This is a genomic window from Granulicella aggregans, assembly GCF_014203275.1.
Taxonomy (GTDB): domain Bacteria; phylum Acidobacteriota; class Terriglobia; order Terriglobales; family Acidobacteriaceae; genus Edaphobacter.
This window is the reverse complement of record NZ_JACHIP010000002.1, coordinates 57,672-111,453: the sequence shown is the minus strand read 5'-3', so window position 1 is coordinate 111,453 and position 53,782 is coordinate 57,672. Positions and strand designations below refer to the sequence as shown.

Annotated in this window: 59 protein-coding genes (2 of these 59 only partly in view); 21 read left to right on the top strand and 38 right to left on the bottom strand. The window is 60.4% G+C overall.

Going from position 1 to position 53,782, the window contains the following annotated elements:
- Both HDF16_RS05960 and HDF16_RS05955 read left to right on the top strand, forming a co-directional pair.
- A protein-coding gene (locus HDF16_RS05960) for a DUF2218 domain-containing protein (protein WP_184214517.1) crosses the window boundary here: on the top strand, positions 1 to 80 show its 3' portion. The gene continues 256 nt to the left of window position 1, outside the view; 80 of the gene's 336 nt are visible here — the last part of the coding sequence; its start codon lies off the left edge, out of view; the stop codon is at positions 78 to 80.
- 104 nt (positions 81 to 184) lie between these two features.
- Positions 185 to 877: an HAD family hydrolase gene (locus HDF16_RS05955; protein WP_246408786.1), complete on the top strand. Its 693-nt coding sequence runs from the start codon at positions 185 to 187 to the stop codon at positions 875 to 877.
- Between the two features lie 40 nt (positions 878 to 917).
- Here the strand turns inward: HDF16_RS05955 and HDF16_RS05950 are convergent, their stop codons facing one another.
- The 6 genes from HDF16_RS05950 to gcvH form a co-directional block, all read right to left on the bottom strand.
- Positions 918 to 1,304, bottom strand: coding sequence for a DUF3592 domain-containing protein (locus tag HDF16_RS05950; RefSeq protein WP_221312561.1), 387 nt, complete (start codon positions 1,302 to 1,304; stop codon positions 918 to 920).
- Positions 1,305 to 1,477: 173 nt separating this feature from the next.
- Complete coding sequence (locus HDF16_RS05945; protein ID WP_184214513.1) at positions 1,478 to 1,645, bottom strand: hypothetical protein; 168 nt, start codon at positions 1,643 to 1,645, stop codon at positions 1,478 to 1,480.
- Entirely contained in the window at positions 1,642 to 2,919 is a 1,278-nt protein-coding gene (scpB, locus tag HDF16_RS05940) for an SMC-Scp complex subunit ScpB (RefSeq protein ID WP_246408784.1), read from the bottom strand. Before scpB ends, HDF16_RS05945 begins: the two co-directional genes overlap by 4 nt.
- A gap of 101 nt (positions 2,920 to 3,020) precedes the next feature.
- Positions 3,021 to 4,655, bottom strand: coding sequence for an inorganic phosphate transporter (locus HDF16_RS05935; RefSeq protein ID WP_184214509.1), 1,635 nt, complete (start codon positions 4,653 to 4,655; stop codon positions 3,021 to 3,023).
- Between the two features lie 400 nt (positions 4,656 to 5,055).
- Positions 5,056 to 5,406 carry a hypothetical protein gene (locus HDF16_RS05930; RefSeq protein ID WP_184214507.1) on the bottom strand — a complete coding sequence of 117 codons (351 nt, stop codon included), beginning with the start codon at positions 5,404 to 5,406 and terminating at the stop codon, positions 5,056 to 5,058.
- 4 nt (positions 5,407 to 5,410) lie between these two features.
- Positions 5,411 to 5,800 carry a glycine cleavage system protein GcvH gene (gene gcvH, locus HDF16_RS05925; RefSeq protein ID WP_184214505.1) on the bottom strand — a complete coding sequence of 130 codons (390 nt, stop codon included), beginning with the start codon at positions 5,798 to 5,800 and terminating at the stop codon, positions 5,411 to 5,413.
- Between the two features lie 133 nt (positions 5,801 to 5,933).
- Between gcvH and HDF16_RS05920 the strand changes: the two genes are divergently transcribed.
- The gene (locus HDF16_RS05920) at positions 5,934 to 7,004 is read left to right on the top strand and encodes an alpha/beta hydrolase (RefSeq protein WP_184214503.1); all 1,071 of its coding nucleotides are present in this window, start codon (positions 5,934 to 5,936) and stop codon (positions 7,002 to 7,004) included.
- 20 nt (positions 7,005 to 7,024) lie between these two features.
- Here the strand turns inward: HDF16_RS05920 and HDF16_RS05915 are convergent, their stop codons facing one another.
- From HDF16_RS05915 to HDF16_RS05900, 4 genes are all read right to left on the bottom strand, one after another.
- Positions 7,025 to 7,429, bottom strand: a complete 405-nt coding sequence (locus tag HDF16_RS05915; protein ID WP_184214501.1) for a hypothetical protein — start codon at positions 7,427 to 7,429, stop codon at positions 7,025 to 7,027.
- Between the two features lie 64 nt (positions 7,430 to 7,493).
- Positions 7,494 to 8,906, bottom strand: a complete 1,413-nt coding sequence (locus tag HDF16_RS05910; RefSeq protein WP_221312560.1) for an MATE family efflux transporter — start codon at positions 8,904 to 8,906, stop codon at positions 7,494 to 7,496.
- Positions 8,907 to 9,028: 122 nt separating this feature from the next.
- Complete coding sequence (locus HDF16_RS05905) at positions 9,029 to 9,454, bottom strand: putative quinol monooxygenase (RefSeq protein ID WP_184214498.1); 426 nt, start codon at positions 9,452 to 9,454, stop codon at positions 9,029 to 9,031.
- A 65-nt stretch (positions 9,455 to 9,519) separates the two neighbouring features.
- Complete coding sequence (locus tag HDF16_RS05900) at positions 9,520 to 9,894, bottom strand: tautomerase family protein (RefSeq protein WP_184214497.1); 375 nt, start codon at positions 9,892 to 9,894, stop codon at positions 9,520 to 9,522.
- 159 nt (positions 9,895 to 10,053) lie between these two features.
- Between HDF16_RS05900 and HDF16_RS05895 the strand changes: the two genes are divergently transcribed.
- Positions 10,054 to 10,617: a TetR/AcrR family transcriptional regulator gene (locus tag HDF16_RS05895; RefSeq protein WP_184214496.1), complete on the top strand. Its 564-nt coding sequence runs from the start codon at positions 10,054 to 10,056 to the stop codon at positions 10,615 to 10,617.
- A gap of 43 nt (positions 10,618 to 10,660) precedes the next feature.
- On the opposite strand, the gene HDF16_RS05890 is transcribed toward HDF16_RS05895, so the two are convergent.
- The 5 genes from HDF16_RS05890 to HDF16_RS05870 form a co-directional block, all read right to left on the bottom strand.
- Complete coding sequence (locus HDF16_RS05890; protein WP_184214495.1) at positions 10,661 to 11,893, bottom strand: MFS transporter; 1,233 nt, start codon at positions 11,891 to 11,893, stop codon at positions 10,661 to 10,663.
- On the bottom strand, positions 11,890 to 12,222 hold the full coding sequence (locus HDF16_RS05885) for a hypothetical protein (protein ID WP_246408782.1): 333 nt from the start codon (positions 12,220 to 12,222) through the stop codon (positions 11,890 to 11,892). Before HDF16_RS05885 ends, HDF16_RS05890 begins: the two co-directional genes overlap by 4 nt.
- Positions 12,219 to 12,800, bottom strand: a complete 582-nt coding sequence (locus tag HDF16_RS05880) for a cysteine hydrolase family protein (RefSeq protein ID WP_184214494.1) — start codon at positions 12,798 to 12,800, stop codon at positions 12,219 to 12,221. The genes HDF16_RS05885 and HDF16_RS05880 overlap by 4 nt, the downstream gene beginning before the upstream one ends.
- 42 nt (positions 12,801 to 12,842) lie before the next feature.
- Entirely contained in the window at positions 12,843 to 13,295 is a 453-nt protein-coding gene (locus HDF16_RS05875) for a MarR family transcriptional regulator (RefSeq protein ID WP_184214493.1), read from the bottom strand.
- Between the two features lie 85 nt (positions 13,296 to 13,380).
- Entirely contained in the window at positions 13,381 to 14,346 is a 966-nt protein-coding gene (locus tag HDF16_RS05870) for a GlxA family transcriptional regulator (RefSeq protein WP_184214492.1), read from the bottom strand.
- A 153-nt stretch (positions 14,347 to 14,499) separates the two neighbouring features.
- Here HDF16_RS05870 and HDF16_RS05865 point away from each other — a divergent pair, with 153 nt between their 5' ends.
- Together HDF16_RS05865 and HDF16_RS05860 are read left to right on the top strand one after the other, a co-directional pair.
- Positions 14,500 to 15,060: a carbonic anhydrase gene (locus HDF16_RS05865; protein ID WP_184214491.1), complete on the top strand. Its 561-nt coding sequence runs from the start codon at positions 14,500 to 14,502 to the stop codon at positions 15,058 to 15,060.
- A gap of 131 nt (positions 15,061 to 15,191) precedes the next feature.
- Positions 15,192 to 15,806 (top strand): nitroreductase family protein, encoded by a 615-nt coding sequence (locus HDF16_RS05860; protein WP_184214489.1) that lies wholly within the window; start codon positions 15,192 to 15,194, stop codon positions 15,804 to 15,806.
- 918 nt (positions 15,807 to 16,724) lie between these two features.
- Here the strand turns inward: HDF16_RS05860 and gcvT are convergent.
- The 3 genes from gcvT to HDF16_RS05845 form a co-directional block, all read right to left on the bottom strand.
- Positions 16,725 to 17,879: a glycine cleavage system aminomethyltransferase GcvT gene (gene gcvT / locus HDF16_RS05855; protein ID WP_184214487.1), complete on the bottom strand. Its 1,155-nt coding sequence runs from the start codon at positions 17,877 to 17,879 to the stop codon at positions 16,725 to 16,727.
- Positions 17,880 to 17,938: 59 nt separating this feature from the next.
- Positions 17,939 to 18,517, bottom strand: a complete 579-nt coding sequence (locus tag HDF16_RS05850) for a hypothetical protein (protein WP_184214486.1) — start codon at positions 18,515 to 18,517, stop codon at positions 17,939 to 17,941.
- 116 nt (positions 18,518 to 18,633) lie between these two features.
- Positions 18,634 to 19,161 carry a hypothetical protein gene (locus HDF16_RS05845; RefSeq protein WP_184214484.1) on the bottom strand — a complete coding sequence of 176 codons (528 nt, stop codon included), beginning with the start codon at positions 19,159 to 19,161 and terminating at the stop codon, positions 18,634 to 18,636.
- Between the two features lie 271 nt (positions 19,162 to 19,432).
- On the opposite strand from HDF16_RS05845, the gene HDF16_RS05840 reads away from it, so the two are divergent.
- The 3 genes from HDF16_RS05840 (at position 19,433) to glgC (ending at position 21,673) form a co-directional block, all read left to right on the top strand.
- The gene (locus HDF16_RS05840) at positions 19,433 to 19,576 is read left to right on the top strand and encodes a hypothetical protein (RefSeq protein ID WP_184214482.1); all 144 of its coding nucleotides are present in this window, start codon (positions 19,433 to 19,435) and stop codon (positions 19,574 to 19,576) included.
- A gap of 211 nt (positions 19,577 to 19,787) precedes the next feature.
- Complete coding sequence (locus HDF16_RS05835) at positions 19,788 to 20,150, top strand: hypothetical protein (RefSeq protein WP_432432235.1); 363 nt, start codon at positions 19,788 to 19,790, stop codon at positions 20,148 to 20,150.
- Positions 20,151 to 20,410: 260 nt separating this feature from the next.
- Positions 20,411 to 21,673: a glucose-1-phosphate adenylyltransferase gene (gene glgC, locus HDF16_RS05830; protein WP_184214480.1), complete on the top strand. Its 1,263-nt coding sequence runs from the start codon at positions 20,411 to 20,413 to the stop codon at positions 21,671 to 21,673.
- Positions 21,674 to 21,740: 67 nt separating this feature from the next.
- Here glgC and HDF16_RS05825 read toward each other — a convergent pair whose 3' ends face one another.
- On the bottom strand, positions 21,741 to 22,427 hold the full coding sequence (locus HDF16_RS05825) for a porin family protein (RefSeq protein WP_246408778.1): 687 nt from the start codon (positions 22,425 to 22,427) through the stop codon (positions 21,741 to 21,743).
- Between the two features lie 196 nt (positions 22,428 to 22,623).
- On the opposite strand from HDF16_RS05825, the gene HDF16_RS05820 reads away from it, so the two are divergent.
- The gene (locus HDF16_RS05820; protein WP_184214478.1) at positions 22,624 to 22,836 is read left to right on the top strand and encodes a Sec-independent protein translocase subunit TatA/TatB; all 213 of its coding nucleotides are present in this window, start codon (positions 22,624 to 22,626) and stop codon (positions 22,834 to 22,836) included.
- A gap of 42 nt (positions 22,837 to 22,878) precedes the next feature.
- Here the strand turns inward: HDF16_RS05820 and HDF16_RS05815 are convergent, their stop codons facing one another.
- Positions 22,879 to 23,829, bottom strand: coding sequence for a DMT family transporter (locus tag HDF16_RS05815; protein WP_184214476.1), 951 nt, complete (start codon positions 23,827 to 23,829; stop codon positions 22,879 to 22,881).
- Positions 23,830 to 23,841: 12 nt separating this feature from the next.
- Positions 23,842 to 25,209 carry a VWA domain-containing protein gene (locus HDF16_RS05810; RefSeq protein WP_348641255.1) on the bottom strand — a complete coding sequence of 456 codons (1,368 nt, stop codon included), beginning with the start codon at positions 25,207 to 25,209 and terminating at the stop codon, positions 23,842 to 23,844.
- 235 nt (positions 25,210 to 25,444) lie between these two features.
- Between HDF16_RS05810 and HDF16_RS05805 the strand changes: the two genes are divergently transcribed.
- Positions 25,445 to 26,500, top strand: coding sequence for a VWA domain-containing protein (locus tag HDF16_RS05805; RefSeq protein WP_348641254.1), 1,056 nt, complete (start codon positions 25,445 to 25,447; stop codon positions 26,498 to 26,500).
- A 67-nt stretch (positions 26,501 to 26,567) separates the two neighbouring features.
- Here HDF16_RS05805 and HDF16_RS05800 read toward each other — a convergent pair whose 3' ends face one another.
- The 10 genes from HDF16_RS05800 to HDF16_RS05750 form a co-directional block, all read right to left on the bottom strand.
- Complete coding sequence (locus HDF16_RS05800) at positions 26,568 to 27,242, bottom strand: HisA/HisF-related TIM barrel protein (RefSeq protein WP_184214474.1); 675 nt, start codon at positions 27,240 to 27,242, stop codon at positions 26,568 to 26,570.
- Positions 27,243 to 27,622: 380 nt separating this feature from the next.
- Positions 27,623 to 28,414: an imidazole glycerol phosphate synthase subunit HisF gene (gene hisF, locus HDF16_RS05795; RefSeq protein WP_184214472.1), complete on the bottom strand. Its 792-nt coding sequence runs from the start codon at positions 28,412 to 28,414 to the stop codon at positions 27,623 to 27,625.
- A 1-nt stretch (position 28,415) separates the two neighbouring features.
- Positions 28,416 to 28,871 (bottom strand): hypothetical protein, encoded by a 456-nt coding sequence (locus HDF16_RS05790; RefSeq protein WP_184214470.1) that lies wholly within the window; start codon positions 28,869 to 28,871, stop codon positions 28,416 to 28,418.
- A gap of 2 nt (positions 28,872 to 28,873) precedes the next feature.
- The gene (gene hisH / locus HDF16_RS05785) at positions 28,874 to 29,485 is read right to left on the bottom strand and encodes an imidazole glycerol phosphate synthase subunit HisH (RefSeq protein ID WP_184214468.1); all 612 of its coding nucleotides are present in this window, start codon (positions 29,483 to 29,485) and stop codon (positions 28,874 to 28,876) included.
- Positions 29,486 to 29,882: 397 nt separating this feature from the next.
- The gene (gene hisB / locus HDF16_RS05775) at positions 29,883 to 30,491 is read right to left on the bottom strand and encodes an imidazoleglycerol-phosphate dehydratase HisB (RefSeq protein ID WP_184214464.1); all 609 of its coding nucleotides are present in this window, start codon (positions 30,489 to 30,491) and stop codon (positions 29,883 to 29,885) included.
- Positions 30,488 to 31,585: a histidinol-phosphate transaminase gene (gene hisC, locus HDF16_RS05770; RefSeq protein WP_184214462.1), complete on the bottom strand. Its 1,098-nt coding sequence runs from the start codon at positions 31,583 to 31,585 to the stop codon at positions 30,488 to 30,490. The genes hisB and hisC overlap by 4 nt, the downstream gene beginning before the upstream one ends.
- Entirely contained in the window at positions 31,582 to 32,838 is a 1,257-nt protein-coding gene (gene hisD, locus HDF16_RS05765) for a histidinol dehydrogenase (RefSeq protein WP_184214461.1), read from the bottom strand. Before hisD ends, hisC begins: the two co-directional genes overlap by 4 nt.
- 156 nt (positions 32,839 to 32,994) lie before the next feature.
- Positions 32,995 to 33,873: an ATP phosphoribosyltransferase gene (hisG, locus tag HDF16_RS05760; protein ID WP_184214458.1), complete on the bottom strand. Its 879-nt coding sequence runs from the start codon at positions 33,871 to 33,873 to the stop codon at positions 32,995 to 32,997.
- On the bottom strand, positions 33,873 to 34,241 hold the full coding sequence (gene hisI, locus HDF16_RS05755; RefSeq protein WP_184214456.1) for a phosphoribosyl-AMP cyclohydrolase: 369 nt from the start codon (positions 34,239 to 34,241) through the stop codon (positions 33,873 to 33,875). The genes hisG and hisI overlap by 1 nt, the downstream gene beginning before the upstream one ends.
- Positions 34,242 to 34,475: 234 nt before the next feature.
- The gene (locus HDF16_RS05750) at positions 34,476 to 35,033 is read right to left on the bottom strand and encodes a GNAT family N-acetyltransferase (protein WP_184214454.1); all 558 of its coding nucleotides are present in this window, start codon (positions 35,031 to 35,033) and stop codon (positions 34,476 to 34,478) included.
- Positions 35,034 to 35,174: 141 nt separating this feature from the next.
- On the opposite strand from HDF16_RS05750, the gene HDF16_RS05745 reads away from it, so the two are divergent.
- Together HDF16_RS05745 and HDF16_RS05740 are read left to right on the top strand one after the other, a co-directional pair.
- Complete coding sequence (locus tag HDF16_RS05745) at positions 35,175 to 35,486, top strand: ComEA family DNA-binding protein (RefSeq protein WP_184214452.1); 312 nt, start codon at positions 35,175 to 35,177, stop codon at positions 35,484 to 35,486.
- A gap of 92 nt (positions 35,487 to 35,578) precedes the next feature.
- Positions 35,579 to 36,352, top strand: coding sequence for a DUF4397 domain-containing protein (locus HDF16_RS05740; RefSeq protein WP_221312559.1), 774 nt, complete (start codon positions 35,579 to 35,581; stop codon positions 36,350 to 36,352).
- Positions 36,353 to 36,584: 232 nt separating this feature from the next.
- On the opposite strand, the gene ahcY is transcribed toward HDF16_RS05740, so the two are convergent.
- Complete coding sequence (gene ahcY, locus HDF16_RS05730; protein WP_184214446.1) at positions 36,585 to 38,045, bottom strand: adenosylhomocysteinase; 1,461 nt, start codon at positions 38,043 to 38,045, stop codon at positions 36,585 to 36,587.
- 185 nt (positions 38,046 to 38,230) lie between these two features.
- On the opposite strand from ahcY, the gene HDF16_RS05725 reads away from it, so the two are divergent.
- The gene (locus tag HDF16_RS05725) at positions 38,231 to 38,590 is read left to right on the top strand and encodes a hypothetical protein (RefSeq protein ID WP_184214444.1); all 360 of its coding nucleotides are present in this window, start codon (positions 38,231 to 38,233) and stop codon (positions 38,588 to 38,590) included.
- A 5-nt stretch (positions 38,591 to 38,595) separates the two neighbouring features.
- Here the strand turns inward: HDF16_RS05725 and HDF16_RS05720 are convergent, their stop codons facing one another.
- Both HDF16_RS05720 and ada read right to left on the bottom strand, forming a co-directional pair.
- Entirely contained in the window at positions 38,596 to 39,909 is a 1,314-nt protein-coding gene (locus tag HDF16_RS05720) for an MFS transporter (RefSeq protein WP_184214442.1), read from the bottom strand.
- Positions 39,910 to 40,034: 125 nt separating this feature from the next.
- On the bottom strand, positions 40,035 to 41,162 hold the full coding sequence (ada, locus tag HDF16_RS05715) for a bifunctional DNA-binding transcriptional regulator/O6-methylguanine-DNA methyltransferase Ada (RefSeq protein ID WP_281383424.1): 1,128 nt from the start codon (positions 41,160 to 41,162) through the stop codon (positions 40,035 to 40,037).
- An 84-nt stretch (positions 41,163 to 41,246) separates the two neighbouring features.
- Here ada and HDF16_RS05710 point away from each other — a divergent pair, with 84 nt between their 5' ends.
- On the top strand, positions 41,247 to 41,732 hold the full coding sequence (locus HDF16_RS05710; RefSeq protein WP_184214440.1) for a DUF3455 domain-containing protein: 486 nt from the start codon (positions 41,247 to 41,249) through the stop codon (positions 41,730 to 41,732).
- 89 nt (positions 41,733 to 41,821) lie between these two features.
- Here HDF16_RS05710 and HDF16_RS05705 read toward each other — a convergent pair whose 3' ends face one another.
- From HDF16_RS05705 to HDF16_RS05695, 3 genes are all read right to left on the bottom strand, one after another.
- Positions 41,822 to 42,718 carry a transglutaminase-like domain-containing protein gene (locus tag HDF16_RS05705; RefSeq protein WP_184214438.1) on the bottom strand — a complete coding sequence of 299 codons (897 nt, stop codon included), beginning with the start codon at positions 42,716 to 42,718 and terminating at the stop codon, positions 41,822 to 41,824.
- A gap of 214 nt (positions 42,719 to 42,932) precedes the next feature.
- Entirely contained in the window at positions 42,933 to 44,108 is a 1,176-nt protein-coding gene (gene metK, locus HDF16_RS05700) for a methionine adenosyltransferase (RefSeq protein WP_184214436.1), read from the bottom strand.
- Positions 44,109 to 44,274: 166 nt separating this feature from the next.
- On the bottom strand, positions 44,275 to 44,769 hold the full coding sequence (locus tag HDF16_RS05695; protein WP_184214434.1) for a helix-turn-helix domain-containing protein: 495 nt from the start codon (positions 44,767 to 44,769) through the stop codon (positions 44,275 to 44,277).
- 271 nt (positions 44,770 to 45,040) lie between these two features.
- On the opposite strand from HDF16_RS05695, the gene HDF16_RS05690 reads away from it, so the two are divergent.
- The 4 genes from HDF16_RS05690 (at position 45,041) to HDF16_RS05675 (ending at position 50,446) form a co-directional block, all read left to right on the top strand.
- Complete coding sequence (locus tag HDF16_RS05690) at positions 45,041 to 46,570, top strand: hypothetical protein (RefSeq protein WP_184214432.1); 1,530 nt, start codon at positions 45,041 to 45,043, stop codon at positions 46,568 to 46,570.
- Positions 46,571 to 46,645: 75 nt separating this feature from the next.
- A complete protein-coding gene (locus HDF16_RS05685; RefSeq protein WP_184214430.1) occupies positions 46,646 to 47,713 on the top strand; it encodes an acyltransferase family protein in 1,068 nt (355 codons plus the stop codon).
- Between the two features lie 52 nt (positions 47,714 to 47,765).
- Positions 47,766 to 48,857 carry an ABC transporter permease gene (locus tag HDF16_RS05680; protein WP_184214428.1) on the top strand — a complete coding sequence of 364 codons (1,092 nt, stop codon included), beginning with the start codon at positions 47,766 to 47,768 and terminating at the stop codon, positions 48,855 to 48,857.
- A 35-nt stretch (positions 48,858 to 48,892) separates the two neighbouring features.
- Entirely contained in the window at positions 48,893 to 50,446 is a 1,554-nt protein-coding gene (locus HDF16_RS05675) for a hypothetical protein (RefSeq protein WP_184214426.1), read from the top strand.
- On the opposite strand, the gene HDF16_RS05670 is transcribed toward HDF16_RS05675, so the two are convergent.
- A complete protein-coding gene (locus HDF16_RS05670) occupies positions 50,443 to 51,477 on the bottom strand; it encodes a hypothetical protein (RefSeq protein WP_184214424.1) in 1,035 nt (344 codons plus the stop codon). The genes HDF16_RS05675 and HDF16_RS05670 overlap by 4 nt on opposite strands.
- 218 nt (positions 51,478 to 51,695) lie before the next feature.
- Between HDF16_RS05670 and HDF16_RS05665 the strand changes: the two genes are divergently transcribed.
- A complete protein-coding gene (locus tag HDF16_RS05665) occupies positions 51,696 to 53,306 on the top strand; it encodes an ArnT family glycosyltransferase (RefSeq protein ID WP_184214422.1) in 1,611 nt (536 codons plus the stop codon).
- Positions 53,307 to 53,351: 45 nt separating this feature from the next.
- Positions 53,352 to 53,782, top strand: partial view of a glycosyltransferase 87 family protein gene (locus tag HDF16_RS05660; protein WP_184214420.1) — the beginning only. The gene runs 868 nt beyond the window's last position; 431 of the gene's 1,299 nt are visible here — the first part of the coding sequence; the start codon lies at positions 53,352 to 53,354; the stop codon falls past the right edge of the window.

Here is a 53,782-nt window from a genome sequence, read left to right as displayed (position 1 = left end):
TCAAACGGTTTGCGTTCAAGGAGACTCTGGAGTTTGCCTGGGGGCCTGTGGCGGCTGAGTCGTCGATGTCAAAGAGCTAAGCTGGCCGGCTCCGCTTAGCGCTGGGCTCACAGGTTTCCTAAGAAAGAGTAGCTACGTACAGCCGGGCCGTCATAACGAACATCCATGACGTAGCGAACAGGATTTGACGCTGTTTGCCGCGGGGGACGTTTTGGTCAAGGCTGTGTTGTGCGATATCGATGGAACGTTAGTGGAGAGTAACTGGCTTCATGCGGCGGCGTGGCGGGACGCTTTCTCCGTGATCGACGTGGACGTCGACCTTGAGGAGGCGCGACGGCAGATCGGCAAAGGTGGGCACGAACTTATCCCCGTCTTCGTGCCGTGGTGGAAGCGGAAGGTTGTTGAAGAGCCGCTGAAGGCCTATCGCAAGCTCATCTTTGAGATGAACTATCTCGATCAGGTCGAACCATTTCCCAAGGCTCGGGAGCTGCTTGTGCGGATGAAGGAGATCGGGATTCGGGTCTCGCTGGCGTCGTCAGCTGGGCAGGAGCAGCTTGAGGCTTATAAAAAGATAGCCAACATCGACGATGTCGTGGAAGAGACGACTTCAGCCGACGATGCGGACCGGGCGAAGCCGCATCCGGACATCTTCGAGGCCACGCTGAAGAAGCTGAAGCTGCGGCCACGAGATGTGCTGGCGCTAGGTGACACTCCCTACGATGCGGAGGCTGCTGGCAAGGCTGAGATCTGGACAGTAGGCGTGACGACCGGCGGATGGAGCCGGGAAGAGCTAATGCACGCAGGATGCGTCGAGGTCTATAAGGATGTGGCGGAGTTGCTGGAGAACCTGGAGACCAGCGCGTTTTGCCGGTTCTAGCCTTGGGATGGTCCTATGTCTTCCTGCGGTGGTCTTCGGCTTAGTGAATGAAGAAGCTTGTGATGGAGAAGCTCAGACCGAGACCAGCGCAGATAACTGTTGCGAGCCAAAGCTGAATGAAGGTGTCGATCGTCGCGCGCTCTGGCCTTGCGGGATCGTAAAGAACACGGACGGTCTGCCCTTTTCGAAAGGTGTGTGCTTTCGTTGCCGTGTTGGACACGACGACAATTTCGGTTCCGTCTTCGGTCGTGAAGGTGAACCTTGGCTTGGAAGAGAGCGAACCCTCTTTGTCAGCCAGAATCGTTCCTGAAGCGGTTTTTGACGACGCCAGGAATTTGCGCGTGGACCTGTAAAGGAAGACTGAGATTCCGAGCATGGCTAAGCCAGGCAATAAAGTGATGAGCTGGATTTCGTTGGGATTTTCCATCGCTCAGAACTCTAACATTGAATCGTGAGTGCGGTTAGGCGCGGGCATCGAGGATGCCCTTGGACGTGAGCTCAATTGTGGCAAAAGGGTTCAGGCGGCAGGAGGGATGTGTGGGGTTCGTCGGGATCCTTCGCTTCGCTCAGGATGACGACAGCCTGAGAAGATTGCGGGTGCTAGAGCTTGTTGGTGTCGATGGCAGGCGGCTTCTGGTGGCCTTGCTCGATTGGCTTGAGGGGCTGGTCGGGAGCAAACTCGTTGTCGCCCTCGGGAGTGGCGACGGTCTTGCAGAGGGCTAGCGAGTCTTCCGGCTTGTTTGCTGGAGGCTGAGAAGAGGTTGTCATTTCGCCTCCTGTGCTTCGGCGGCCTCTTCTTCAGCCTCTTCCTTTTGCAGCTCGGCATCCATCGCTGGGGAGTCAAAAGGAGCTTCTTCGCCAGGGTCCTGGTCGGGGGGCATATCGTACTGCGGTGGAAGTCCGGAGATGCGGCCGTCTACGATTGCCTCGTCTGCTGCGGTTTCGGCGGGCACGCCTGCGGAGGATTCGTCGGAGCCATCGAGTGGGATGCTATCGCCGTCGGACTGAGGCTCGACTTCACTCTTCTCGGCTTCCAGATCGTTCGGTGACTCGGGAATGTTAGTCGACTGCTCTATGGACGACATGGGAATCTCCTCCTGGACCGGCTCGACATCAGCGAGCTCGCCGGCCATCTTCTCAAACTCTTCGATGCTGGGAAGCTCGGAGACGTCTTTCAAGCCGAAGCGGAGGAGGAAGTCGCGAGTGGTCTTGTAGAGGATGGGGCGGCCGATGACCTGCTTGCGGCCCGCGGTGGTGATGAGCTTGCGGGCCATCAAAGAACCAAGGACGCCGCCGGAGTCGACTCCTCGGATCTCTGAGATCTCTGGGGCGGTGACGGGCTGCTTGTAGGCGACGACGGCAAGGGTCTCGAGCGCCTGGAGAGAGAGCTTGAGCGGCGGTTTAAGGCTCTTCACGAAGCCGCGGACGGCGTCGTGGTACTCGGGCTTGGTGGCGAGGCGATAGCCACCGGCGACCTCGCGGATTTCCAGGCCGCGGGCGGAGGTGGTGTAGTCGGCGATGAGCTCGTCGAGGATGGAGCGGAAGTAGTCGCGGAGGCGGCGCTCGCGGGCCTTTTCGTCCTGTTTGGAGATGCTCGCGGACTTTGGCGCTTCAGGCGCGGCGGCGGCATCAGCCTGCGCTTCGGCTGCTGGCGGAGCCTCGGTCTCGGGATGCTCGTAGACGGGAGAATCTGCGGTCGGTTCGGGCTCCTGCGAGGGGGCGGTCTCTTCGGGCTCAGGCTCGGTAGCCGTGGGCTTCTCCGGTACGGACTCCGGCTCAACGGCTGGCTCGGGGGCGGTTTCGCCTTCGATGTCAGCTTCCGGGAGCGGAGAGGTCTCGGCGGCGGTCGGCTCCGCTTCGAGATCAGCCGATGGTTCGCCATCGAGGGCGAGAGACTGCTGGGCGGAGTCAAGGTGGTCGAGCTCGGCCTGGGCCTCCTGACCGAGGAGGCCAGTGAGCTGGGCCAGGGTTACCGGTTCTTCGGACGCGTAGATTACAGCTTCGATCTTTGCTTTAAGGCTCATGATGTCAGGTGTAAGCATACCAACCCTGCAGGGGTGGGTGGTTTCAAGGGAGGTCTTAGGTGTCGGAAAAAGGAGAAGGCCCGCCGGAGCGGACCTTCTTTTCGTAACGGAGAGCTGCTTTAGCGAGCGATAGTGTTGAAGAGCCAGAAGAGGAGACCGGAGAGCAGCGCCGCCACCGGCAGGGTGAAGACCCATGCCAGGGCGATGTCGCGGAGGGTGGACATCTGGAGGCCGCTCTTGTTCGCAGCCATGGTTCCGGCGACGCCTGAGGAGAGGACGTGGGTAGTGGATACGGGCAGACCGTAGGTGTCGGCGGCGAGGATGGTGCACATCGCGACGAGTTCGGCAGAGGCGCCCTGGGCGTAGGTGAGGTGGGTCTTGCCGATTTTTTCGCCGACGGTGACGACGATGCGCTTCCAGCCGACCATGGTTCCAAGGCCGAGCGCGAGAGCGACGGCAACCTTGACCCAGCTGGGAATGAAGCGGGTGGAGGTGTCGAGGAACTTCTTGTAGTTGGTGATGATTTGCTTGTCGCCATCGTTGAACTTCGGCGCGCCGTCGGCCTTGCCGAGGATACGGAGGCTCTCGCTGGTGAGGTACATCTGGTTGCGGACGTTGGCCTGCATCTCGGCGGGAACCTTGCCGAGCGAGCCGTAGAGGCTGGCCTCGTTGCGGATATTGGTGACCATCTGTTCGATGGCGGGAAGGACGGCGGGCTCGAAGGTCTTCTTGGCGACGAACTTCTCGAGTTCCGGCTCAGCATCCTGGACGACGGCGTTGTGGTCGGCGTAGCTGTCGATGGTTCCGGCCATCTGGGTGGAGACGGCGGAGAAGGTCTGCATCTGCGCCGGGGTGACGGTGTGGTTGAGCGCGTAGGCGGTGGGAACGGTGCCGACGAGGATGAGCATGATGAGGCCCATGCCCTTCTGGCCATCGTTCGATCCGTGGGCGTAGGAGACGCCGCCACAGGTGAGGATGAGAAGGCAGCGAATGTAGAACGGCGGCGGCGCGGTGCCTTCCGGAGCCTTATAGAGCCGAGGATCGCGGGCGACGAGCTTGAAGAGGAAGAAGACCAAAGCAGCGCAGGCGAAGCCTACGAGCGGCGAGATGAGAAGCGCCTTGAAGACCTTCGTGACCTGTTCCCATTCAACGCCAGCGGTGCCACTATTGCCCTGCATGAGCTGGTTCGCGATGCCGACACCGATGATGGAGCCGATCATCGTGTGGGAGCTGGAAGCCGGGAGGCCGCGCCACCAGGTGGCGAGGTTCCAAAGGATGGCCGCGACGAGCAGGGCGAAGACCATCGAGAAGCCGGAGCCCTTGCTGACCTTGAGGATGAGCTCGACCGGCAGCAGCGTGATGATCGAGTAGGCGACGGCACCGGAGCTAAGAAGCACGCCGATGAAGTTCATGATGCCGGAGTAGACCACGGCGATGTGGGGCTCGAGCGAGTGGGTGTAGATGCAGGTGGCGACGGCGTTGGCGGTGTCATGGAAGCCGTTGACGAACTCGAATCCGAGGGCGATGAAGAGTGCGATACCCAGAAGAATGAAGGGGAAGACGCTGGCGCTATGGACGATGGACAGGTCATCGGAAAGCTTGCTGACAATGTAGCCGAGGCCGCAGACCAGCATCACCAGGAACACGATCATGCCGGCTTTGCCGGGCGAGGACTTTTTGAGTTTGGCGTCCAGAAGTGAGCCGGTGTGGGTCGGTTCGGCCGTCGTAGAGAAGCTGTGCGCGGGGGTTGCCATAGGTATGTGCCTTGTCAGTCGCTGAGATGTGCGGTGACTAGAACACTAGGGGGCTTTTGCGAATGGGGTGTTACGGGAGTGTGAAGAGTGACGCAAGTTACTTAAGAGGGATTGTGCAGGATTGAGCCGGTCGCGATCAATTCTTACAAAACTATTGCCGAATAAATGTCACCCTTAAAATGTTCCACGTGGAACATTTTGGCCTTTTGGCAAGCTCTTATCGACCCATCAATCGCCGAACTCGGATTTTCCCGCCGAACTCATACTTTTGCTCCGGCATCGTGAGCTATGGCCTAGGATCAACCGGTCAGAATCCGTGAAAAACAGGCAAAGTTGAGCTATCGCTTTTTTTGATCGTCTAGATGGGACGCAGTGCCTACTCTGAGCTTTGATCGGTCGTTTAGAACTCCCAGAATTCGTCTGCGAAGGAGAACTGGCCGGCTACCGGAACTTCTACATCCTCTTCGCGGAGGGAGGCGCGGATAATGATGCCGCTTTCGAACTCTATCTCGATGGCCTCGCCTTCTTCGAGGGTGGCGTTGGTGACGTCCTCGGTAAGAACGCCGCAGAGCATGTTGCGATATTCGGGCTCGCCGAAGGCGTAGGAACCCTCTTCGCGGAAGACGTCGGGCCAGGTGAAGAAGGTGACGGCGGGGCCGCCAACGGGTTCGCCGAAGTGGAGGATGAGGTGGTCCTGAATGAACTCGACGGAGGTGAGTTCGAGGCCGACGAGGGTGGTTAGGTCTGCCATGTCTCTAGTGGCCGGTCTCTTCGGCGGTGAAGGCTTCGTAGGCGGCAGCGTCAAGCAGGGCGTCGGCTTGCGCAGGGTCGGAGAGAGTGAGCTTCATAATCCAGGTGTTATTAGCGTCGGAGTTGATGGTCTCGGGCGCGGAGGTGACGGTCTCGTTGATCTCGGTGACGGTGCCGGAGACGGGAGCGAAGAGGTCGGAGACGCTCTTGACGGACTCGATGGAGCCGAAGGTCGCGCCGGACTCAAGGACGTCGCCGACCTTGGGGAGTTCGACGAAGACGATGTCACCCAGCGAGTTCTGGGCGTAGTCGGTGATACCGATGGTGCCGGTGGTGCCTTCAATGGCGAGCCACTCATGTTCCTTGGTGTACTTGTAGGTTTCGGGATACGCCATGATTTTTCTTCTCCGGTCTTGGTTCAGATTGATGTCTGCGAAACCCAGTATATCGGTATGTTGCTGTGGCGGTGCGACCTGTGCATCGATGGTGAGCGCATGGTATTGTGGGCCGATTGTTCAAGGGGGATGGATGGCGTGTCTGGGGCTTGGACGTGCAGTTACGGTTGCAGTGATGGCGGTTTGCGCGGGCGTCGCGATAGCGCAGCAGGCGGATGATCTTTCGCAGGTAAAGGACAGCAGCCGCATTGGGCCGGATGGAACGGCTTATGTGATGCGGGTGGTGCCGGTGCCGACGACGATTAGCCCGGAGGCGCAGAAGAGTTTGGCGCGGGTCGTGTCGGATGCGGTGGTGCCTTCGACGCTGGAGCAGCGGCGGACGGGGACGGACAAGTGGCAGAACGGCGCGGGTGAGGTGTCGAAGCAGATGTACCCGGCGAAGGTGGAGGAGTCGACGATTGCGGGCGTGCCGGTGCGGATTGTGACTCCGCTGACGATGAGCGCGGGCAAGGGTGACAAGGTGCTGATCAACCTGCATGGCGGCGGGTTCAACTCGGATTCGGGATCGCTGACGGAGACGATTCCGATTGCGAATTTGACGGGGATCAAGGTAGTGGCGGTGCTGTACCGGCTGGCTCCGGAGCATCCGTTTCCGGCAGGGTTGGACGATGCTGTGGCGGTTTATAAGGAGTTGCTGAAGACGTACAAGCCGAACCACATTGCGATCTATGGGACTTCGGCGGGGGCGATTCTTACGGCGGAGGTGACGGCGAAGTTGAAGCAGATGAAGCTGCCGATGCCTGCGGCTACGGGGATCTTTTCGGGGATGGGAGACTTCAGCAGGCTGGGGGATTCGTGGTCACTGTTTGCGCTGAACGGGTTCTCCGGACATCTCGATGCGCCGTCGGCCACGCCGCACGATGCGGAGTATGTCGGGACGACGGATCTGAAGGATACGGTGCTATCGCCGATCTATGGGGACTTGAGCGGGTTTCCGCCGACGCTGTTTGTGACTAGCGGAAGGGATTTACTGGTGAGTGGGACGACTACGCTGCACCGGGCTTATCTGCGGGCGGGCGTGGATGCTCGGCTGGTGGAGTTCGAGGCGCTGACTCATGCGTTCTGGAATGATCCGAAGCTGCCGGAGTCGAAGGAGGCGGATGAGGTTATGGCGAAGTTTTTTGTGGAGCGGCTGGGGAGGTAGTGGGTGTTTCAGTATCGAAATTAAACATCCGGTTCCGTGTGGAGATACGAACGGCTCTTGAAGACCGCCGCGGCGACTAGGAAGAAGCAAGTGACGCAGACGAAGAATCGTCGTTGGACGATCGGATTGAAAAATATCTCTCTATGCTGTTCATCGGTGATGAATCCCCAGACAGTTTCAAGTTTGCTGATGAGATAGCCGGAAATGAAAGCGGATAGCGTCTTTGAAAACTTCGCGAAGCGATCCACTTCTTTCGGGAAGGGGGCGACCAGGATGCCAGCACACCAACCGACCGCTGCTCCTAGGATTGCGTACAAAACTGCATAACTGTCTCGCCAAATACTTAGGACTAAGACGACACTTCCAAAAGACACCACCACCAACAACACCGTCAGAATCACGAGGGGCTTTTTCAAGATTTCCATCACGGAATCGTACTGCATGTTCGTAAAGCGGTCTTTTGAATTCTCGCCGTAGTTGCAGGAGAGGCTAAATTTTCTGCTTCGCCCATTTGCCTTGGCGGAAGAGGTAGAGCGAGATCAGGACGATCACCGACTGGGCGACGACGACGGAGGCGTAGACTCCGTTGACTTGGAGCGGAGAGTGCATGGCGAGGAACCAGGCCAGTGGGATCTCGACGATCCAGAAGCCGAAGAGGTTGACGTAGGTGGGCGTCAGCGTGTCTCCGGAGCCGTTGAAGGCTTGCAGCAGGACCATGCCGTAGGCGTAGGCGATGTTGCCGCAACTGAAGATGCGCAGGCAGGGAATGCCGGTGCGGAGGACTTCGGGGTCGGACGTAAAGAGGCCGAGGATGAAGGGCGCGAAGGCGATGAAGACCAGGCCGACGGAGCCGAGGAAGATCATGTTCCAGAGGCCGGTTCGCCAGACGGCGTTGCGGGCGCGGTCGGGATGCCCTGCGCCGAGGTTCTGGCCTACCAGCGTGGCGGCGGCGTTGCTAAGTCCCCATGAGGGCAGGATGGCGAAGATCACGATGCGGATGGCGATGGTGTAGGCGGCGAGCGCGGGCGCTCCGAAGAGACTGACGATGCGGACAAGGCCGATCCAACTGGCTTGTCCGATGAGGAATTGAATGATGCCCAGGGCGGAGACCTTGATGAGTCGCCAGAGCACGGTGGCGTTCAGGCGAAGGTGGCAGCCGAGGATGCAGAGACGTTCGGTGCCTCTGGCCAGGCGATAGAACTGGTAGAGGACACCGATGCCGCGGCCGGTGAAGGTGGCGAGCGCCGCGCCGGTGACTCCCATGCGCGGGATGGGGCCGAGGCCGAAGATGAGGATGGGATCGAGGATCAGGTTGAGGATGTTCGAGACCCAGAGCAGGCGCATGGCGATGGCGGCGTCGCCGGTGCCGCGGAAGATCGCGTTGTTGAGGAAGAGCAGAAGGACGACGCCGGAGCCGCCGAGCGCGATGCGGGTGTAGCCGCTGCCGGTGGCGACGAGGGCTGGTGAGGCTCCCATGGCGGCGAGAAGCTTGGGTGCGAGAAAGAAGAACGGCAGACCCATGACCACGGAGGCGATGAGGCCGAGAAAGATGGCCTGAACGGCAGAGATGGCTGCGCCGTCGGGGTCCTTTTCGCCGATGCGGCGGGCGACCATGGCGGTGGTGGACATGCCGAGCCCGATGCCGACGGAGAAGACGATGCTGAGGACGGACTCGGTGAGACCGACGGTGGCGATGGCGTTCGAGCCGAGGCGGCTGACCCAGAAGACGTCGACGACGGCGAAGAGGGACTCGAGCACCATCTCGAGCACCATGGGGATGGCGAGCAGGAGGATCGACCGGTTGAGGCTGCCGGTGGTGTAGTCCTGATGGCTGCCGCGCAGGGCCTCTTTGATGGACTGCCAGAGGGTGGGCTGCGGCTGGTGGATGATTTCAGAGCTCATGTCAGTTGGAGACATGGTACCCCGGACGGCTTGGGATGGAGCTCAAAAGAGTTACTTCGAGCCCCTTCAGTCGACCGGCTCATGAGTCGATCGACTGAAGGGGCTGCACGCTGATGGAACTATTAGCTGATCGACTTGCCGAAGAGGACGTTGAATTTTCCGAACAGGACATCAAGCCGATAGACGTGTGCCGGGTAGGCGAGCATCTCGTCGAGTTCTGCTGAGCGGAGGAAGTTCTGGCCGCCCGGACCGACGTTGTGTGCGTTCCGTGCAGCGACATCGGGGAAGGCCTCGAAGATTCCAAAGGTGGTCTCGGAGTAGCGAGTGCCGAACCATGGGCCGGTGCCGGGTTCCTGCTCGACACCAGCGAGGATGTCTTTGAGGAACTGTTCGACCTGGTCGCCTTTGCCTGGCTTGGCTTCGAGGTTGATGTAATAGGCTTTGCGTCCGGGAGTGTTGTCCTGACCGCTTGCGACCCAGCCGGGGTAGGTCTCGATTGCCGGGATGCTGGATGGGTTGGGGCCGGGTGTCTGGATGGTGTTGCTCATGTTCGTGTCTCCGTGTTGCGGGTTGTGGTGCATGGCGTGAGATTTGCGATGTGAAGGCGAATCAATTACCAGGGTTCGCCATTGCCGAAGGACCAGTCTTCGCGGTCGACGAAGACGAGGCTGATGAAGACGTCTTCGCGGCGGACGCTGAGGCGGCGGTTGAGTTCGTCGGCAATCTGGCGGAAGAAGGCGACCTTCTGCTCCTTGGTGTTTCCGACGGTGCTGGTTACCTGGATGATGATGAGGTCCGGCGTGCGCTTGATGTCGAGGAAGTTGGGATCGTAGACGAAGTTGTCTGGCTTGTGCTCGCCGATGACCATGAAGCGGTCGCCATCAGGTGCCTTGAGGACGCCGACGATTCCTTGGTAGACGACGTCGGCGACGGTGGCGCGATATTCGGAGGTTTTTCCTTGAGCTAGATCGATGCGTGCGAATGGCATATGAAACTCCTTGGGGTGGGGCGTTTGGTTTCGGTCAACCTACCGGCCACTTGGTCGGTTAGTGAGTAGACGCTACCTGCCACTTGGTAGATTCACGAATTCGGAATAAAATTTCTGAAGCTGCTCGTTGAACTTTGCGGGCAGCAGCGAGGCGATGCGATGAGTACGGATTCCCGTGAGAAGATTCTGACGGCCGCCAGGCTGGTTGCACAGGCGCATGGTTACAACGGACTCAACTTTCGCGATCTGGCGGAGGATGTGGGTATTCGTGCCGCGAGCATCTACCACCATTTTCCGAGCAAGGCGAGTCTCGCTGAGGCGGTGGCGAAGCGTTATTGGGAGGACTTCGCGGTTGTGCTGGAAGATCTCCTCGCGAAATCGCACGATCCGGTCGTTGCCTTGCGGCGTTATCCCGAGACGTTTCGCTGGGCGTTGGAGAACGAGAACCGGATGTGCCTGAGCGGATTTATGGCCGCCGAATACGACGACCTGCCGGAGACGGTGAGGAAAGAAGTCCAGACCTTTACGGATGTAAACGTTGCGTGGCTGAGTAAGGTTCTATCGGCCGCGAAGGTGGTGAGCGGCAAGAAGGTGGAACCGCGCGCTCGGGCCATATTCGCTGCTGTGGCTGGCGCGCAACTTCTGGCAAGGAGCCGAGCGGATATCACTGTTTACGACGCGGTGATCAACAGCTACCGGGCGGCTGGGCTTTTGCCGGAGTGAGGTTGTGGGGGGCATCGATGAGCGGAAGCCGGTCTCACAGGTGTCACCGTTGGGCAGGCTGCGACTCCGTCCTGCGGATCAGAACTCGGGCTCCGACCAGAGCGGCGATGAGAGCCGCCACGGCGGCGACACCGAGCGTGTAGCGAGGGCCGAAGTGATTGGCGACCCAGCCAAGGGCTGGAGCGCCGATGGTCATGCCGCCGAGTCCTGTGCCTACTCGGAGGGCCATCACTCTTCCTCGCATGGATGGCTCTGTCGCGAGCTGCATGATGCTGTTGGTGCCGTTGGCGAAGATCAATACTGCAGCTCCACTGACAGCGAGAGCTGCCGCGAACGACCAGTATCCGGGAGCGAATGCGCCGAGGGTGCATCCCAGCCCGAAGATGCCGGCTCCGGCGAGGAGAGAGGCTGGGCTCGCTCGCTTCTGGGCGGCGGCGAATAGCGCTCCTGAAAGAGTGCCCACGGCCATGATGGAGGAGAGCAGGCCGAAGCCGCGTGCGTCGGAGTGGAAGACGTTCACGGCCATGGTCGAGATGAAGATGGGAAAGTTGAAGCCAAAGGTGCCGATGAGAAGCAGCATGATGAGGATGGCACGCAGGTCCGGCTTCTCCCAGACATAACGAAGCCCCTCGCGAAATCCTGAAGCGCTGCGATGCGCTCTGGTGCTGGTGCGGAGTTCCGCGATACGGAAGAACGACATCGAGATGAGCACCGCCGCGAAGGAGAGGCCATTGAGAAGAAAGGCCCAGCCGATGCCTACCCCGGCAATGAGCAGACCGGCGATGGCAGGACCGATCATCTGGGCGGCGTTGAACGAGGATGAGTTCAATGCGACGGCGTTGGAGAGGTCCTCGTCGCCGACCATCTCTGCGACAAAGGTCTGTCGGACCGGAGCATCGAGCGCAGCAGCGGCGCCTGATAAGAAGGCGAAGACGTAGACGTGCCAGAGGCGGACGACTCCGGCGATGGTGAGGGCTCCGAGCATGAGCGCGAGGACGCCCATCGTGGCCTGGGTGAGCATGACGAGTTTGCGTTGATTGAGGCGGTCCGCGGCCGATCCCGTCCATGGAAGGAAGAGAAGCTGCGGGGCGAACTGAAGGCCCATCACGATGCCGAGGGCGGACGCATCGTGATGAGTCAGTTGCGTGAGCACGAGCCAGTCCTGGGCGACGCGCTGGATCCAGGTGCCGGTGTTCGAGATCAGGCAGCCGATCATCCATAAGCGGAAGTTGAAGCTCTTGAGGGAGCGGAAGGTGCCGGATACTCGATTCTTCATGGCCGCGGCGAGGTGGTGCCTCCGTGGAACTGTCCGAAGTGGCGTGCCGCAAAGAGGCTGATGAGCAGCGCGCCTAGAGCGAACGTGAGGATGTGGCTTCTCGTCCGCAGATCGAAAGAGCCAGCGTGCGCGAGAAGCAGGTAGGCGACCACCGCGTTGAAGAATCCCCAGACGACGTTGACCGTTGAAGAGGAGAGACCTATACCAGATGGCTTGGCGAAGGGAGTCTGGAAGGGACGCCCCATCGTTCCAGCGACAAAATGGGGAATGGCGTTCGCAGAGAAGACGCCACCAAAGAAACATGCAACAAGCGGAAGCCAGGTCATCATGCGTTGTTCCTTTCTCCCGACAGGCTTTCGAGCAGCCAGAGGATCTCTTTCGTCGATCCGGTTTCGCCGAGGCGAGGGAAGACGTTTGTGAGGCTGTGCTGGTGCGCTTCCTCGCGCAGGTCGGTCATTGCGTCGATGGCGAGGGTCACGTTGAATCCCTGCTCGTAGGCCTGTCGGGCGGTCGCTTCAACGCCTACCGATGTTGCGACTCCGGTCACAACGATCTGGGTCACGCCTCGGCTTTTGAGCTGTTGCTCAAGGTCTGTGGTCGCGAAGGCTCCCCAGCTTCGCTTGGTGACGACGATATCGTTCGGTTGCTGATCCAGTTCTGGCAGAAGGTCGGTCCAATCTACGGCGAACGGCACGCTGCTGCGCGGACCTTGTTCCGTGCGGCCCGGTGCTCGGCCTGCAACGTTCACCAGGACGACGGTGAGGTTCTTTGCGCGGAAGGCGCTTAGAAGCTTGCGTGTCCGGTCGATGACCGCGGTGATGGAAGGAAGGGAGTCCGCGTTGGCGATGCCTTTCTGCAGGTCAATGACGATCAACGCGGTGTTTGGATCGAGCTTCGTTAGCGGCAAGAGTTTTCTCCTTGGATAGGCGTGGGCACGGGGAAGGCAGGGTCAATCTTCAATGAGCCGCGCAAGTAATTTGAGTCCCTCGCGAAGTTTCTCCTGTTCTTGAAAAGAGAGCTTCTGGGAGATGGTTGTGGTGAGCCAGTCCTGCCTGGCGGCTCGGCCTTCCTCAAGCCACTTCAGATACTTCGGCGTGAGAGAGATCAGGGTCTGGCGGCCGTCGCTTGGGTCAGGCACACCGCGCACGAGGCCAGACTCCTGCAACGGCGTGACGATAGCGCTCATGGACTGCGGGCGCATGGCTTCGGCCCTCGCCAGACTGGATACAGTGGCCGCCCCATCCTGTTCGAGACGGAGAAGAACGGCGACCTGTGACAGCGTCAGATCGCTGCGTCCCCCCTGCTCGCGTGCACGGAGTTTGAGCTTGCGGAAGATCGCGCGGAGCTCCGCGGCTAGGGTCCAGGCGAGTTCGGGATGTGGAGGAGGCTTTCGATCGCTCACGGGATCAATATCTCATATCTACAGTCAAACTGTAAAGTTTGACTGTAGATCTCGCGGATCGACTGCCACGGTGGCCGGAGCCTGTCTATTCGAAGCCGGCTCGGATCTCTCTCACGCCGCGTCCGAGGCGGTTGCGCAGAAGTGTTCGCAGGGTGGCACCATCTGCGTAGCCAACCTCTGCGGCGATCGACTCGATATCATGGCTGTCGCGATGGAGAAGAGATTGGGCGTGCTCGACACGGAGATCCTGGAAGTAGGCGAGTGGAGACTTGCCCAGGACAGCGTCGCAACGACGCTGCAGGGTCCGAGAGCTGGTGGCCAGTGCTTTCGAGGCATTCTGCAAGGAGAAGCCATCTTTGAGGTTGAGCCGGGCCCAACGTTCAAAGCGAAGGATCATCGGGTCTGCTTGAGCAAGATGATTCGGAATGATGAAGGGAGCTTGCGAGGAGCGGAGATCGGCGGTCAGGTAACGAGAGACGGTGCCTGCGAGTTCGGGGCTGGCCTGCCGGATGATCCAGAGAGCGAGATCAAGGTGTCCCATGGCCGATCCGGCGGTGACACCGATATCGCAGGGCACGATCATGCGGGACTCGTCGAGCTGGACCTGCGGAAATCGCTGCCGAAAGAAGGGAGCGAGCGACCAGGTGGTGGTGGACTCCTGATGGTCGAGCAAGCCCGTCTCCGCGAGAATGAACGTGCCCATGCAGGCGGCACCGATTCGCGAGCCTTTCGCGCTCCACTTGAGTAGTTGGGAGATAGCTTCACGCACGTCTGGACGCTCGAGCTTCGTGAAGAGTTGTTCAGGGGTACTGGCGATGACGGCCGGGACGATCACCCAGTCCGGCTTCGAAGCGGGCTTGATTGGCTGGACCGGTACGGTGAGGCCCTGCGCGGTCCGTACCTTGCGACGAGTGCTGACCGTAGTGACATCGAAGCGCGGTGTTCCTCCGTGGAGCATGGCGGAGAGGGAGGCCGCTGTGGAGAAGGCATCGAGTGTAACGGCGAGTCCTGTATCGAAGACGCCGTCCAAGGCAAGGACTGTAATCCGCATGGCGCAAATGACCTCAAAAATGACGTTAGCGACAATATCATTCTAGCGTCTGGAGGCTTAGATTAGCTCTTGTTGCACATGGCCGTTCGCATTCGGCGGAAGGCTTCGACTTTCTATAGAACGTATCGCAATATATTTTTCAGGAGATTTCACATGAGCGTTATCGACACTATGCTGGAACGCAACAAAGAGTTTGCGGCACACGAGACTGCGGCCGGGAAGCTGATGCCTTCGCTTCCGAAGGCTATGCCCAACGTGAAGGCGTTGATCATTGGTTGCGCCGATATGCGGGTTGACCCGGCGCATTTGCTCGGAGTCGAGTCGGGCGAGGCCGTGGTGCTGCGCAATATCGGTGGCCGCGTCACGCCGGGGCTGATCGAGCAGATTGGCATGCTTGGCAGAATTGGCCAGGTCGCCGGAGTGGCTCCAGGCGGAGGTGGCGAGTTCCACATTGTGATCCTGCAGCACACGGACTGCGGTATCACACGGCTTGCCGGTGATCCGGCGCTGCTGGCACCCTACTTTCAGATACAGGAGAGCGAGGTCGCAGCGAAGACGGTCCTCGATCCTCGCAATGCGGTTGCAATGGATGTTGCGTCGCTGCGTGCGATTGGAGCTCTGCCGGCCTCGTGGATGATCTCCGGTATCGTCTACGACGTTGCGACTGGTCTGGTGGATGTTGTGGTTCCACCGGCACCGCTACGTAGCGCGTAGCGCGTAGATTCAGACGCACATGCAGGAGAGCGATCGCTCTCCTGCGTGTGCCGCTTGCTGGCGGAAGGCGGTTTCTAAGTTGTCGACGAATCGCTGGCCTGTTCTCTGTCATCCTGTAGGGAGGAGAGACAATGGACAACCTCGAAGCACTGAAGCACGCGCCTGCGGAACTTGGTATCCACGATCTGATTGCGAGCCGGTGGTCGCCGCGGGCTTTTAGCGATAAGGCTGTGAGCGCTGACGATCTGACCAAGATATTTACCGCTGCTTCGTGGGCGGCTTCTTCGACCAATGAGCAGCCCTGGCGGTTTCTGGTTGGGCGCAAAGGTGATGAAACGTTTGCGAAGATTCTCGAATCGCTGGTCGCGTTCAATCAGACGTGGGCGGGGAAGGCTCCTGTGCTGGTGCTGTCGGCGGGGAAGAAGACGTTTTCGCCTGGGCCGTATGGTGGCGGGGCAAATGACTATGCGTTGCATGACACGGGCGCGGCTTCGGCGACGATGTCGCTGCAGGCTATGGCGCTGGGGCTTCATACGCATGGGATGGGTGGGTTTGACAAGGAGAAGGCGCGGGCCCACTTCGGGATTCCGGAAGATTTTGAGATTGGGGCGGTTTGGGCGCTGGGGTATCTGGGGGAGCCGGATTCGCTCTCGGAGGTGCTGAAAGGGCGGGAGCTGGCGGAGCGGACGAGGAAGCCGGTGGGAGAGTTTGTATTTAGTGAGTGGGATGTTGCGGCGAAGTTTTAGCTATGGCACTGAAGGAACCCACATCTCAAATGCGAGATGTGGGGCACCCGGGCCTGTTCACCATGGAAGGAAACTGGACAGATGATCACGCTCGGGCTCGGCAAGATCCTCCCAATGCGGCGTGAGCCACCTCCCAGTAGAGCGGAAACCCTAGCGAAAACTCTATCAGAGGCGGTCGAGCGACTAAAGCTGCCATCCGAGGCGTTACAGTCTCTCTCGGAAGCGGCTGCGTGGTGTCTAAACAGATCGCTGCCACAAAACAATTTTCGTAGCAGTGAACTGGATCCTTCAGCCTTCCTCAAAGTTCCTTCGTTCGATGAGTTAGGCATAGGACTGTGGCTTGAAAGAGAGCGCGAGAGTTATCAGCTAGCAGTGGACGCGATCAATGTAAACCGCTCGACTCTCGTTCGCGATACGAATATAGAACTCGCTGATCCAGCGCTTTTGGGATCGAAGGGCAGATTGTTGCTTTACGAACCGTTGGAGACTGTCACAGACGGAGCCTCTGAAGCTAGCTCCCGCGGCTTCTTCGACATCGAGGATGCTCCTCCCTGGGATACCTGGTTTCTGTACTCATCGGGCTCAATCGTCTGTTGGGTGCCAGAGGCGATGGTCGAGATTGCACAGGAGGGTATTGATGCTAATCCCGTCGATTGCATCCACTGGTGCAACTGGCGAAAGTTGTGAGTCGGTCATGGTGGTCTGCCGTCGCGATTCGCCCCCACATCTGGCGATGAAGCGTGCCAGATATGGGGCACCCGCCGGGCTGCTTTGGTCGTGGCTGAAAGGTTCGAGTTGAGGCGGTGGTGTGAGCGGGTGGCGGGTCCTTCGACTGCATCCGGCGCAAAGGCACGCCGGACTTCGCTCAGGATGACGGCTTCTTAGGGGACGCATTTGCAGGGCAGCGGAGAGGACGAGTTAGGCGGTCTTCTTCGGGCGTTTGTAGAAGGGGAGCGGGACTATCTTGGCCGCGACTAGCTGGCCACGGATCTCTACGGCTAGTTCGGTGTCGAGGGCGGTGTAGTCGACCGGAACGAAGGCCATGGCTATCGCCTTCTTGAGGAAGGGCGAGGGGCCGCCGCTGGTGATCTCGCCGATGCGTTCGCCGGAGGGCGTGGCTACGGGGTAGCCGTCGCGGCCGAAGCCTCGGCCAGTGATTTCTAGGCCGACCAGTTTACGCTCGGGGCCGCGTGCTTCCTGGATGGCCAGGAGCGCATCCTTGCCTACGAAGCTGGGCTTGTCGAGCTTGGCGTAGCGGCCTAGATTGGCTTCGAAGACGTTGATGGTGTCGGAGATCTCGTGGCCGTAGAGGGCCATGCCGGCTTCGAGGCGGAGGGTGTTACGCGCGCCGAGGCCGCAGGGGATGATGCCGAATTCGGCTCCGGCCTCGAGGACCTCGTTCCAGACGCGCCCGCTGGTGGCTTCGTCCGAGGGGACGTAGATCTCGAAGCCGTCTTCGCCGGTGTAGCCGGTGCGGGCGATCATGACGTTGTAGAGATTGCCGGACTTCAACGTGAGCTGGCCCCAGGTGAACCAATAGTTCTTGATGGTGCTGAGGTCGGTGGGCGTCAGCTTCTGGAGAGTTTCGGCGGCGCGGGGGCCCTGAATAGCTAGCTGCGTGTACATGTCCGAGAAGTCGTTGATGTGGACTGAGGGCATGTGGCCGATGGTCTTGCGGACCCATTGGATGTCTTTTTCGCGGGTGCCGGCGTTGATGACGATGAGGTAGTCGTTGTCGGAGAGCTTGTGGAGGACCACATCGTCGACGAACGTCCCGTTGGGGTAGAGCATGGCGGAGTAGTGGGCCTGACCGATCTGTAGCTTGGAGGCGTCGTTCATGCAGAGCTGGTTGACGGCGGCGAGGGAGCCAGGGCCGCGGAGCTGAATGTCTCCCATGTGGGAGACGTCGAAGAGGCCGACGGCGGTGCGGACGGCTAGGTGCTCGGCGGTGAGGCCGGAGTATTCGACGGGCATGTCCCATCCGCCGAAGTCGACCATCTTGGCCTTGCAGGCGCGATGGGTGGCGTTAAGGGCGGTCTTGCGGAGAGCGGGAGCAGCAGTGAGAGTGGCCATGTCGATCCTTCTCGGGCGGGTGCGCCGGAGGCTTTAGGGTAGCACTGTGGGGCGGCGGCTCAGTGCTGGCGGAGCTCGTCTACCTGGTGCCGGAGAGCGATGTAGGTTGCGTCGGTGGCTGCTCCCTGGGTCTGCCAGCGTACGGTACCCTGCTCGTCGACAACGAGGATGTAGGGAAGGTTGGGATCGGAGTAGTGGACGAGGTTTCGCCAGGCTGGCTCGTTCTCTGTGATGGGCAGGAAGTGGGGCTTGCCGCGATCGGAGACGGAGGCCTTGATGCGTCCCTGGACGAAGCCGCGAAGGAGCTTCGGAACGGAGGCGAGGACTGGCATCTCGAAGTAGGCGACGGTTGGGGAGTCGTAAAAGTCGCCCGCGAGCTTCTTGCCCCAGGTGGTGACGGCGTCGCGCGAGTCCTGGCTGAAGCCGATGACGAAGATGCCGACTTTGCCTTGCAGTGCCTGGGGCAGGTCGACCTTGACGTCTGCGAAAGTGGTGCCGTGGACCGGGGGGATGCGATCTCCATTTGGGGGGATGGTGGCTGCGGTGCTGAGCGATGCCGACAGAACGATGAGGGGAACAAGCATCGCTTTGGGAGTTATGAGTTGCTTCCGGAGTATGAGGGGAGGGCGTTCGGACATGACCCCTTGGACGCGAAGAGACCGGGCGTGGTCTTCGAGGCCGCTGGATGGAGGATAGGAGGTTGAAGTGTGGTCAAAATTCGGCGGCTGGAGTTTCGCGTGTACGATTCGACCGGCTATTTACGATAGGCGCGGACGAAGCTGCTGATGCAGAAGTAGCCGAAGACGCTGGCCATGGCGACGAACGCGAGGAAGTGGAGGTGGTCGTCGTGGTTAGTTGGGGTGGAGTGGAGGTCGGCGCGGTGGATCCAGGCGGCTTGTCCGGCGAAGAGGGCAAAGATGCCGAAGAAGGAGCCAGTAATCTCCAGCCAGAGGACACCGGAGAGTTTTTTGATGGGTGCCCAGACCGAGTCGCCGAAACGCTTGCTGCCTCGGGCGACGTTCTTCCGGGTCTCTTTTGCGCGGACATGCGCCTGAACGGTAACGTGGGCTGCGGTGCGGGCGGCGTGGGCGATGGGGTCGCTGGCTGCTTGAGCAGGGGCTGCGGCTGGCTGGGGCCTTGGGGCTGCGGCTGGCGGCTGCGCTGCGGGTTTTCTGACGGGCGTCGGGTTTGGAGCAGTTGCCGCGTCGACAGCTCCGGCGATTGCCTTGGCGGCATGTCGAGCACCGAATCCTAAAGCGCGGCCGAAACGAACGGAGTCCATGAAGGAAGTGTAGCGGTTTCGGGAGTAGCAAGTCAGTGAGAGAGCGAGTTAGCGGTGTGCGTCATACGGCACGGCGATCATTCCAGCCGCATACGTCCCACCCATCCTCGCAAAGGACGCGGGTATGGATGGGGCATCCGAACCGTTGAGGCAAGTGAGGATTTCTGACGCACTCCAATCGCAAGTCAGCGGCTCGGCTGCAACGGGAGACGTTGGGGCGGCATCCCAAATAGCTTGCCGGCGATCAAGGTCGAACGGCGAGGAGGAAACGATGAAGAATGTGTTGTTCTGGGTTGGTGGGATGTGTGGAGTAGCGGCTGGGCTTGTCGTTCTGTTGCGGGGAAAGGGTAAACCAGTGGATGTTCTGGCGCACCAGCTTGAGGTGGCCTGGTCGGATCACCACACCGTGGCGTGACCTGGTGCAGGGCGTTACCGGAATAGGGCATTGCGGCGGGCTGGCGACCCGCGTATCGTAAGAGAGAAGTGAAGTGCAGGTCAGCCTTGCGCGCAATGCCGTTCCAGCCTAGTTTGTCCCGGCGGAATACCCGATGCGTGGTCACTCGCGAGTCCCATCGCAGGACGTTCGAAGTCGGACGATTTCGGTAGGAACAACAGGCAGCCCGGAGGTGGCATTGAATCAGAAGGTCAAAAAGCTCATTCAGAAGTTAGGCGAAGCGATTCACGAGTCCGTTTCGGAGTCGGAGAACATCGCTGGCGTGGTCAAGAACATTCGTGAGCAGGGCTTCGATGTGCTGCTGATGCTTGAGGCGACCATTGGTCTGAACGAAGTGGAAGAGGAAGACGCCGCGACGGTTGAATCGGCCGATGAGAGCGCGGAGGGTCCGTTCACGAAGAACGACCTGAGCTTCCTGCGGTCGTTGCGGATAAGCCTTTCGGAGAATGAGGGTGAGGTGGAGGCGGGACCGAACCAGCTTCCGCCGCCGGGCTCTTCAGACGCCAGCGCGACGGGCGAGCGTTCAGCAAATTAGGTCTTTCTAGGTGATCTGTTGCCTCGGACCGGGTGAACCGCCCCGGTCGTCGAGTGAACTGCTGCCTGACTCGATCCATGTTGTCGGGTCGTCGTGCGATAAGCGGCGATACGACTAGCTTCCCTCTCACGTGCCTCCAGGCGGGCACAGTCCAAGCGCAACTCTCATATGGTAGACTCCGGCATTCCTAGACGCGATGCATAATTCCTGCATCGGACACTAGGACAGCTAAGTCTATGGATTGAGAGGTTGGCGAAGTTATGAGAGATACCCTAGGAGTTCTTCTGGCCGGCGGGGCGGGCGAGCGTTTGTTTCCGTTGACGCGCGACCGTGCCAAGCCGGCGGTCCCGTTTGCGGGTCAGTACCGGATCATCGACATCACGCTATCGAACTGCATCAACTCCGACCTTCGCCGGGTGTACATCCTGACGCAATACAAGGCGCTCTCGCTGAACCGTCACATCCGTGAAGGCTGGGGTCCGGTGGTTGCGAACGAACTCGGGGAGTTCATCGAGATTCTGCCGCCGATGCAGCGCGTGAGCAAGAATTGGTACACGGGCACGGCGGACGCGGTGTATCAGAACATTTATTCGATCGGCGCGGAACAGCCGAAATACGTGATCATCCTTTCGGGCGACCACATCTACAAGATGAACTATGGGCTGATGCTGGACCAGCACCGCGAGTCCGGCGCTGCGGTGACGCTGGCGACGCTGCCCATTCATCCTGACGAGGTACGACAGTTTGGTGTGGTCGAGGTGGCTCGCAATGGCGAGGTCACGGGCTTCGAAGAGAAACCGGCGGAGACCAAGATGCGGTCGCCGTTCATGCCGGACATGGTGGATGCGTCCATGGGCATCTACATCTTCAACACGGACGTGCTGCTGCCAGAGCTGATCAAGGATGCGGAGGACCCGACATCGAAGCACGACTTCGGGCACAATATCCTGCCGAATATCCTGGGCAAGTACAAGATGTGCGCTTACAACTTCGTGGACGAGAACAAGCAGAAGGCGCTCTACTGGCGCGACGTGGGAACTCTCGAGGCTTACTACGAGGCGAACATGGATGTGGCTACGGTGTCGCCTACGTTCAATCTGTACGACAAGAGTTGGCCGATGCGGACTCGGTCGTATCAGTATCCACCGGCGAAGTTCGTCTTCGGTGAGCCGGGCAGGACGGGTATGGCGATCAACTCGATTGTGTGCTCGGGATCGATCGTCTCGGGAGCCGTAGTGCGGAACAGCGTTCTATCGCAGGATGTGCGCGTTAACTCGTATGCGGATGTGGACTCGAGCGTGATCTTCACGCACGTCAATATCGGGCGGCATTGCCGGATTCGGCACGCGATCATTGACCGCGACGTGCATATCCCGGATGGAACGGTGATTGGCTACGATCCGGTCGAGGACAAGAAGAATTACTTCGTGTCGCAGAACGGGCTGACTGTGGTGACGAGGGACTACTCGGTGTATGAGAATCCGGTGTCGCCGGACTTTCTGCAGCCGGGGGGAACCTGGTAAGAGCGTTGGCAGCAAGAGAATGGGCGGAGAGGATATCCTCTCCGCCCATTCTCTTGCTGCATGAAGCTTACTGCTTGCCGAAGCGGTAGATGACCCCGGCGGAGATGGCGAAGAACTCGCGGTATTCGGAGCCGAAGTGCTCGACGATAAGGTCGGGTTGGAGGCGGAGGGCGAGGTTTCTGGAGCGGTTGTAGTCGAGGCTGCCGCCGAAGGCTCCGATGGGTTTGGTGCGGTCGGTGTAGAGGCCAACGTCGAAGTTTGTCGGGCCGTTGAATTGGCCATGGGCGACGCCAACGAGCGCGTGGTAGTCGATAGCGGCGTAGTGGTTCTTGGGACCGCGATACTGCACGCCGGCCATGCCCACATTCATAAGAACGAGCTGGCGGCTGGGGCGGAAGCTGGCTGGGCTGGGAAGTACGGGGGTGGTTCCGCCTTCAAAACGATAGTCGCCAGCGACGCCGAGCCGGCTGTTCAGCCAGTAGGTGCCCATCATTTCGGCTCCGGCAAAGTTCATGCGCTTGGGCAGGTTCTGGCCAGCCTGGAAGTTCATGTAGTTGATGCCGCCGTAGACTTCGTACTTGTTGTCATAGGCGGCCTGGGCGGCGGGTCCAATCTTTCCATTCTGGGCGTATGCGGGGGCGTATGCGGCGGTGGCGAGGGTCAGCCCGAGAGCGGCCAAAAAGACTGCCTTTACTTTAAGCCCGGCGAGACGGCTTGAAGCGTCGGCGGCGCGGGCGGTCATCAATCTCAGCATTGTTCTCCAGATCTGTCTGCGAAGTTTCGTGAATCGCGTTCTGTATTCAAGATATACCGTTTCGGCTGCATCTGGCCCGGTCGCGGCATCGTAGTTCAAGAGGGGAGTCTGCGGCGAAGCCGAAGCGGCGATCCTTATGCGACAATGAAGGCTATCGGCAGGCTTTTGCAGTGGGCCGGGAGTGGGAGAGTATACGATGGGCGATCTATTTCAACCTACGCACCTGATGGTGATCGGAATTGTGCTGCTGGTGTTGTTCGGCGGCAAGAAGCTGCCTGAACTAGGCAAGGGTCTGGGCGAAGGCCTGCGCGGCTTCAAGGACGGCATGAAGGGCGTTACGGAAGATCCGGCGAAGCCTGGTGAGACGGCGCACACGGTTACTCCGAAGGCGGAAGAATCAGTTAAGTAACGTCGTACAGATTTTGCTGTACGTTGTAGCTTTGCGTCGACGCTAGAGAGTGATCATGACCACAGCGGCTCCGGCGATGGCCATACCGAGGCCCTGACGCTTACTTAGGCGCTCCTTGAGGACGATGCCTGCCAACAGGATCGTCGTCGTCGGGTAGAGCGAGGCGAGGACCGCCGCGATATCAAGGCGACCGGAACGCGTGGCCGAGATATAGAACATATTTCCGCAGGTATCGAGCACCGCGGTTGAGAGCGCCCAGAAGATGGCGGCTTTCGGCAAACCAAAGAAGGCAGCCTGAACAGGCGGAGCGTCAAGCCCGGTGGGGGTGTTTCCGTTGCGACCGGCTCTTACAACCGTCAAGGTGATGAGCAGAAGGGAGCAGGCGGTGATGCTGCCCATGCGGGCGGTGGCCATGGGCCAGACGACACCTGCCGCTCCAGCCATCTTGAGCGCTATAAAGTAAAGCCCGAAGCCGGCGCCGGCGATGATGGCAAGCATCATTGTCGAAGAGCCAGAAGCCACTGAAGGATCCTCTAGGACCCCGGTTGGGGCAGCGGCGACCATCCAGATAGCGATCCCAGCTATTGCGAATCCGGCGAGGTGCAGCACGCCGGGAGAGCCGTCGGATGCGATGGCAAAGATGGCCGGCACGGCTGCGGCGAGCAGACCGCTGACGGCGGCTGAGGCTCCCATGGCACCACGCGCCAGGGCGATGTAGAAGCAGGCTAACGAGAGGCCGCCGGTCACTCCCGCGCAGACGCCCCAAACCAGCAGCGAGCCGTGAGGCATGGTGTCGCCGCGAAGGTAGGCGAGCGTCAACAGGATGCAGAGGCTGGTGGCGTGACTGAAGAGGATGACGCGCAGGGCGGATTGGAGAGATCCGCCGGCCAGTTGAGCGCCTCTGCCGCCGGAGAAGTCGCCACCGCCCCACAGGATGGCGGCGAGCAGCCCCATGACGACGTTGCCCTGGATGGGCAGCATTGGAAAGTTCATGCCAACCCTCGCCTAGTTGCTGGGCGAGGGCGCTGGCGCTGCCGGGGTATTCGTAGTGGTGGGAATCGCGGGGCGAACGGCTTCGACGGCCGATGGATAGTAGCCATCGGGGGAGATGACGTTCAGGTTCGGGCGCAGCACGCGGACCTCGGTCTTGCGGTACTTGCCGTCGATGAAGGGCTCATGGCTGTAGTAGCCGACGGTGTACTGGGTGCGGACTTCCTTGGTGATCTCGGAGAAGCTCTCTTCGATGCCCTTGGTGCGGAACTCCGAGGCCATCTGGCCGCCGGTGGCTGCCGCGTAACGAGGGAGGATGTCGTCGCGCATCTGGAAGGGGAGGTGGTAGCGGTCGAGAAAGCCGATGATGGGCGTCGAGGAGTCGCCCACGATGGTGCCGTAGACCTGGATCTCGTGATGCTGGAGGTATTGCACAACTTCCTTATACTTCGCTTTGCTTCCGTACTCCTTGCCGTCGCTGATGACGTAGATGATGCGGCGGCGTCCCCGACCGGTCTTGGTGAGGGCGACCGCTGCTTCGAGGATCGCGTCGTTGAGTGTGTGGAGTTCCTTGGGCGCGTTGAGCACCATGCCCGGGTTGTTGCGGACCGGGGAGGTATTGGGGTCGAACTGAGAGTTATTGATTGTCGTGGTCTGCGAAAGTGGCCCGGTAAGCCCCATCACGGGATCACGGCCCTTGCCCTTGGAGCGTTCGAGCACGGCGGTCACGCGAGCGCTTTGGGCAGCGGTGAAGTCGGTCTGCATCTGCGGGCCATTGTTGTAGGTGAAGATGGCGATCTGGTCGTAGGGGGCAAAGGCACCCTGCAACGCGGCGAGAGCGTTGTTGACCTTGGTCATGGTGTCGAAGGGAACGCTCTGGTCGATGACGAGGGCGACGGAGAGCGGAAAGGGATCCGAGGTGAAGATGGCCATGCGCTGGCGGACGCCGTTCTCGTAGATTCGGACTTCGCGCCAGTCGATGCCGGGGACGAGGCGGCCCTTGGAATCCTTGACGGTGAAAGGTCTCTGAACGAAGTTGACCGTGACGGGGGCCAGGGTGAAGGCCTTGATGCCTTCGCCAGGAGCGGTGACGTCCGGCGCGGGGCCGTCGTCGACCGAAGGGGTGACCTTCTTCTGCGGATCGGTGAGGTGGGGAGCGTCAGAATCGGTGGGAGCAGGGCCGTCGCCGTTCGAGGTAGAGGTGGTGCCGATTCCGGGCGCGACATTGTTGAGGCCGGGGATCGCCTGGGGCTTGGGAGCGTCGGGAATGGTGCCGGGCTGGGACTGTGGCTGAGGCGCGTCGGGCGCGGTCTGTTGTGCGACTCCGGCGTTCTGGGCGAGCATGAGGCCAGCCAATGCGGCCGCAATTACGGTGTGCTTCACTTTATCGATCTCCAAGGTTCCCAGTGTGCAGGTTTCCCAACTACCAGACTATCAGTGTGCCGCTAGAGCGTCATCCGTGGCGATGACCGAGGCGGCATGGTGAGTTGGACGCAGGACAGGGTGGCTCCGTTGCGCGAGGCAGATTCGATCGCGGAATGGCGTGGCCGGTGCAGACGGGGCCGTGGGCGGGTAGAATTTCGCTGACTCCAGCCGGAGTCGCGCGTCTAAGGAGTGTATGCGTCTGCTTTCTGGTTTAATTCCGCGTCCCGGTATTTCTCTCGGTCTGATGACCGTCCTGTTGCTTGCCCCTTGTGCGTCGCGTGCCCAGGAGGCGCCATCGCCGGGTGGACCGCCGCCGCCGAGCTCCGCCGCGAGCCAGCAGGAGAGCGAGGACTCGCCCGTAGCAACGCTGAAGGTGCAGACCAACCTGGTGAACGTGTACTTCTCGGTGCGCGATAAGAACGGGTACATCACGAATCTGAAGAAGGACGATTGTTCGATCGAAGAGGACAAGGTCCCACAGAAGATCAAGAACTTTACGCAGGAGAAGAATCTGCCGCTGACGATCGGCATTCTTCTGGATACCAGCGGAAGCCAGATGCATGTGTTGCCACTGGAGCAGGAGAGTGGGGCGCAGTTTTTGAAGGACGTGCTGACGCCGAAGGACGAGGCCTTCCTGATCTCGTTCGACGTGAATGTGGACTTGTTGGCGGACTACACGAACTCTTCACGTGAGATCAAACGGGCGCTGGATAAGGCGCAGATCAATACCGGTGCGGGGTCGGGTTCTGTTACTGGCAATGGCGCTGCGCGTGGAACTCTGCTGTACGACGCGGTGTACCTGGCGGCTAATGACAAGTTGAAGCAAGAGGCGGGGCGGAAGATCCTTGTGCTGCTGACCGATGGAGGCGATCAGGGTTCTCAGGAGACGATCAAGACGGCGGCCGAGGCAGCACAGAAGGCGAACGCGATTGTGTACGTGATCCTGATCGCAGACCGCGGTTTCTACAGCGGGTTCGGGATGGGCTTCTCCGGGGACAGCGATATGGAGAAGCTGGCGAAGGATACCGGCGGACGCGTGATCAATGTGGGCAACGACGGCAAGCGGCTGGAGGCGGCGTTCGCGCAGATCTCGGACGAGCTGCGGACGCAGTATCTGGCCAGCTATACGCCGACGAACGAAAAGCAGGATGGGACGTTCCGTAAGCTGCAGTTGACCTGCCAGAAGGACCAGAAGGTGCAGGCTCGACGCGGATATTATGCGGTCGCGGACGCTTCGGAGGACCAGTAAGACTTCTGCGGCGAGACCCACTCATCGCGAGAGTGCCGCGATGAATGGGGCACAGGTTTTTGGGAGCTTAGGCTTCCATGGCTCCTGTGTAGACGGCCATTCCGGCTACTGCGTCGATCCCCATGGCATCTAGCTCGTCGATCTCGGCGCGTTCCTTGATTCCACCAGCGACTATGAGTTGCTTTGCGGTTGTGGAGCGGAGGATGGCGGCCACCTGCATGGGGAAGCCGGCCATGGTGCCTTCGATGTCGACGTGGGTGTAGAGGAAGGCCGAGCAATAGTCTTCGAGCCAGGTGATGGCTTCTTCGGGCGTGAGCGCGACGGTGTCCTTCCAGCCTTTGATGGCGACCTGGCCGCCCTTTGTGTCCACTGAGAAGACGAGGGCATCTTCGCCGAGTGCCTTCTTCAGGCTGGCGGCGAAGGTCTTGTTCACGCCCTCCGCGCCAAAGAGACTAGAGCCGTAGATGACGCGCTTGGCTCCGGCGGCTAACAGAGTCGCACCATCTTCAGGGGTCTTCAGTCCGCCGCCGACCTGGCAGGGGAGACGCTTGCAGACCATCTCGATGAGGGCGCGGTTGTCGCCCTGGCGCATGGCGGCGTCGAGGTCGATGAGCTGGACCATGGGGTATTTGGAGAAGCGGTCGATCCAGTAGTCGAAATCGTCGAAGGAGAGGGCTAGGCGTTCGCCCTGGACTAGCTGGACGATCTTGCCGCCCATGAGGTCGATGGAGGGGATGAGCATTTATTCCTTTCGCGGTTAGGTGCTTTGATCCAGCGTTATCGGCCCGAATGACTCGTTCGAAGGCCATTCGTCTCCACCCAACGGATAGCCTTCTAGGAAATCGATCTTGCCGTTCAGGATCCAGAGTAAGAAGCCGCATAGTTGGCCACCCACTACTGTGCTTGCAGCAAATCGCCTGTCAATCAAGGGGACTGGTGGTGGGATCGGCTCCGTCCCATCTGATACGTGGAAGGTTGTATAGAAACCGTAGCCGTTGTGCTCTCGTGATTCCAAGGTGCTCTCTGCGAGTTGGACCGATAGGGCCGCGCCGAATTCAGTTGAGGCCTCGAGCATTGCGCTAATTACTGCGGACTCAAGTGGCGTTAGGAACGATGGCGTTGTCAGCATGGCAGCCTCACGCTGATGCCCGCGCGTTGGAGTTCGGATTTGAGGGCGCGGGAGTCGGTGACGCCGAAGTGGAAGATGCTGGCGGCGAGGGCGGCGTCGGCTTTTCCGCCGCCTTCGTTGTGCGAGAAGACTTCGGCGAAGTGGGCTGCGGAGCCTGCGCCGCCGGAGGCGATTACGGGGATCTGGACGGCGGCAGAGACGCGGGCGGTGAGTTCGCAGTCGAAGCCGTTGCGCATGCCGTCGGTGTTCATGCTGGTGAGGAGGATCTCGCCGGCGCCGCGCTGTTCAGCCTCGCGGGCCCAGTCGATGACGCGCAGGCCGGTGGGCTTGCGACCGCCGCTGACGTAGACTTCGGCGTCGCCTACGGGGTCTTTCGATGAGGTGCTGCGGCGGGCGTCTATTGCCACGATGACGGCCTGCGCGCCGAAGCTGGCACCGATCTCGCCGATCAGTTCGGGCCTTGCGATGGCAGAGGAGTTGATGCTGACCTTGTCGGCTCCGGCGTTGAAGACGGCGGCAGCGTCTTCAGCCGAGCGGATGCCGCCGCCTACGGTGAAGGGGACGAAGAGCGCGGCGGCGGTGCGCTTGACCGTGTCGAGGAGGGTGCCGCGGCCTTCGTGGGTGGCGGTGATGTCGAGGAGGACGATCTCGTCCGCGCCTGCGGCGGCGTGGCGGTGGGCGAGTTCGGCTGGGTCGCCTGCGTCGATGATGTCGACGAACTGGATACCCTTGACGACGCGTCCGTCGCGGACGTCCAGGCAGGCGATGATTCGTTTGGTCAGCATTCTATTTTGCACCTACCTTTCGGAGGTTGTTCCAGATGGATCGTGCGCGAGAGGTCAGCGACTTATGCGCGTTTTCATCTTGTGACTTGTGCTGTTGCATAAGATGACTGGGGCTGTAGTTACAAAGGAGCTTCGTTTCGGTGCCGAGCCATGGCGATATCTTCGGCTCCATCGGCGAGTGGCTGAGCCACTCGCCAACTTCGGTGCTGACTAACTTGCGTAACGCTCTATCGCGCTTGGCGCTGACAGATGCTTCTTCGAGGAAGGCGCATGTCTTGAGCGTGTGCTTCAGGTCTCCGGTGCTGAGTGCTATCTCAAGGAACGGGAGCAGGAGTGATCCTAAGACTACGTGCGGCAATGGTGGATCGGCATCGAGACAGTTGAGCGTTCCCTCATCGTAGGCACGCAGTTCTGGGAGGTAGGTCAGAAGCTCATCGATGAAGGTGTCATAGGTCACGGCTAAAGCTCCACGAAGTTCTGCAGGACTTTGAGGCCGACGACGGCGGATTTTTCGGGGTGGAACTGGACGCCCATGACGTTGTACTGTTCAACGGCGGCGGTGAAGGGGCCGCCGTAGTTTGTAACCGCTGCGGTTGCTTGAACGATGGGCGCGCGCCAGGAGTGGGTGTAGTAGACGAAGCCGCCGGGGGAGATGCCGCGCAGGAGTTTCGAGTCTTCGCGAATCTCTTCGAGCGAGTTCCAGCCTACGTGCGGGGATTTGAGGTCGGTGCCTTCGAAGCTCGCCGGGAAGTGTTCGCACGCGCCAGGGAAGTGGCCGAGGCCGGCGGTGGCGGCGGCTTCGGTTGAGCCTTCGAAGAGCCACTGCAGGCCGACGCAGACTCCGAGGAACCAGGTTCCCCGGGCGACGCTCTCGCGGACGGCTTCGGTGAGGCCGCTATCCGCGAGCAATTGTGTTGCCTGGAAATGCCCGACGCCGGGAAGGACGATCTTCGCGGCCTTGCGGACGAGGTCGGGGTCTTGCGTGACAGTGATCTCGGGCGCGTTGAGGTAGGTTAGCGCCTTGACGACGCTGGTGAGGTTGCCCGCTTTGTAGTCGATGATGGCGATCATAGTGTTTGGAGAGTTAGTGTTTCATCGTTTCGATGCCGATGTAACTGATCCACAAATACGTGAGGGCAAGGCCAGAGAGCAGGACTGTTGTGCGTTTCTAGCCTGATCCAAAAGAGGCAAGAATCAGAGCTAAGACATTCAGTACGATGCCGCCAGTGTAGTAAGTAATGAATTCGGGTGAAGTGGGGTCGATGTGAGGAGTTCGCGAGATGGCGGAGCCATACAGCAATAGGTCCGCCGCAGACAGGACGAAGCCTGTGTTTGCCAAAGGTTTGCGATGTGCCGTCCAGTTCATATGCAGAAAGCCCGTTTGTAGCTAAAAGGTTCGAACGGTTGAGGTCACGTGAGCATCATCGGGATCCTTCGCTTCGCTCAGGATGACGGCTCATTGGAGTGCTTATAGCAGCCCCTTTGTGCTGGGCAATAAGTCTTTCATGCGCTCGTCGCGGCTGCAGGCTCCGCGGAGGGCTCGTGCGAAGGCTTTGAAGATGGCTTCGATCTTGTGGTGGTTGCTGCGGCCGTACATGGTTTTGACGTGGACGTTGGCCTTGGCGCCGCGGGCGAAGCCGTCGAAGAAGTCGGCGAGGAGCTCGGATTGGAAGTCGCCGACGAGGCGCACCTTGACCTTGTCGTCGACGACGTAGGCGACGCGGCCGGAGAGGTCGACGGCGGCGACGGCGAGGGTCTCGTCCATGGCCATGACGAAGTAACCGGCGCGGAGGATGCCCTTCTTGTCGCCGAGCGCCTTGTTGAAGGCCTCGCCGAGGGCGATGCCGACGTCTTCGACGGTGTGGTGCTGGTCGACGTCGAGGTCGCCGGTGCAGGTGAGGGCGAGGTCGAAGCCGCCGTGGCGGGTGAAGAGCTCCAGCATGTGGTCGAAGAAGCGGATGCCAGTGGAGACTTTGTAGACGCCCTGGCCGTCGATGGTGAGTTTGAGGGCGATCTGGGTCTCGGTGGTGGAGCGCTTGATGGCGCCGGTGCGGGGCTTTGTTTTGGTCGTGGTCATTTCGTGGGCGTCCAGCCGATCTCGTTCAAGGATATTTTGAGGGCTTCGAGGGCGCGGGTGACGTGGTCTTCGATGCCGATGGTGATGCGGACGTAGCCTTCGCAGCCGGGGTCGGAGGAGCGGTCGCGGAGGAGGACGCCGTGGATGCGCATGGCTTCGCAGAGTTCTCGGTGTTTGAGGCCGATCTTCATCAGGATGAAGTTGGCGTGGCTGGGGAAGAATTCAACGCCTAGCTCGCGGAGGCCGGCGGCCATGCGATCGCGGCCTGTCGCTACCTGGTCTGCGTACCATCGGACGTAGGTATCGTCTTCAAGTGCGACGGGAAGAACATCGAGGGCAATGCCGTTGATGTTGTAGGGCGAGCTGACCTTACGGACGTAGCGGATGAGGTCGGCGTTGCCGGCCAACATGCCGATGCGGAGGTTGGCGAGGCCATAGGCTTTGGAGAAGGTTCGGCCTACGATGAGGTTGGGGATGGCGGCGATGTCGGTGAGCATGGATTCGCCGTGGAAGTGGTAGTAGGCCTCGTCGACGAAGAGGACGGCGTGAGGCGCGGCGGCGGCGATGGCGAGGAGATGCTCGCGGGGGACGACGCCGCCGGTGGGATTGTTGGGTGAGGCAACCATCATGAGCTTGGTCTTCGGCGTGATCGCCTGCAGGAAGCGTTCGAAGGGAAATTGCAGCGTCTCGTCGGCCTGGATGCGGATGAGATTTTGCGTCATGAGTTGAACGCTGACGTCGTACATGAAGAAGCTGGGTGTGCGGATCAGCGCTTCATCATCGGCTTCGAGAAAAGTGGCACAGAGGAGATGGATGGCTTCATCGACGCCGTTGGTAAGGAGGACTTGATCAGGCGCGAGGTTGAAGTGGGCGGCGGCGATGCGCTCGACCGGCTCGCGCTCGGGGTACTTGGTGAGGCCTTCGGAGGTTGACTGAAGGAGGCGCTCGATGACGCGCGGCGAGGGGGCGAAGGTGTTCTCGTTGAAGTCGAGGCGCAGGGCTGTGCGGGCCGCGAGAGGCGGGTGGTACTCAGGCATGAACTCTACGAGCTTGCGGGGCTTGATGGTTGTTGCGGGCGTTTGCGTGTCGGTCATTTCATCCTCATTCTTACGCTGGCGGCGTGGCCGGTGAGGCCTTCGGCGTCGGCAAGCGCGGCGGCGTGGGGGCCAAGGGCTTTGAGGCCCTTGCGGGTGTATTGCTGGACGGTGATGACCTTGAGGAAGTCCATGACGCTGAGGCCGCCGCGAATGCGGCCGTTACGGCCGGTGGGAAGGACGTGGTTGGGGCCGGAGACGTAGTCGCCCATGGCTTGCGGGGACCAGGGGCCGACGAAGACACTGCCGGCGTTCTGGACCCAGTTGAGATCGGCGAGAGTGTCGACGGTCAGGTGCTCAGGGGCGAGGCGGTTGGTGAGCTCGTGGGCTTCTGTAACCGTTTTAGTTACGAATATGTGGCCGCGAGCGGCGATGGATTGTTTGGCTAGCGGGTTCGATTTGGTCTGAAGCTTTACTTCGGCGGCGACTTGTCTGCCGAGGGCTTCGTTGGTTGTGATGAAGACGGCGAGGGTCTCGGGATCGTGCTCGGCCTGGGCTACGAGGTCGGCGGCGATGTGGGCTGGGTTGCCGGTTTCGCTGGTGACGACGATCTCGGTGGGGCCGGCGGGCATGTCGATGCCGCAGACGGTGGAGACGAGCTGCTTGGCGGCGGTGACGTAGAGATTGCCGGGGCCTACGATCTTGTCTACCTTGGCGATGGTTTGAGTGCCGTAGGCGAGGACGGCGATGGCCTGTGCTCCGCCGATGCGGTAGAACTCGGTGACTCCTGCGAGGTGGGCCGCGGCTAATGTTTCCTTCGCTGGGTTCGGGGAGCAGACTACGATGCGCTCTACGCCGGCGACTCGTGCGGGTGTGGTAGTCATCAGGAGCGTTGAAGGCAGCGGGTAGCGGCCGCCGGGAACGTAGCAGCCTACGCTGGCGATGGGGCGGACGATCTGGCCGGTGGTCACGCCTTCTGAGGTGGAGAGTGTCCACTCTTCGGCGCGTTGGGCTTCGGCGAAGGCTTGGATGTTGGCTTGTGCGGTTTGCATGGCCAGTTGCAGCTTAGAGTCAATGGAGTTCCAGGCTTGCTGCATCTCTTCCTGGGTGACGAGGAGGGACCGCCCCTTGTGCAGACCGTCGAATTTAGTGGCGTATTCAGTGAGGGCCTTGTCGCCGCGTTTGCGGACGGCGGAGAGGATGGCGCGGACGGTGGGCTCGACGCTGGCGGTGGAGACGGAGCCGCGTTGCTCGAGGGAGTCGATGGCTGCTGCGGCTTGGGCGGTGCGGCTGTAGGTGCGGATGAGTTTCATGTTTTTTCTTCGACGGGAGTGGTGCGTGGTCCGGTTCGTGGTTGAAAGGTTCGAGCGGGTTAGGTGATGTGAGTGGAATCGGGGTCCTTCGACCTCGGCGCGTGCGATGAAGCTGCACGCGCCGAGGTCAGGATGACAATTTGTGGAGGGTGAGGTCTACAAAACGACTTTGCTTAGTGGGTATTCGACGATGCCGGTGGCTCCGGCCAGCTTTAGTTTTGGGATGACATCGCGAACGAGCGATTCGTCGAGGATGGTATTGAGCGCGACCCACTCAGGGTCGCGGAGCTGTGAGATCGTGGGTGAGTTGAGCGCGGGCAGGACGTTGGTGACGGAGTCGAGGTCGGCCTTCCTTGCGTTCATCATGAGGCCGACGCGGCCCTGGGCGGCGATGGCGGCGTTCAGCATCAGCGAGATGTTATCGATCTTGTTGCGCTTCCAGGCGTCGGCGTAGGCGGATTTGTTGGCGATGAGCTGGGTCTCTGACTCCATCAAGGTTTCGATGATGCGGAGGCGGTTGGCGCGGAGGCTGCTGCCGGTCTCGGTTACTTCTACGATCGCGTCCGCGAGGGTGGGCGGCTTTACTTCGGTTGCGCCCCAGCTGAACTCGACTTTGACGGGAATGTTCTTTGAGGCGAAGTAGCGCTTGGTGAACTCGACGAGCTCCGTTGCGATGATTTTTCCGGCGAGGTCTTCGGGCTTCTGGAAGGGCGAATCTTCGGGGACAGCGAGGACCCACTTGACGGTCTGGCGGCTTTGCTTGGAGTAGGTGAGGCTGGTGACGTACTCGACGTCGGACTCATTTTCGAGGACCCAGTCGCGGCCGGTGAGACCGGCGTCGAGAGCGCCGTGCTCGACGTAGCGGGCCATCTCCTGGGCGCGGACGAGCATGCACTCGATCTCGACGTCGTCGATGGTGGGGAAGTAGCTGCGGCCGTTGGCGAAGATGCGCCAGCCGGCGCGTTCGAAGAGGGCGAGGGTGGCGTCCTGCAGGCTGCCTTTGGGGATGCCGAGTTTGAGCTTCTGCGTGGGCATTACTTTGTCTCTCCTGATGCAGCGGTTACAGCGATGGGTTTGGTGAAGCAGCTTACGGTGCCTTCGTGGCAGACGAGGCCGTCGCCTTCGACTTCGACTTTGAAGAGGAGGGCGTCGCTGTCGCAATCGGTGGCAGCGGAGACGACGCGGAGGCGGTTGCCGCTGGTCTCGCCCTTCATCCAAAGCTTGGAGCGGGTGCGGCTCCAGAAGGTGACGTAGCCGGTTTCGAGGGTCATCTTGTAGCTGGTCTCGTTAAGAAAGCCAAGCATGAGGAGCTCGCCGGTCTTCGCGTCCTGCACCATGCCGGGGACGAGGCCGTCCATCTTCGCGAAGTCGATATTGATTGGGTCTGTGGCTACTGCGGTCATAAACGTCTCGCTTGGGTTTGGTTGGAGAGTTGGTTTCGAGCAGCAAAAAGCCCGCTCGCGATGTGCGCGTTAGCGGGCCTGTTTGGAATCCTGGTTTGGGAGTTGCTTAGATCGCCGCACCGGATACAGCCGCCAACACGCTGGTCGCGTGATGATGGTGGTGGCCACGGTGATGAAGAAGCGAGCTCATGATTTAGAGGCTAGACGGGAGCGGGATCGTTGTCAATCTCGCTCTCATCGTTTCGATGAACACAGAGAAGGATAGAGTTGCTTATCGAGCACAACGAAGTTCAGATCGCCGCGCAGCGGAGTTCCGAAGCGATTGTCGCCGTAGGGGAATGGGTGGGTTTCGCCGGTCAGGCGATAGCCTCTTCGTTCGTACCAGGCGATCAGCGTGTCGCGCACGTTGATGACGTGCATCTCGATCGCGCTTGCTCCACGTTCTTTTGCCCACTGTTCGGCTGAGCCTAACAAGGTTCGGCCGAGTCCGGATTTCTGCAAGGCCGGATCGACGGTGAGCGAGCCTAGGTACCAGGTGTTGTCTGACAAGGGTTCGAGCCAGACGCAGCCTTTTATGGGTAGCTGCGAGTCTTCTTCTGCGACGAGCAGGAAAGACTCCGGCTTGGTTGCGAGCTCTTCTTTGAGGGCGCCTTCGCTGGTGCGATCGCCGTCGAGGTAACGAGATTCGGTGTTCCAGCTTGCGTTGGGGCCGGTGCCACGGTAGGCGGTGTTCATCAGGGTTGCGAGGGTGGGCAGATCGGCTGGAGCCGCGGGCCTGAGCGTGAGAGGCATACCAGAAAGTTTAGCAAGGTGAAGTTGTACGTCCCATGTCTCAGAATCGAGACATGGGCACCCGGAGAGTTTAGCTACGATGGGCGTTGACATGAGTGGGAGCGTCGCCTAGGCTGGCGGTACTTCGTTTGGAGGTCCCACATGCTGCTGCGCCGTCTGATGATTTTTCCCGCTCTCTTGCTTTGCCTAAGCTTTCCGGCGATGTCGCAGGCTCCCGCGGCGAAGCCCTCCGTCTCGCAGAAGATCGCGGCGGATGGGGACAAGCTTGATCTCAATACAGCAACGGCGGACCAGTTGAAGGCGCTGCCGGGGATTGGCGATGCCTATGCGAAGAAGATCATCGACGGGCGTCCGTATACAGCGAAGAACCAGCTGACGACCAAGGGGATTATTCCGGCGGCGACCTACGAGAAGATCAAGGACCAGGTGATCGCGCACCGGGTAAAGAAGTAAAGCCGTTACGAAATGATGACATTGCGGCGACGGGCGTTCCGGTAAAGTAAGAGCAGAGACGAAAGTTACGTGATCCTTCTCCGAGTGAGCGAATGCTGAATCGGTTTGCCCAAAGCGCCGGCTGCGAAGGCCTCTTGCGTTCTGCGACAGGGATGCGGAGCTGCCTGCGGATCGCAATGACGGCGGTCTTGCTGGCGACGCTTACGGGTTGTCAGAATCTTTCGGCGGGGATGCCGGCGGCGCAGGTGCGGATTATCGATACGTCGGCTGACGCGCCCGAGTTGGATGTCTATCAGGGTGGTTCGGCGCTGGCTTATAACCTGGGTTTCGGAACGGTGTCTTCGTATGTTTCCGTTACGCCGGGAACTTCTGCCGTGAGTGCCCATGCGGCAGGAACGAAGCCGCCGTTGAGTTCCGTGCAGGGGAGTTTCGCGGCTTCCGGGCATTACACGGTGCTGATCGGTGGCGGGCCTACCGGTGCGGTTTCGGAGACTTTGTTGGTGGATCAGAGTGTGTCTGCGCCGGCGGGGCTGGCTTCGGTGAGGGTGGTTGCACAGGCTCGGCGTGCTGCGGGCGATGTGGATGTGTATCTGGTGCGGGCCGGGTCGACGCTGGGTGAGAGCAGGCCGGTGATGACGAACGTGGGCTTCGGCGAGAACGGCGATTATATGAACGTGCCTGCGGGAGCTTACCGGGTGATCCTGGTGACGGCGGGAACTGCGGTGCCGGTTTACAGCGGTGCTACGGTGGCGTATGCCTCGGGGTCAGCGCGGACACTGATTGTGCTGGATAGCCAGCGGATCGATGGGCAGAAGGTGCAGATCGTTACGGCTGAAGATTTCGATCCGGCTGCGGTGGTGGAGTAGGTCGGTGGCGGCTGGCTTGAAGCTTAGCGGCTGAAGCTTTGAGCGACATCTACGATCCGATCCGTAAGCAGGTCCTTCGACTGCGTCCCTCGCTCTGCTACCCCAGCGAACAAGTTCGTCCGCCGGGGACCCCGGGCGTTGCGAGGGGCTTCACTCGGATGACAGGTCATTGGAGCGCAAAAGCGAAGGCCGCCGAGATGATCGGCGGCCTCTTTGTTTGGGATGTGGAGAGTTAGTAGCGGTAGTTCTCGCCCTTGTAGGGACCTTCGACGGGGACGCTGAGATAGTCGGCCTGTCTGGGGCTGAGGGTGGTAAGTTTCACGCCGATCTTCTCGAGGTGCAAGCGGGCCACCTCCTCGTCGAGCTTCTTGGGCAGGACATAGACACCAATCTTATAGGTGTCCTTGTTGGCCCAGAGATCGAGCTGCGCGAGGGTCTGGTTGGAGAAGCTGTTGGACATGACGAAGCTGGGGTGGCCGGTGGCGCAGCCAAGGTTCACCAGACGGCCTTCGGCGAGGACGAAGATGCTGTTTCCGGTGGCGAAGGTGTACTTGTCGACCTGGGGCTTGATGTTGAGCTTGGTCACGTCTTTGAGGGCATTCAGAGGCTCCATCTGGATCTCGTTGTCGAAGTGGCCGATGTTGCAGACGATGGCCTGGTCCTTCATGAGACGCATGTGGTCGGTGGTGATGATGTCGACGTTGCCGGTGCAGGTGACGTAGATGTCGCCGCGACCGAGCGTCTCTTCGATGGTGGTGACCTCGTAGCCTTCCATCGCAGCCTGGAGGGCGTTGATGGGGTCGATCTCGGTGACGATGACGCGAGCGCCTAGGCCGCGCAGGGATGCTGCCGAACCCTTGCCTACGTCGCCATAGCCGCAGACGACGGCGACCTTACCGGCGATCATGACGTCGGTGGCGCGCTTGATGCCATCGACGAGCGATTCGCGGCAGCCGTAGAGGTTGTCGAACTTCGACTTGGTGACGGAGTCGTTGACGTTGATTGCGGGGACGAGGAGGGTGCCCTTCTCGAGCATCTTGTAGAGACGGTGAACGCCGGTGGTGGTCTCTTCAGAGACGCCGCGCCATTCCTTGGCTACATCCTGCCAGCGGGTGGGGTAGTCGGCGTGGACTTTCTTGAGGAGAGTTTTGATGACGGACTCTTCCGTCGAACCGGAAGGCGAATCAACCCACTTGTCGCCCTTTTCCATCTCGGCACCCTTATGGATGAGGAGGGTGACGTCGCCGCCGTCGTCGATGACGAGCTGGGGGCCGAGGAGGCCGGGGCCGTTCGGATTGGGGAAGCTGAGAGCTTCATTTGTACACCACCAGAACTCTTCGAGGGTCTCGCCCTTCCAGGCGAAGACGGGGACGCCGGCTGCGGCGATGGCTGCTGCCGCGTGATCCTGCGTCGAGAAGATGTTGCAGCTTGCCCAGCGGACATCGGCACCGAGGTCGACCATGGTCTCGATGAGCACGGCGGTCTGGATGGTCATGTGGAGTGATCCGGTGACGCGGACCCCAGCGAGGGGCTTGCCTGCGGCATACTTGCGGCGGATGGACATGAGGCCGGGCATCTCCTGCTCGGCGATGTCGATCTCTTTGCGACCGAAGTCGGCGAGGGTGATGTCGGCTACTTTGTAATCCCTCGCAATGTTGGTCAGGGCTGCGGTATCGAGTGTTGCTGTCGCCATGGGAGGTTCCTCTGATTAAGTATGTTGATCTACCAATCAATGGTATCGCGTCTGTTCCTGTCTGGCCTGCGGAATTGGGCGGAGTCATCCCACGGTAACGTCCGCGTTTGTCGCATGAAGGTCTGGTGAGAAAAGCGGCTCGAAATGCGTTGCGCGGTGAACCTATGAGCTGCCATGATCACTGCATGACGGACATCCTGGGAGGCATCTCCAACTTCTTCAAGAAGCGTCGGGCGCATTGCGCGGAGCATGAGGCCTATCAGCCGGACTGTGCAGCGTGTGTGCGCGCGAATGACAATGGCGATGTCGCGAGCTGGGGTGCTGCTGGCGCGGAATTTTTAGGTGGCAATGACAGCGCATTGGACATGACATCCACGTCGGATACTACATTCACATCGGACGCGACCGTCACGTTGGACGTGTCGTTCACTTCGGACACGACGTTCACATCGGACGCTCCCTCGGCTGATGTCTCTGATACCTCGGATATCGGGGGCTTTGACGGCGGCGATAGCGGGGGCGGCGGAGCTTCGGGAGACTTTTGAGCGAGCTAGTTCGCCGCAGATCGTGGTGAGGTTCGTATCGCCAGGGTGACGACCGCGCCGACGATGGCCAGTCCGCCGATGACGAAGAGGCCAGCCGAAAAACTGTGGGTGAGGTCGCGGAGCAATCCCGTCAGGTAGGGGCCGGTGAATCCGCCGATGCCTCCGAGGATGGTGATGATAGCGACTCCACCGGCTGCGGCGCGACCGCCGAGCACGCGGGTAGGGATCGCCCAGAATGGGCCCATCATACCCCACCAGCCCATGGTGGCCAGCGTGAAGGCGACGAGCGCTGCGAGCAGGCTATGAGCAATTGCGACCCAGCTGAAACCGATCGCGCAGAGCAAGAGGCAGAAGGCGATGTGCCAGCGCCGGTCGCCGGTGCGGTCGCTTGACCAGCCGATGATGACGGTGAAGATGGCGGCGGCGAGGTAGGGGAAGGTCGCGTAGCGGGCGATCAGGCTGGCATCACCGTGGGTGCCTGCGTGGACGAAGCTGTTGAGGACGAGCGGCATCCAGAGGTTCACGGTGTAGACGCCGATCTGCGAGATGAAGAAGACTGCGGCGAGCATCCATACGAGCGGGAGTTTGAAGGCGTCGAGGAGATTGTGGCGGGCGGTGGCCCCACCTTCGTTTCGGTCGCGTTGGAGTTCGGCGTCGAGCCATTGTTTCTCTTCGTGGGAGAGCCAGTTTGCGTCGTCTGGCTTGTCCTTGAGCAGGAAAAGGACGGAGACGCCCATCAGGATGGTGGGCAGGCCTTCGGAGAGGAAGAGCCACTGCCATCCATGCAGACCGGAGCGGCCTTCGAGCTTGAGCAGGAAGCTCGAGAGTGGGCCGCCGACGACTCCGGCGAGCGAGGTGGCGGTCATGAACTTGGCGATGGCCCGGGCGCGCTCCGCAGAGGGGAACCAGAAGGTGAGATAGAGGATCATGCCGGGGAAGAAGCCGGCCTCGCCCAGACCGAGCAGGAAGCGGAGCAGATAGAAGCTGTGCGCGCCGGTGACGAAGGCCATGCCCGTCGCGACGATGCCCCAGGAGATCATGATCCGAGCGATCCAGCGACGTGGGCCGAATCGGGTGAGCATGAGGTTGCTGGGTAGATCGAAGAGCGCTGATCCCAGGAAGAAGATGCCTGCGCCGGTGCCGTAGACGGTGTTCGAGAGATGGAGGTCGCGCTGCATGTCGGCGGCGGCGAAGCCCACGTTTACGCGGTCGAGATACGCGAGGATGTAGAGGATGAAGATGTAGGGGATGAGTCGCCAGGTGATCTTGCTGTAGAGCTTCGAGGCGTCTATCGATGGAAGGGATTGGGCCGGGGGCATTCCCCTAATGTAACTGTGATGCCGGGGTGGAGAAAGGTATCGTTTGCTACCGCAAACGATACCCACTCATCGCAGAGACAGAAGCGCGATGAATGGGGCACATAAGGCTTGGTGGTTCGAGCACACTAGAGATGTTCGGCGGCGAGGATCTTTTGCTTGCGGTCGAGGCCCCAGCGGTAGCCGGTGAGTGAGCCGTCTGAGCCCACAAGACGGTGGCAGGGGACGGCGATGGCGATCGGATTTGCAGCGCAGGCGGCGGCGACGGCGCGGGACGCGGTCGGCTTGCCGAGCTCGCGGGCGAGTTCACCGTAGCTGCGGGTTTCGCCGCGCGGGATTGCCTGTAGCGCTTTCCAGACGCGTTGTTGAAAGGCTGTCGCTCTCACGTCGAGCGGGAACTTCGCTGCTGTGGGGGATTCGCTGAGCTGCGATAGGACGAAAGCGACGGCCTCGGCTAGCCAGCCGGTGTTGCCCCGCGCGGGGGTTAGCTGGGCCTTGGAGAATCGCTCGCGGAGGTCGGCTTCGAGTTCCTTCTGGTCGCGGCCGAAGAGGATCGCGCAGATGCCGAAGTCGGTGGTGGCGACGAGCATCTTGCCTAGTGGCGAATCGGCGAGGGTGTAGCGGATGACCAGTCCAGCGCCGCCCTCGCGCATGACGCGCGGGGTCATACCAAGAGAGACGGCGGAGTTCTCGTAGAGGCGGCTGGAGGAGCCGTAGCCGGCTTCGTAGATGGCGTCGGTGACGCGCTTCTTCGGCTCGCGGACTTTGTCTTTGAACTTGGCGAGGCGTTGTTCTTTGGCGAACTCGCCGGGGGTGACGCCGAGGACGCGCTTGAAGCCACGAAGAATTGTGAGGCGGCCTACGCCGGTCGCCTTGGCTATGTCGGCGAGGCGGGTGCGCTCGGCGGCGTGGTCTTTCAGGTAGTCGGCGACGGTGGCGATGGCGTCGGCCTGCGGGTCGGGCTTGTCTTCGGTGCGGTCAGGCTCGCAACGCAGGCAGGCACGGTAGCCTGCGGCTTCGGCGGCGGCGGCTGTCGGAAAGAAGGTGACGTTCTTACGGCTGGGCTTCCGGCTGGCACAGCTTGGCTTGCAGTAGATCTTGGTGGATTTGACGGCGTAGAAGAACTGGCCGTCGGCGGAGGTGTCGCGGGCGAGGACCTGCTGCCAGGACTTGCCGGGGAAGAGACTCGGGACGTTTGCGGACTTGACGGGCTGTGTGGACATGGCGGGATTGAAAGTTACGGCGGCTGTGCTCATTCCAGTATCGTGCATTGGATCGCCGATAGATACACTCCGGATTGTTCAGGTGAAGTGGACGACGCGTGATCTACACTTTGAGGCATGCGGAAACTTTTGGGAATTGTCGCTGCGATGATGTGTTCGTGCGCGGCGTTTGGCCAGGATGCGACCACGCCTCCGGCAAATGAACATGTGGTGCTGACGGTTCAAGGACGGGGCGTGCAGATCTACTCCTGCACGAAGACACCGACTGCGGCAGCGTGGGTTTTCGTTGCCCCGGCGGCGCGGCTCTTCGATAAGGACGGCCTAGAAGTTGGGACGCATGGAGATGGGCCGGTCTGGCATCTACAGGATGGCAGCTCCGTCGTTGGGCAGGTGATTGCCAAGGCTCCTTCGCCCGATGCCGGTGCGGTGCCATGGCTGCTTCTAAAGGTGGCTAGCAGGAGCGGAGCCGGATCGATGGACGCGGTGGATCTCGTGCGGCGGTCAGCGACGAAGGGCGGAGTCGCTCCGGGTGGAGCCTGTGATGTTGGAGCACTGACGAGTGTGCCCTATGAAGCGACGTATACATTCTATTCGTCTAAGTAGAGGAAGACGGTCGTTTGCTAACCGCAAACGATACCCACTCATCGCAGGAGACAAAGGCGCGATGAATGGGGCACATGAGTGGGCATCTCTCATGCCGGTGCTAGCTCGGGCATGCCGGGAATCGGGAGTTTTTTGCCTGACTCGTCGACCTCGAAGCTGTCCACGTAGAAGTGGGAGAGGTAGGCGTCGCCGAAGGACGTCGTGATGGCGACGTCTGCGGCATCGCGGCCGGTGGCCATCAAGACGCGGCCATGGCGAGAGTCGTTGTGGCGGGCGTCCATGGTCATCCACTTGCCGTCGAGGAAGACCTCGTACCAGGCGCTGAAGTCTCCCGCGCCGCTGTAGGGACGGTTGATGTCGCCCAGGTAACCAGTGACGTAGCGGGCGGGGATGTTCTGGCAACGGGTTAGCGTAATGGCCAGGTGCTGGAAGTCGCGGCAGACGCCGATGCGCTCGGTGTAGACATCCATGGCGGTCTTGGTGGGCCGGGCGGTCTGGTAGTTGAAAGCGACCTTGTTGTGGACCCAGTCCCGGATGGCAGCCGCCTTAGACCAGCCCGGTGAAGCCCAACCAAACAAGTCATTCGAGATGGCTCCGAAACGGTCGACCTCGCAGTAGCGACTTGGCAGAAGGAACTGCAGAACTTCGGAGGGGAGATTCTCGACAGGTGCCTGCTGTGCGTCGGCGGCGATCTGGTCGGGAAGGCCGTCGTCCAGCGTAACCGCTGAGGCTTTCAGACGGATAGTGCCTGCGGGAGCGATAAATCGTGTGCAGCGATTGCCGAAGCTGTCGTGGTACTCCGTCGAAGGGATAAGCATTGGTTCCCCGGTAATTTGGCCGGAGCCCGCTTCTTGGATCTGCTCAACAAAGAGATGGTTTCCGCTTTGCAGGTCCGCTTCGAGCGAGGGGTGCAGGTGCAGCAATGCCACCATGGCAGTGGGATAAGACAGCCGAAACTGTATATCGAACTCAGATTGAATAAGCATCGGTCGTCCATTCATTGAATGCGTAGATGTAGGCAGGCCACGTGGTTGCGAGACATGACGTAAGTGTTTGGATGCAAGATCGCGCGGCAGAGGGCAAACATCGGCGCAGTGGAGAATGTGCCTGGGTAGAGAGTCGCGATGATGGACGGTCTCTCGGGCAGCAAAAAGCGGATGCGACCCCTGTGGGTGCATCCGCTCTTTTTGAACGCTGCAGTTATTTTGCGGCGAGTTCCGCGGTGACTCCGGCCTGCTCCGCGAGCGCGGCGGCCTTGTCGGTCTTCTCCCAGGTGAAGCCTTCACCTTCGCGGCCGAAGTGGCCGTAAGCGGCGGTCGCCTTGAAGATGGGGCGACGCAGGTCGAGCGTCTCCATGATGCCCTTGGGCGTCAGGGAGAAGTTCTTGCGGACGAGGGTTTCGAGCACATCGTCGTCAACTTTCCCGGTACCGAAGGTGTCGACGAGAACGCTGACGGGCTCGGCGACGCCGATGGCATAGGCGAGCTGGACTTCGACGCGGTCGGCGAGGCCGGCGGCGACGAGGTTCTTGGCGACGTAGCGGGCCATGTAGGCGGCCGAACGGTCGACCTTGGTCGCGTCCTTGCCGGAGAAGGCGCCGCCGCCGTGACGGCCCATGCCGCCGTAGGTGTCGACGATGATCTTACGGCCGGTGAGGCCGGAGTCGCCCATGGGGCCGCCGATGACGAAACGACCGGTGGGGTTGATGTGGTACTTGGTGTCGGCGTCGAGCAGGTGTGCGGGAATGACGGCCTGGATGACATTCTTGAGGACTTCGGCGCGGAGCTGGTCGTTGCCGACCTCTTCTGCGTGCTGGGTCGAGATGACGACGGCGTCGACGCGGACTGGCTTGTGGTTCGAGTCGTACTCGACCGTGACTTGGCTCTTGCCGTCTGGGCGGAGGTACGGCATAAGGCCGGACTTCCGGACTTCGCTGAGCTTCTGCGCGAGCTTGTGGGCAAGCGAGATAGGAGTAGGCATCAGCTCGGGAGTCTCGTTCGAGGCATAGCCGAACATCATGCCCTGATCGCCAGCGCCGCCGGTGTCAACGCCCATGGCGATATCCGGGGACTGCTTGTTGATCGTCGAGATGACGGCGCAGGTGTTGGAGTCGAAGCCGTGGGTGGCGTCGTTGTAGCCGATGGCCGAGACGGTGTCGCGGACGAGGGTCTGGAAGTCGACGTAGGCCTTGGTGGTGATCTCACCGGCGATGACGACGAGGCCGGTGCAGGTGAGGGTCTCGCAGGCGACGCGGCTGTAGGGGTCCTGCGCGAGGCAGGCGTCAAGGATGGAGTCGGAGATCTGATCGGCGATCTTGTCGGGATGTCCCTCGGTCACTGATTCGCTGGTAAATAGAAAACGGTCACGCTTAGCCAAAACTGCTCCTTCGAAAACGATCGGTCACTGATTAGAGAACGCAAAAATACATAAACACGCGGACGGTCTGACCTGATAGAGGAGGGGATGACTGCTGCAACCTTACGGGGATTGCGGGCGTCTCCGATCATCACCATCGAGGTGCGGAGGATCCAATCCCGTTATTTTACATTTGCGAGGGCGCGTCGGCTACCGGGAGGGGCGAGGCAGAGATCCGTTGTGAGAGGCCGGCGTGCTGATCGGTGTGCATTCTTGGCAGAAGGACGAACTTCCAGACGCAGGCAGCGAGCAGAGCTACCAGGACGGCCATACCCAGGACACCCAGCCACTTACGGCCGATTCCAGAGGACTTTCCGGCAAGACGGTTGTTCCGAACGTTCTCCGCAAAGCCGACCCAATCGGGTTCCTGGCTTTCTGCGAGGCCGCTGGCGCGGTAGCTGGATTCGAAGCGCTCGAGCCAGAATGGCTCGTCGAGTTGCAGGGCACGAAGGTAACTGCGGACGAAACCCTTGCGGAAGATGCCACCGGGAAGCTCGCCAAAGTTGCCGGCTTCGACGTCGAGGAGTTGTCTGACGGAGAGCTTTGTCGAGGCGCACATGGCCTCAAGCGAGACGCGACGCTGCTCTCGCTCCAGACGCAACTCGTGCCCGAATTGAACCATGCTCTCCGCTGTCAGCCACCTGGCGAGGACCTGTCAACGTCATTACTATAATATAGGTCTGCGTCCAGCTCTATACCTATGATGTGTCAGCACTTCGTTCCGCAACGAGAAATGGCTGATTACTAAAGGCATACGGTGCCTGAAGGCCCTTTTGCTCTGCTGCACTTTTGCTTCAGATCTCCCGGCTGGATCTTTTCGACACGCTTCAGGGCTTTCGTCTGTGGTCGACGACCGCCGCTTAACGACTATGCTGGAGCTCTGAGCCGACCGAGTGCGCATCCCGTTTCCAATTCGAATCCCGCTCTCTTACAGCTGTGCGTTTGCAGTTGTGTTGGCCGTGATCCAGGTGATCGAGGGAACGGCGCTCACCTTCAGCCTGATGAGTCTGGCGTTCATCCTGATTGCGACCGTCGCGTTCAATGTCGCTGGCGGATTCGCGCGTCCTTCCGGCTCCTACATCTTCTTTTATGCGATGTTCGCGGTGATCGTCGGGCTGACATACAAAGCTCTGCTGGGCGAACCGGCCGACTCTAACCTCGCTGTTCCCCAGACCACGATGCTGGTGTATGTGGCGGGAATCTTCGGTATGTTGTGCGTCGCCTACCTGAAGAACCTGGTTCTACCCTCCAAAGGACTTCTCGACGACTTGACGAAGCGCATCGATCTCGAAGCGGCGAGCATCGGCTGTGTGATCGTGGGTTTTGTCATCTACTTCGCCGGGGTTCTGACGGTAAAGGGAGGAGAGACGGCGGAGGAGATTTACGCAAACAATTCAGGAACGGTGTTGAGCGCGCTGAACCAGGTGAATCACTTCATTCCCTTGGGACTGATCCTTGGGGTGACGTACACGATCAAACGGAGCAATGGGCGGCGATTCCTGAACGTGACTGTCACCGTGGCGGCGATTCTCTCGATGATCTTTTCGGGAATTATCGCGACCTCCAAGCAGGGCCTGTTCGAGCCGCTGATCTGCATCATGGCCGCTGCGGCGGCGCTGCGCTACAGGTTTTCGACGGGCCAGGTCGCGACGTTCATGCTGGGTATGGCGTTCACTTTTTATTACCTCGTTCCCTACATCCAGGCAGGTAAGGGCGTGGTGGCCGCGACGACATTCTCGCAGACGGCGGAGAACGCATATACGCTGCTGACCGATCTCGAAGGCGCGCGGGAACGGACCGCTGAGGCGGGACGGGAGGCGATCGAGGTCGACGACTACTCCGTTCATTACTTCAATACATCGCAGGGAATCTTCGACCGTCTGCAGATGATCTCGATCGACGATGCTCTGATTGATGTCACAGAGCAGGGACATGTCTTTGGTCTGATGCCTCTGCTGTACGACGTCTACAATCTGGTGCCGCACTTTATATGGCCGGACAAGCCACTGATCGCGATCGGCAATATCTATTCGCACGAGATCGGGATGGCACACTACTCCACCGCCGGTGAAGACGACAACACCACAGGCATCTCCTTCAGTCCGACGTCCGACGCATTCCATATGGCACGATGGACCGGGGTTTTGCTGGTCGCTCCGGGGCTTTGGTTCTGTTGCTTCTTCGTGATGGATTTCATCTGCGGAGATACCCGGCAGTCGCCCTGGGGATTACTGATGTTCGCCATGTGTGCGCACATCGCTCCGGAGGGCATGATGAACGGCCCGTTTTATCTGACGACCTTTGGCCCGATGGTGGTCCTCTTTGTCACTCTGCTCTCGGTCTATGTGTTGCCAGTGATCGGGAACGTTTTGAGGACGCGTTCTAAGGCGACTTTGCGAGAGGGCGACGTTGAGTTCCCGTAGGGGTCTCCCGCACGAACCGCGGGATTTGGAAGCTATGATCCCCAGATATAAGCTGGCGGAAGCGAGGCTCGCTTGGTGACGTCAGCTGGGGCGGTTGTGGCGGAGGATGTCGCTTCTCGCGATCGACGACCTTATTACCCGCAGCTGGACGGTGTGCGGGCGATCGCTGCCATGATGGTGATGGCGTTTCACTTCTCCCAGACGTTCGTTCCGATGCGGGTCCTGATGCTGGGACAGACTGGGGTTGACCTCTTTTTCGTCCTCTCAGGGTTTCTCATCTCAACGATTCTGCTGAAAGCGCAGCATGCGAGATGGGAAGAGGTCCGGAACTTCTATATACGGCGATCGCTGCGCATCTTTCCGCTCTACTTTGGGTATCTAGTGGGAGCGGCTTTGCTCGGGGCTGGGGCGTCCTGGTGGTTCTGGGTCTACCTGCAGAACTTTCCCATGGCGCTGAACCTTCCCTTGCAGGGGCCGAACCACTTCTGGTCACTGGCCGTTGAGGAGCAGTTTTATCTGGTGTGGCCGTTCCTGGTTCTTTTCCTTCCTCGGCGATGGCTGGCGGGGGCGATGTGGGGAGCCATTGCATTCTCTACATTGCTTCGAATCCTCGTGGTGCACACCCAGATAAGCCCGTTTTACCTGACCTTTACGCGTCTCGATGGACTGGCGGCGGGTGGACTGCTGGCGCTGTATCTGCACCTGGGCCAGCTTTCCCGAGCTCGGCGGTATTTCTTGCCGGGAGCGGCGGCCTCGATGCTGTTGCTGGTGGGCGGAGCGTGGGCATCGCACGGCCAGGGGATTGCGTGGGTGCAGGTGACGAAGTTCACGGCGGCTACGGGGCTCTACGCTTGCTTGATCGGATGGCTCTTGACTCACGATGGCGGTTTCGTGAACGTGCTTCTGGCGTCACGTCCGATGCGCGCTGTCGGGCAGGTCAGTTATGGACTGTATGTGTATCACCCAGCCATCATTGGAATCATTGCGCTGCACTTTGCGGGATTTCCGCTGGCTGTGCGCCTGGTCGCTTTCGCGCTGCTGAGTTACGGGGCGGCGGTGGTGAGCTTTTATGGATTTGAAAAGAGATGCACAGACTTGAAGCAGCGACTGGCGCCGGAGATTCCGTTCGAGCGGGCTGGGTAGGCGGCCATCGGCGGGCGTAAGGCGGGGCGCGGGCGGTTACACTTGAGAGAGCATGAACAAACTGGTATTCGGCAATCTGGTACATCGTCCGCTGCGCTCAGTCATCAGCGTCTTCGCAGTCGCCATTGAAGTGGTCATGATCCTGTCGATCACGGCGATCCTGATGGGTAAGCTGAACGGCTTCAAGGACCGCACGAACGGCATTGGGATGGATATGTTTGTCCGTCCTCCGACGACGAATAACTTCGTCGGTTTGAGTTCGGCGAGTGCCTCGATCAAGATCGGCAACGTGATCGCGCAGGTGCCGCACATCAAGGTGGTCGCGCCGGTGAACATCCAGATTACGGGCGCGCTGGATAACATTTACGGCATTGACTATGCGACCTTCAACGCGCTGGCTCCGTACACGTTTCGCTCCGGCGGCCCGTTCCAGGAGCCGTACGACATCATCGTGGATGAGTATGCGGCTGCAGGGAAGAAAGTGGGCGACTCGATCACCGTACTGAACCATCCCTTCCGTATCTGCGGCATCGTGGAGCACGGAAAGGGCGGTCGCAAGTTCATCCCGATTGAGACGATGGGCAAGTTGACCGGGACCGAGGGTAAAGTCACGGCGTTCTACCTGAAGACTGACGACGCACCGAAGTACGAGGATGACGTCAAGACGGCGATTCAGGGCATCGACGGATTGCAGGGCTACAGCGTGTTGAAGACGGCTGAGTATCTGGACATGATGACGCCGGCAAGGCTGCCGGGGTTCAACATCGGACTCGAGGTGGTGATCGGGATCGCAGCGGTGATCGGGTTCATGGTGATCTTCCAGTCCATGTACACGGCGGTGATGGAGCGGACGCGCGAGATCGGGATTCTCAAGTCGATGGGAGCTTCGAAGAGCTACATCGTTGGGATCGTGATGCGCGAGACCGGATTGCTGGCGGTCACGGGCATCGTCGTCGGCGTGGTGGGTAGCTTCGCGCTGAGTGCGATTCTGCAGAACCGTTTCCCGACGCTCGATTTCGTCATCAACCTCCCCTATGTGTGGAAGGCGGTAGTGATCGCGTTCGCCGGAGCTCTGCTGGGGGCCTTCTATCCGGCGCTAAAGGCGGCGAGCAAGGACCCGATCGACGCTCTGGCTTACGAATAGGCATACGTTCCAGGCGCAGAGGACGGTCTTTACCCATGGCGAGAACTTATCGGATCGCGATTCCGCTGCTTGCGGTGTGGCTGCTGGGATGGATCTTCCTCTCATGGCCAGCGATCCAGGACGACGCGCTGATCCATCTGCGCTACGCAGATAATCTCGTCCGCTTCCACTTCATTACGTATGACGGTGTGCATCGGGACTATGGGGCTTCGAGCCTTCTTTACGTCGCGTTGCTTGCGTTGCTGCGGGAGTTTTCGGCATCGGCGAATCTGGCTCGGGGAGTTTCGAGCGCTGTTCACGTGATGCTCTTTGCGGGGCTGGCGTGGGGCTTCTGGTCACGTGGAAGGAGTTGGGGCGCGACTGCGCGACTGGCAGCTCTGACCTTGCTGGTGATGATCGTTCTGCCGGGCGCGGTGCGCTGGTTGGATGATGGCATGGAGACCGGAATCGTGGCGGGATTCGCGACGGTACTGGCATGGCTGCTGCATAGCGAAAGCTCTCGGGCGGGCGATGATGAGGCGGTGCGCGGGCCGATTCGATTCATTGCGATGGTAACGTTGGGAGTCTTGACCGTGATGCTGCGGACGGAGTTGTCACTTCTTTGCGGCGGAGGGTTTCTGCTTCTTCTGTCTTCAAGGCGACCGGGGCGGAACAGCGAGGGCATCGTTGCTGCTGTGGTTGGCTCTGCCCACCTGCTGGTGGGTGCGGTTGCTGCGATCGGGTTCATCGTCGCCACGATGCATACGCCGCTGCCGGATACAGCACTGGCGAAGTCGCACGGGATAGCACACTGGTTTAATCCGATCCACGATACAGCGGTGACGTTGGGCGGTGCGATGTCGTTTGGCGCGGGGATGTTGCTCTTCTGGCTGATCACGCTGACGCTGGTACTGATGCGACAAGATGTGTCGTTGAAGCTCCTGCTGGCGAACTGCTTCTTTCCGGTGGTGCTGGCGCTGGCGTCGCTGCGGGGGCAGGAGATTCAGGGGGTGCGGTACTTTGCGTGGACGTTCTTCTTCGCGATCGTGTGGAACATCCTGGAACTTGGGAGTTCGGTTCAGCGCGACGCTGCCGGACTTACGGGGCGAGGGTTGCTGTATGGATTTCTGGTCCTGCTGGCGATCGAAGTTCCGTTTGAAGCGGTCGCTATGCATCGTGTCTTGACCCACCGCAGCCAGACCGTCCGGAAGTTCGAGGCGGACCGGTTGAGTGTTCTGCGCAATGAGAAGGGGATTGCGTCAGACATCGGCTATATCGGGTACTTTACGGGCGCGAAGATTTGCGACCTGGCTGGACTGGTGAATGGACGAGAGGCTGCCCGCTTGAGCAGCCTGGAGCGAGCTCATGTATGCGTGGATACCGGACCGGGTTTCATCTTTGCAAACGCAAGCCAACTGGCCCCGCTGACCCACATGATGGACCTCTCGCAATGGGAGGTCTGTGGACGGTATGACTTCACCAATGTGTCGACGCTGGATACGCACTATCTTGTAGTGCGGCCCGAGGTTGCGGCGGCTGCGTGTGCAGCGACGGCTCAGCCTCCGGAGCCTATTGACAGCATCGTTCCAGCGGTGTCAGGCCTGCGCTAAGCCTCTACCGAGGCGATTCGCATTGCGACCTGAACGGTCGCCGGAACAAGGGCGAGAGCGAAGGGGAGAAAGATTCTTACCTCGTCGATCTTGCCTACGACACACCAGAGCAGAAGGAAGATGGTCGAGCCTGCGAGCAGCGCCGCCGACGGGGCGGCCAGAGCCTCCCGGCGGCGGGCGAAGAAGTTCATCGTCCAAGCCCAGGGCAACATGAAGATCAGGAACGGAAAGATCCTGAGATGATCGGTGAGATTCAGGACCAGCTGGAAGACCGGGGTCGATCCGTAGCTGGCGTGGGGATAGACGACGTGCATCAGGGAATACTGAATACCGCCGCTGAGTAGAGCGCCTGCGAGACCTGCGGCGGCCATGGTCCAGCGGGATAGCGAGAATCCTTTGCCTAACCCACTGAGGCAGACGAGCAGGACTCCGAGGTTGACGGTGACTGCGACGTCTGCTCGGACCAGGCCCTGGGCGGCGGAGAAGAGCAGAAGGCCGGAGATGGTTGCCCATGCGGGCCTTGTCTTGGAGGCATCCGAAGACGGGGTTAGCAGCCAGAGCGCGATCACAACCAAGGCGGCGGATGGCAGCGTCTCAGGACGCTGATACCAGATAAGCCACGCCAGATAAAACTGAACCATCGCGAGAAAGGCGGCAGACCCAGCCCAGCGCAGGTGATTTCCGGCGGAACGGTAGAAGGCCGAGGTGCGTAGAAGCGAGTAAAGGAGGAAGACCGCGAGCAGGGCTGAGAGGCCGTCGAGCAGCGTCATGGCGTGGCGAAGACCTAGATGGCCGTGCTTGGAGAGGAAGTTGGCTACCCAGATCGCGCCCACACGGTACTGGTTTGGAGCTGCAGCAGCCCCTGCAAGGACATCACGGAAGGCTTGCGGCTCGCTGTAGAACTGCCGGCTGTAGCTCCAGTAATCGAGGAACGTCGCAGCAAAGACGATGCAGGCCAGAAGGGTCTTCGTAATCTTTTCCGGAGATCTCAGATCCTCCGGGTTTGCGAGTGATGATGTGGACGCGGACATGGACCTTTCGCAAGTGCTGCGTTGATGAAGCGCGGCGGTCGGTTTAGTTCCGTTACTATACAGGAAACCCAGACAGCTTCTTTTGACCCTGATCGGCGACAACATCGTCCGGAGACGCGAATTTGAACGTTGCCCCTAGCGCCTTGCCCACTTCGAAATCCGGCTCTCCAGCGGGAGGTAGAAGAGGAGCGGAACCAAACGCACGGCATGGGAGAGATGTGCTTCCAGCAAGACTCGCGCGATGGTGTCTCCTTGCAGTTGCGGCCGTCTTCTTCGCGTTTCATTTCGTTCATCTCAGCGCGGACTTCCCGAACCATTCGCCGTGGATGGACTGGTCGAAGTACACGGACGAAGGCTGGTATGGCGATGGGGCGATCCGCCAGTTGCAGCTTGGGCACTGGTATCTCCGGGGAGACTTCAATCCGGCTGCGGCGCTGCCGTTGTGGCCGCTGCTGGAGTGGTGCTTGTTCTCGTTCACGGGCGTGAGCCTGATTGCAGCGAGGGCGCTTTCGGTGAGCGTGTTCGGGGCGACGTTGCTGGTTGCGTATCTGTTGATGTGGCGGTGTTCGATCGCTGGCCGGTCCGGCGTGGGCGTTTATTCCGCAGTGGCTCCTGCGGTGGGAGTTGCGCTGCTTGCGGTGAGCCCATTCTGCTACGCGTTTACCCGGCTCGCCATTCTGGAACCGCTGCTGGTGTTGTTCGGCATGCTCGCCTTGCTGGCTGCGACATCTCAGAGGCGATGGCTGGCGATGGTCTCTCTGGGAGTCCTGTTCCCGCTGATGATTCTTACAAAGACGACTGCCGTCTTCCTCGCGCCGTCGATCGCATGGATGCTTTGGGCGGCTTCGGGCTACCGATTTCGCAGGTTCTTGGAGGTGGGAGTTCCGTCTGCGATCATGTCGGCGGCGATATGGGCGGGCTACTTCTATCTTCTTGTCAAGCCGCGCTTTCTTGAGGACTATCGATATCTCTTCAGTGCGAACGCGTACACCGGCATCACTCTAGAAAACGCCTGGGAGGTTGTGGCGACGACCATTCGAGACGGTGTCTGGATGGGTAAGCTCACCTATCCCGCAGCCCTGCTGGCGATGTTTGTGGCGGTGATCTGTTGGCGGAGGATCTTCCGGAACCCGCTGATTCCCTCGTTGATGTTGTGGGCGTTCGGCTATGCTGCCTTTCTGGCGTATCACAACAACCTGCAGCCGAGGTATTACCTGGTGATCGCAATTCCGCTTACGATGCTGCCAGTCGTTGTGGCGGAGGAGAGCTATTTCGCGGCACCTGGATGGTTGACGCCCTCCTTGCCGGTTGCGCGAGGGGTGTTCGTTGCGATTGCCGGAGCTGTGCTCGCGACGATTCTAGCCGTGAACATGCTTCAGACAACAAGGTTTATCGGACAACCGGAGTACTCCTATGTGGATGCAGCGAAGCGGTTGAAGGGCGTGATTGAAGCTGACAAGTCTGCTCGAAACGACCTTGTGCTGTCGATCAGTGGGTCGGATATCTCACTGATGACGGGGCTGCCGTCGATCTGCGATGACTTTGGGACGATGTCGCTGGAAGATAGGGTCGCTGCTTACAAGCCGGGATGGTATGCGACGTGGAATCAGGTCGACGACGACAAGATGGACGCGCTTGCACCGATGTATCACCTGGAGCGGGTGGCGGCGTTTCCCGCGTTCGATGATCCGGAGAGGAATTTGCTGATCCTGTACCGGCTCGATCCGCCGGTTGAAGAGGCTCCGCGACCCAAACGCCGCAAGGTCGTTCCAAAGCGGCTGCAGACCGAGCTTGGACAGCAGCCGAGTGCAAGTCAGTTGGCGCACTGAGATCGCCAGCCCGCAATGGGTCTCGCGTAAGCTGACTGAGACACTATGACTGGCTCGCAAACTCTTATCGCCCGCGTTGGAATCGGGGTCGTAGCTGCCTTGGCGAGCGTTTTCTTGACGCGGTGGTCAACGCTGCGAACGATCTCGCGAGCCAGGTTTGACCGGATTGTCTTTGGGCTGTTTGCGGTGTCCAGGCTGGGACTATTTGCCCTGATCTTTCTGGTGGTGAAGATCGCGCCTCGTGGGGACGTTCCTGCTTATTACTTCGACCAGGCAAGGCAGGTGCTGGCAGGGCTGCTGCCGTATCGTGACTTCATCAGCAGCTATGCGCCGTTGCATCCCTATCTCGATGCCGGGCTGATCTCGGCTTGGCATTCGCCGCTGTCGATCGTCTTGTTCTCCGTGCTTGTGGAGATGGCCATCCTTCCGCTGTGGCTGAGCGCTGGGCGAGTCTTTCTGCCGGAGGCGGAGCTTCG

What these genes read in the sequence shown, in the direction of transcription:
- HDF16_RS05710 (WP_184214440.1), top strand. Translation starts at nt 41,247, where the DNA reads ATGCGGAAACTTTTGGGAATTGTCGCTGCGATGATGTGTTCGTGCGCG.
- HDF16_RS05670 (WP_184214424.1), bottom strand. Translation starts at nt 51,477, where the DNA reads ATGTCCGCGTCCACATCATCACTCGCAAACCCGGAGGATCTGAGATCT.
- HDF16_RS05885 (WP_246408782.1), bottom strand. Translation starts at nt 12,222, where the DNA reads ATGATGACCTGGCTTCCGCTTGTTGCATGTTTCTTTGGTGGCGTCTTC.
- HDF16_RS05725 (WP_184214444.1), top strand. Translation starts at nt 38,231, where the DNA reads ATGACGGACATCCTGGGAGGCATCTCCAACTTCTTCAAGAAGCGTCGG.
- HDF16_RS05845 (WP_184214484.1), bottom strand. Translation starts at nt 19,161, where the DNA reads ATGGACTCCGTTCGTTTCGGCCGCGCTTTAGGATTCGGTGCTCGACAT.
- HDF16_RS05910 (WP_221312560.1), bottom strand. Translation starts at nt 8,906, where the DNA reads ATGAGCTCTGAAATCATCCACCAGCCGCAGCCCACCCTCTGGCAGTCC.
- HDF16_RS05680 (WP_184214428.1), top strand. Translation starts at nt 47,766, where the DNA reads ATGAACAAACTGGTATTCGGCAATCTGGTACATCGTCCGCTGCGCTCA.
- HDF16_RS05825 (WP_246408778.1), bottom strand. Translation starts at nt 22,427, where the DNA reads ATGCTGAGATTGATGACCGCCCGCGCCGCCGACGCTTCAAGCCGTCTC.
- HDF16_RS05865 (WP_184214491.1), top strand. Translation starts at nt 14,500, where the DNA reads ATGAGCGTTATCGACACTATGCTGGAACGCAACAAAGAGTTTGCGGCA.
- ada (WP_281383424.1), bottom strand. Translation starts at nt 41,162, where the DNA reads ATGAGCACAGCCGCCGTAACTTTCAATCCCGCCATGTCCACACAGCCC.
- hisI (WP_184214456.1), bottom strand. Translation starts at nt 34,241, where the DNA reads ATGACCGCAGTAGCCACAGACCCAATCAATATCGACTTCGCGAAGATG.
- glgC (WP_184214480.1), top strand. Translation starts at nt 20,411, where the DNA reads ATGAGAGATACCCTAGGAGTTCTTCTGGCCGGCGGGGCGGGCGAGCGT.
- HDF16_RS05750 (WP_184214454.1), bottom strand. Translation starts at nt 35,033, where the DNA reads ATGCCTCTCACGCTCAGGCCCGCGGCTCCAGCCGATCTGCCCACCCTC.
- HDF16_RS05930 (WP_184214507.1), bottom strand. Translation starts at nt 5,406, where the DNA reads ATGGCAGACCTAACCACCCTCGTCGGCCTCGAACTCACCTCCGTCGAG.
- HDF16_RS05900 (WP_184214497.1), bottom strand. Translation starts at nt 9,894, where the DNA reads ATGCCATTCGCACGCATCGATCTAGCTCAAGGAAAAACCTCCGAATAT.
- HDF16_RS05740 (WP_221312559.1), top strand. Translation starts at nt 35,579, where the DNA reads ATGCTGAATCGGTTTGCCCAAAGCGCCGGCTGCGAAGGCCTCTTGCGT.
- HDF16_RS05905 (WP_184214498.1), bottom strand. Translation starts at nt 9,454, where the DNA reads ATGAGCAACACCATCCAGACACCCGGCCCCAACCCATCCAGCATCCCG.
- HDF16_RS05935 (WP_184214509.1), bottom strand. Translation starts at nt 4,655, where the DNA reads ATGGCAACCCCCGCGCACAGCTTCTCTACGACGGCCGAACCGACCCAC.
- HDF16_RS05945 (WP_184214513.1), bottom strand. Translation starts at nt 1,645, where the DNA reads ATGACAACCTCTTCTCAGCCTCCAGCAAACAAGCCGGAAGACTCGCTA.
- HDF16_RS05675 (WP_184214426.1), top strand. Translation starts at nt 48,893, where the DNA reads ATGGCGAGAACTTATCGGATCGCGATTCCGCTGCTTGCGGTGTGGCTG.
- HDF16_RS05720 (WP_184214442.1), bottom strand. Translation starts at nt 39,909, where the DNA reads ATGCCCCCGGCCCAATCCCTTCCATCGATAGACGCCTCGAAGCTCTAC.
- scpB (WP_246408784.1), bottom strand. Translation starts at nt 2,919, where the DNA reads ATGCTTACACCTGACATCATGAGCCTTAAAGCAAAGATCGAAGCTGTA.
- HDF16_RS05820 (WP_184214478.1), top strand. Translation starts at nt 22,624, where the DNA reads ATGGGCGATCTATTTCAACCTACGCACCTGATGGTGATCGGAATTGTG.
- HDF16_RS05805 (WP_348641254.1), top strand. Translation starts at nt 25,445, where the DNA reads ATGCGTCTGCTTTCTGGTTTAATTCCGCGTCCCGGTATTTCTCTCGGT.
- HDF16_RS05860 (WP_184214489.1), top strand. Translation starts at nt 15,192, where the DNA reads ATGGACAACCTCGAAGCACTGAAGCACGCGCCTGCGGAACTTGGTATC.
- gcvT (WP_184214487.1), bottom strand. Translation starts at nt 17,879, where the DNA reads ATGGCCACTCTCACTGCTGCTCCCGCTCTCCGCAAGACCGCCCTTAAC.
- HDF16_RS05745 (WP_184214452.1), top strand. Translation starts at nt 35,175, where the DNA reads ATGCTGCTGCGCCGTCTGATGATTTTTCCCGCTCTCTTGCTTTGCCTA.
- HDF16_RS05895 (WP_184214496.1), top strand. Translation starts at nt 10,054, where the DNA reads ATGAGTACGGATTCCCGTGAGAAGATTCTGACGGCCGCCAGGCTGGTT.
- hisG (WP_184214458.1), bottom strand. Translation starts at nt 33,873, where the DNA reads ATGCCCACGCAGAAGCTCAAACTCGGCATCCCCAAAGGCAGCCTGCAG.
- HDF16_RS05695 (WP_184214434.1), bottom strand. Translation starts at nt 44,769, where the DNA reads ATGGTTCAATTCGGGCACGAGTTGCGTCTGGAGCGAGAGCAGCGTCGC.
- hisC (WP_184214462.1), bottom strand. Translation starts at nt 31,585, where the DNA reads ATGACCGACACGCAAACGCCCGCAACAACCATCAAGCCCCGCAAGCTC.
- gcvH (WP_184214505.1), bottom strand. Translation starts at nt 5,800, where the DNA reads ATGGCGTATCCCGAAACCTACAAGTACACCAAGGAACATGAGTGGCTC.
- HDF16_RS05915 (WP_184214501.1), bottom strand. Translation starts at nt 7,429, where the DNA reads ATGGAAATCTTGAAAAAGCCCCTCGTGATTCTGACGGTGTTGTTGGTG.
- hisH (WP_184214468.1), bottom strand. Translation starts at nt 29,485, where the DNA reads ATGATCGCCATCATCGACTACAAAGCGGGCAACCTCACCAGCGTCGTC.
- HDF16_RS05890 (WP_184214495.1), bottom strand. Translation starts at nt 11,893, where the DNA reads ATGAAGAATCGAGTATCCGGCACCTTCCGCTCCCTCAAGAGCTTCAAC.
- HDF16_RS05870 (WP_184214492.1), bottom strand. Translation starts at nt 14,346, where the DNA reads ATGCGGATTACAGTCCTTGCCTTGGACGGCGTCTTCGATACAGGACTC.
- hisF (WP_184214472.1), bottom strand. Translation starts at nt 28,414, where the DNA reads ATGCTGACCAAACGAATCATCGCCTGCCTGGACGTCCGCGACGGACGC.
- hisB (WP_184214464.1), bottom strand. Translation starts at nt 30,491, where the DNA reads ATGACCACGACCAAAACAAAGCCCCGCACCGGCGCCATCAAGCGCTCC.
- HDF16_RS05705 (WP_184214438.1), bottom strand. Translation starts at nt 42,718, where the DNA reads ATGCTTATTCAATCTGAGTTCGATATACAGTTTCGGCTGTCTTATCCC.
- HDF16_RS05850 (WP_184214486.1), bottom strand. Translation starts at nt 18,517, where the DNA reads ATGTCCGAACGCCCTCCCCTCATACTCCGGAAGCAACTCATAACTCCC.
- ahcY (WP_184214446.1), bottom strand. Translation starts at nt 38,045, where the DNA reads ATGGCGACAGCAACACTCGATACCGCAGCCCTGACCAACATTGCGAGG.
- HDF16_RS05920 (WP_184214503.1), top strand. Translation starts at nt 5,934, where the DNA reads ATGGCGTGTCTGGGGCTTGGACGTGCAGTTACGGTTGCAGTGATGGCG.
- HDF16_RS05840 (WP_184214482.1), top strand. Translation starts at nt 19,433, where the DNA reads ATGAAGAATGTGTTGTTCTGGGTTGGTGGGATGTGTGGAGTAGCGGCT.
- HDF16_RS05815 (WP_184214476.1), bottom strand. Translation starts at nt 23,829, where the DNA reads ATGAACTTTCCAATGCTGCCCATCCAGGGCAACGTCGTCATGGGGCTG.
- HDF16_RS05800 (WP_184214474.1), bottom strand. Translation starts at nt 27,242, where the DNA reads ATGCTCATCCCCTCCATCGACCTCATGGGCGGCAAGATCGTCCAGCTA.
- hisD (WP_184214461.1), bottom strand. Translation starts at nt 32,838, where the DNA reads ATGAAACTCATCCGCACCTACAGCCGCACCGCCCAAGCCGCAGCAGCC.
- HDF16_RS05950 (WP_221312561.1), bottom strand. Translation starts at nt 1,304, where the DNA reads ATGGAAAATCCCAACGAAATCCAGCTCATCACTTTATTGCCTGGCTTA.